Origin of the sequence: Salibacter halophilus (assembly GCF_008806325.1) — a bacterium.
GTDB classification, from domain to species: domain Bacteria; phylum Bacteroidota; class Bacteroidia; order Flavobacteriales_G; family Salibacteraceae; genus Salibacter; species Salibacter halophilus.
Map to the genome: position 1 here is coordinate 402,912 of NZ_WACR01000001.1, position 57,498 is coordinate 460,409.

The following is a 57,498-nucleotide window of genomic DNA, read 5'->3' on the forward strand; positions in this document are numbered from 1 at the left end:
AATACTACCGTCCAGAATTGAAGTTCAACCCTGAAGATTACGTTGAAAAGCAAATTTGGTACAAGTCGAAAGACGGCACAGATGTTTCGATGTTCATCGTTCACAAAAAAGGAATTGAGCTCGATGGAACACATCCAACGATGCTTTACGGGTATGGAGGATTCAACATCAGCCTGACGCCTTCATTTAGCACTTCGAATATTATTCTGCTCGAGAATGACGGTGTTTACGCTATGGCAAACCTCCGCGGAGGTGGCGAGTACGGAGAAAAATGGCACAAAGAAGGTATGCTGATGAAAAAGCAAAACGTATTTGACGATTTCATCGCTGCCGGTGAATACCTCATCAAAGAAGGCTATACAACGAAAGACAAACTGGCGATTGCCGGTGGTTCAAATGGCGGATTGTTAGTTGGCGCGTGCATGACACAACGCCCCGATCTTTTCAAAGTAGCTTTCCCCGCAGTTGGGGTGATGGATATGTTGCGCTACCACAAATTTACAGTCGGCTGGGGATGGGTACCGGAATACGGCTCAAGCGAGCAATCGAAAGAAATGTTTGAGTACCTCAAAGGATATTCGCCACTTCACAACCTTAAAGAAGGAACTGATTATCCGGCAACAATGGTTACAACTGCTGATCATGACGATCGTGTTGTACCGGCTCACTCATTCAAATTTGCTGCTACATTACAGGAAAAACACGCTGGAACTGACCCGGTATTGATTCGTATTGCGGTCAGAGCCGGACACGGAGCCGGAAAACCGATCAGCAAAATAATCGAGGAACAAGCCGACAAATGGTCGTTCATGTTCTGGAATATGGAGTACGCTGATCTTCCGGGAGCAGAATAGTCCTTTTCAATAGTTTAAATTCTAAAGCCCAGATGTGAATTTCATGTCAGGGCTTTTTTTTGATTTGTGAAATAGAGCTAATTCTTAAAATCACCACTGCACTCCTTTACAACTCTAACACTATCAGGATTACAGGAGAGTTTTGAAATATAGAACTTTTCAAATTCACCGGGCTTACAATTATCATTGTTCATTGGCTCCCATTCTTCCTCAACCTCTCCGTTCAGGGTCAAAAAAATACTTGATTTAGATAGGTAAACCTTAAACGTATCAGAAATACATACCCAATCATAAAAAATTATCGTATCCCCATATCTTTTCTCGTAGCCCAAAACATCCATTTGTGAAATTGCATTATTGGCTGTTTCAACTGTATCTGCAAGCCCCAAAGACTTCATTGACTTTCTATCTATAGAAACCTCCACTTCTTCAATTTCACATGATTTTTTCTCAACAGAAACATCCACACCAATTGTTTGCTCATTAAGAGGTGTTTCTTCATCAGAAAAAAGATAACTGGCTAACTCTCTCTTGTTGTCTCCATTTACTTTTAATCGAATAACACCTCTATTTTCACTGAGCGTGTGAACAACTTTGAACGTATCTTTAATACAGAGCCATTCAGAAACGACATCTCCTTCTTTATTGACAAGTGCTGGTTTCATTGTTTGAGAAAACAATGTGTTTCCAAAAAAGAGCATGAATAAAAAAAATAAGTATGCTTTCGAAATCATCACTGTAAAATATTTGTCCATCTACTAAAGTAGTAGCTACTACTTTAGTAGATGGAATAAGGATTTAATAAACTAATTTATCCGTATAAATATGTCCATCAACAGACTTTACCTTAACTATATAAGTCCCCTTTGGTAAATCAGAAAGGTTAACTAAATTGCTATTAGAGGATAAATTTGACTTCTGTTTAACTAAACTTCCTGTTATTGAATACAATTCAACTTTTTTGAGTGGTTTCTGAACACCTTTAATTTTCACAAAAGAATTACTGATGAATAGTTTATAATCTCTATTTTGAGCATCTTCTTTAGAATAACCTAGGGTTATATTCTTATTTGATCCTGTAGAATCATAAAAAACAGATTCAGGAACACAATTATAATTAATACCAATTTCAGAAGGATCACAACTTTGACTTAAACTAAATGATTCAAAATATCCATCTTGACAGTTTGTATTATCTGTAGAGCCTAACGTTTTCACAAAATTACCATTTTTATAAAGCTCAATCTCTCCATCATCTCCTAACATTACGGAATACCTATCTTCACTACAAAACCAAGAGTCATACTCAACAAGGTTACCATCTCCACTAGCACCTACTTCAAAACAGTCAACAACAGCTGGGGTGAACGAGATATCACACCCAAATTCACTGTCCCATGTTGCTGCACAGTAACCACTCGAAGACCCTTCACAAGAATATACCACCCAAATTTGAACTGCATTTGAGCTAGCTGAAACAAATAGAAATAACACTGTTGCAATAAAGCAACTCCTAAAAGAGTTTTTTAAAATTAATTCTTTCATAATTAGAGATTTTTATTGATTATTCTGCTAATATATAAAACTTATTATCGTATAGCAAAATAATCGAGGAACAAGCCGACAAGTGGTCGTTTATGTTCTGGAATATGGAATACGCTGATCTTCCCGGAGCAGAATAATTTAAAGCTTCAATATACCTTAAGCCCTGATGTGAAATTCATGTCAGGGCTTTTTCAATTCGCGATTCGCGAATTGCGAATTAGCAATCCTTCACCAATAATTTCACCACTCCGTGAGTTTACTATAATTTAGTGCCTCCAATAGAAAAATTGCGAGGAGATGAAGAAATTACAAAACTACGCCCATGGTCAATGGGTTGAAGGTACAGGTGACGGAAAAACACTATATAATTCAATAACAGGTGAACCAATAGCAGCAGCTACGAGTGAAGGACTCGATTTTGGCGAGATGATGGATTACGGCCGCAGGGTTGGTGGTCCGGCTCTACGCAAAATGACTTTCCACGAACGCGGACTCATGCTAAAAGCACTGGCGATGCACCTGATGAAAAAGAAGAAGGATTTTTACAAGCTCAGTTGGGCTACAGGGGCTACTAAACCAGACTCATGGTTTGATATTGATGGAGGATTCGGGAACCTTTTTGCTAATGCGAGTCTGCGTAGGCAATTCCCGAATGAATCGTACTACGTGGATGGTGAAATGCACAACTTTTCACAAAGTGGTCAGTTTGTAGGTCACCACATCATGGTTCCAAAAGAAGGTGTTGCCATTCACATCAACGCCTTTAACTTCCCGGTTTGGGGAATGCTTGAAAAATGTGCTGTCAACTGGTTTGCCGGAGTTCCTGCAATCGTAAAACCAGCAACGCTCACATCTTATTTAACTGAGGCTGTTGTAAGAGAGATTATCGACTCAAAAATACTTCCTGAAGGTGCGCTTCAACTCATTGCTGGTAGCGCTCGCGGAATTATCGATCACGTTGAATCGCAGGATATCGTGACATTTACAGGATCTGCCAGTACTGGTAAAATGCTCAAGTCAAATCCGAGACTAATCGAAGAAGCAGTTCCGTTTAACATGGAGGCCGATTCACTCAATGCATCAGTACTGGGTGAAGACGCGGCTCCCGGAACGCCTGAGTTCGACATTTTCGTCAAAGAAGTTCGAAAAGAAATGACGGTAAAAGCCGGGCAAAAATGTACGGCTATCAGAAGAGCGATCGTACCGGAGAAATATGTCGATGACGTCCGCAAGGCTCTGACCGAGCAACTTCAAAAAACAACAGTTGGAGACCCGAATATTGACGGAACAAGAATGGGCGCACTTGCCGGACAGGAACAACGTACTGAAGTTCGCGAAAAAGTAAATCAGTTACTCGCTGAGCAGGAACTCGCTTACGGAAGCCTGGAAACAGCTGAACTCAACGGTGCCGATTACGAAAAAGGTGCTTTCCTCTCTCCTATTCTCATGGTAAATAGCGATCCGTTCAACAAAAAGGCCTGCCACGATGTGGAAGCCTTTGGTCCGGTTGCTACGATTTTACCTTACAAAAACAACGATGAGGCAATCAAATTGACCAGAATGGGAAAAGGTTCGCTCGTAACTTCTATTGCTACGGCTGATGACAAAACTGCGAGAGATTTCACACTCGGAACCGCAGCCTATAACGGCCGAATCATGATCCTCAACCGCGATTGTGCTAAAGAAAGTACAGGTCACGGAGCTCCTCTTCCACTTCTCGTACACGGTGGACCGGGAAGAGCCGGAGGCGGTGAAGAAATGGGTGGTAAACGCGGTGTTTTCCACTACATGCAACGTACAGCAATTCAGGGATCTCCAACGACATTGACTGAAGTTACAAACCAGTACCAGTACGGAGCAAAACACAAAGATCCCGGCAAACACGTGTTTCAAAAACACTTTGAAGAACTCGAAGTCGGTGAAACAGTTTTCACGCACAAACACACAGTCACAGAAACTGACATCACCAATTTCGCTAATGTAAGTGGAGACAACTTCTATGCTCACATGGATAGGACTTCTCTTGACGGAACCATCTTTGAAGATCGCGTGGCGCACGGCTACTTCATTCTTTCAAAAGCTGCCGGATTATTCGTTGACCCCAAAAAAGGTCCGGTTCTCCTGAATTACGGAATCGATAATTGTCGCTTCACGAAACCTGTTTATCCGGGAATGACGATCGGAGTTCGCTTTACGGTTCAGGAGAAAATCGAAAACGATAAACTGGGCGATGAAAATGTAGCCAAAGGAATCGTAAAATTCATGGTCGATATTTACGATGAAGAGGACGAAACAGTTGGGCTTGCAACAATCCTCACGATGGTGAAAAAGCTCGATCAATCGGCTGCAGAGCAAGCTGCCAAAGAAGCCGAAAATGAAGAGTAAGATAATTTTATTAGTTAATCAGGGGCGTGTATCAAAACCGAAAAGTGAGATTTTTCGGTTTTAAAAGGCTAACCTTAAAAAGTTCAAACAACTATAAAGGTTGGCTAAAGCTCCTTCAATTATCAGTTTTTTGGTCTCGTAAATGCCTTTTGATACCCCCCCTTTATATGCATACAAATGAAATCTGATATAGAAATTGCCAACAGCGTTGAGGCAAAAAATATTTCTGAGATAGCTGAAAAACTCGATATTGGTCAGAACCAGATTGAGCCGTACGGTCACCACAAAGCCAAGCTACCGCTCTCATTGATAAATGACGAGAAAGCAAAGCAATCTAAACTGGTGCTCGTAACCTCTATCAACCCAACTCCATCAGGTGAGGGAAAAACAACCAGCGCGATCGGATTGAATGATGGTTTAAACCTCATCGGTGAAAAATCAACTGTCGTGTTGAGAGAACCTTCACTCGGCCCGGTTTTCGGAATAAAAGGCGGAGCTGCAGGTGGCGGAATGTCACAGGTAATCCCGATGGAAGATATCAACCTTCATTTTACCGGTGATTTTGCAGCTGTCGAAAAAGCAAACAACCTACTTGCTGCTATCATCGATAACGATGTGCAAAAGAAGGATGGCGGACTCGGGATTGACCCGAGAACAGTTACCTGGAAACGCTGCATGGACATGAATGATCGCGCTCTGCGCAATATCGTTTCAGGACTTGGCGGAAAAGCTGGTGGTTTCCCAACTGAAACAGGCTTTAACATCACTGCTGCTTCTGAGATCATGGCCATTTTGTGCATGAGCAACACGTTTGCTGATCTCAAAGAAAAACTGGGAAACATCTACATTGGCGACACCCGAACAGGCGAAGCCGTTTTTGCAAAAGACCTCAAAGCAGAAAACGCAATGGCGATTTTGCTCAAGGATGCTATCAAGCCAAACCTCGTTCAAACGCTCGAAGGAAATCCGGCCATTATTCACGGAGGTCCGTTTGCGAATATCGCACAGGGAACGAATAGCATCATCGCGACCAAAACCGGATTGTCACTTAGCGATTACGTCATCACGGAAGCAGGATTCGGAGCTGATTTAGGAGCAGAGAAATTCTTTAACATCAAGTCTCGCCATGCTGGTGTTTCACCATCAGCCGTTGTGATTGTGGCTACGATCAGAGCCCTGAAGTACCACGGAGGCGCAAAGCTCGACAACCTCACTGAGCCGGATTTTGAGGCTCTGACCGAAGGATTAAAAAACCTTCAAAAGCATATCCAAACAATACAGAGTTTTGGAATTAAGCCGATTGTGACAATCAACAAATTCGTTGCTGATCAGGATAGCGAAATCAATAAGGTTAGTGAATTTTGTAAAAAAGAAGAAGTAAAAGCAATTGTAGCCGATAGCTGGGGAAAAGGCGGAGAAGGAAACCGTGAATTGGCTAAAGAAGTAGTAACACTTTGCGATGAAAATCCACCTACTTTCAACCCACTTTACAACCTGGATGACAACATCGAAAATAAGATCAACAAAATTGCAAAAGTGGTTTATGGAGCCGGTGATGTGAAGCTGAGCGCTAAAGCTCAAAAACAATTGAAACGATTTGAAAAACTCGGTTTTGACAAATTGCCCATTTGCATCGCAAAAACACAAAAATCACTTTCTGATGATGCTTCATTAATCGGAAGACCTTCAGACATCACCTTTAACGTGAGAGAATTTGAAATTGCAGCAGGTGCCGGTTTCGTCATCCCGATAGCCGGGAATATGCTCAGAATGCCCGGACTACCTTCTACTCCGGCCGCTGAGAAAATGGAAATCGATGCTGAGGGCAACATCTCAGGTTTATCTTAATTTTGACATCAAAAGCAACAAATTATGAGTGATATCACACAACAGGGATATGTTGAAACAACTGTAAAAGACGGAATTGGAACTATTGAATTCATGCATCCGGCCAGTAACTCATTACCGGGGAAACTGCTCGCAGAATTGGCGCAAAACATTACAGATGCCGGCAAAAATGACGACATCAAAGTTATTGTACTCAAGTCTGCCGGTGAGCGCGCTTTTTGTGCAGGTGCCTCATTTGACGAGCTGCTCGCGATTGATGACTATCCAACCGGCAAAAAGTTCTTTATGGGGTTTGCCAATGTGATCAATGCTGCACGCAAATGCCCAAAACTCATTATCGGTCGGATTCAGGGTAAAGCCGTAGGCGGTGGAGTTGGAATGGCGAGTGCCGTAGATTATTGCCTGGCGACAAAATACGCTTCAGTAAAGTTGAGTGAGTTAGCGATCGGGATTGGTCCTTTTGTTGTAGGCCCTGCTGTGGAGCGGAAAATTGGATCAGCTATGTCTCAAATGGCGATCAACGCTACCGAATGGCGAGATGCTCAATGGGCTCACGAAAAAGGACTTTATGCTGATATTTACGAAACTACTGAAGAACTCGATGAAGCAGTAAATGAGTTATCAGGTAAATTAGCAACTTACAATCCTGAAGCTATGCGTGACCTGAAAAATGTATTTTGGGAAGGTTGTGAAGACTGGGATGTGCTTTTAGAAAAACGTGCTGAGCTCAGCGGTGAACTCGTTTTGGAAGAATTCACCAAAAACTTCATCAACAACTTCAAAAACAAATCGAAGAAATAAACTAAATTCAATTCAATCCTCAATCCCGATTGGTTTTATCTATCAATCGGGATTTTTGTTTTAGTCCCAATATTTTTACGAAATTTACCAATTGATACCAGTAAAGTAATTTAGAATTTAATTTTCAGATAAAAGTTACTTACTTTTAAATCAGCTATTTTGCAACCTTATTTGGTGAACACAATTTGACGCTATGACAAAAGCCGATCTCAACAAACAGTTGGAAGAGCTCCTCGAGAAGGAGATGAACAATGAAACCGCTATATCTGCAAAAGATATACTAGCCAATTATCAAACCCTGGCAGCAGCCGACCACAAAACTCAACTCGAAGAGCACCTTGAAAAAGGTGGCAAAAAAGAAGAGTTCTCTCCAAAACGCGATGATGAAGACGAGCACTTTGATGAATTGTGGGCTAAGTTTTCTCAAAAGAAGAAAACATGGGAAAAAGAATTAGCGGATGTTCAGCAGGAGAATTACAAACACAAGCTGAACATCATTGATGAAATTAAGGATCTGACCGAAAACGAAGAAAACGTAAAGCGTGCTTTTGAACGCATGCGCGAGCTCGAAGAAAAGTGGAAAGAATTGGGCTCTGTACCGTCACAAAAATTCAGAGAGCTGCAAAATAAATACAGCAGAATGCGCGATGAGTTTTTCTACAACATGCGCATTTACAAAGAACTTCTCGAGCACGACCTCAAACGCAATCTTCAAAAGAAAGAGGAGTTGGCCGAAAAAATGGAGTCGCTCAAGGAGAAGAAAAACATCAAAGAAGTTGATACACTGCTCAAAACCTACCTGAAAGAATGGGATGAAATAGGTCCAACATTTCGCGAAGAATGGGAAAAAGTTCGCGATAGGTTTCGATCGGCCCAGCACGAATTGTTTGACAAAATCAAGCAGCATTACCAGCAGGTTAAAGATCAACACCTGGAAAATTTAGAACGAAAGAAAAAGCTTGTAGATCAGCTCGAGAAAATCAACGAGGAAGAAATTGAAACGCAAAAGCGTTGGAGAAAACTCACTGAAAAGGTTAAAGATCTCCAAAAAGAATGGAAAACGATAGGCTTTGCTCCAAAAGAGGAGAACCGAGAAGTTTGGGAGCGCTTTCAAAAAGCCGGTGATGATTTCTTTGAAGCTAAAAGAGAATACTTTGCCAATCTGAAAGTTGAGCAGGATAAAAACAAATCGCTCAAAGAAGAGATGATAAAAGAAGCTCAGGCTCTTGAAGATAGTGAAGACTGGAAAGAGACTAAAGAGAAACTCATCAAGCTTCAAAAGAGATGGCAAAAAGTGGGCAATGCGCATCAGCGTGATGAGCAAAGACTTTGGAAAACATTTAGAAGTTCCTGTAATAAGTTCTTCGACCGAAAGAAAGATTACTTTGCCAATAAAGACCAGCGCGAAGCAGAAAACCTGGAAAAGAAAAAGGCGATAATCGAAAAGATTGAGAAATTTGAACCTGCGGGAGACTACAAAAAGGATCTCGAATCTTTAGAAGATCTCACACATGAATTCAATGAAGTTGGTTTTATTCCCATCAATCAAAAATCGCTCATAGCAAACGCGTACAGAAAAGCAGTAAGGGAACAATACAAAAAACTCGGTTTGGATGAGGAAGAAACCAAAGAGCGACTCTACAAAAATAAGCTCGAAGATTTGAGTCATTCTTCTAATAGTGACAGGGTACTTGAGCGGGAAGAAAGAAAGATTCGTGAAAACATCAGTAAACTGAAATCAACTCTCAATAGATATGAAACCAACATTTCATTTGTGGAGAGCTCAAAGGGTGGCGAGTCACTGCTCAAAGATGTGAAAGATAAAATCGAGTCAACCCGTAAACAATTAGAAAACGAAGAAAAGAAGCTCGATATGCTTTACAGGACGCAAGAAGATGATGAGGAAGACGAATCTGTCTCTGAAGAGGAAACTGAAAACTGATCTGACCATGACACAGAATCAACGAAATAGTTTTCTATTTTCGCAGCCAAACTAAATCATATATGAAAAGAATTATACTTGCAGTCGTTATTGCACTAACGGCCCAAATCTCTTACGCCCAATTAGATTCACTTGTAAAAGATACAGCCTGGACATTAGAAGGCGTTTTATCTCTAACAGGTTCACAGGTTTCACTAACAAACTGGCAGGCCGGTGGTGAAAACTCAATCTCTGCAAATGGTTTTTTCAGCATCAACGCAGATTACAACAAGGATAAACTGACCTGGGAAAACTATATTGAGGCTGCTATTGGTGGTACAAGAATTGGTGGTGATGACCTCCGCAAAACTGATGACCGTTTTGAAATAGGAACTAAATTTGGGTATCAACTCAGTAAAAACTGGCAGGCAACAGGTTTTTCAACTTTCAGAACCCAGTTCACTGAAGATTTCGAACTTTTGGGTGATACAGCCAGGAGAAGAATTTCTCACATCATGGCTCCAGGTTATTTCTTTGCCGGTCTTGGTGCTCAGTACTCTCCGGTAAAATGGTTCAGAGTAAATATTGCTCCTCTATCAACTAAAATGACATTTGTTCGTGTTCAAAACCTCGCTAATCAAGGCGCTTTTGGAGTTGAGCCGGCTACGTATGATGAAAACGGTGAATTGATCTCTGAAGGTGAAAACACTCGAGTTGAGCTCGGTGGATACGTTAAAATTTGGGCGAAGAAGAAGATCATGGATAACGTTGTTATTGAAACGAAAGCAGACTTCTTCTCTAATTACCAGGAACAACCTCAAAACATCGATATCACCTGGGATGTAATGCTCAACCTAAAAGTCAACAAATGGCTATCTGCAAATATCACAACCAACCTTATCTATGACGATGACATCATGGTTGAAACAGGCACAAATGAAATGGGAGAAACAACTACTGGCCCAAGAGTTCAGTTTAAAGAAGTATTTGGTGCCGGATTGAGTGTCAACTTCTAATCAATTCCCAAAAATGAATTTTAAGCCAACTTATATACTGAAGTTGGCTTTTTTTATGATTTAAAATTCAGGCTATCTCAAAATATACTTTTATTATATTCTGATAAAACAACAAATACTCGAAACTATATTTCGATAAACAAAAGTAATTCGAGTACTTGTTTCGCTTTTTCTCATTATTTCAAAAAGAGAAGGAGAAACCGTACATTTACCCGCTCAAATTAGATGGCTATGAGTGAAGGAAAGTCTCAGGTTAAGAAAACCAACGTTTCAAAGGATATATTGAAGAAAGCATGGAGGTTGATGTGCGAAGCACGTGCAATGAGCGATTTGTTTGAAGAACACAAGCAGGTTACTTCCAAATACGTTCATGCTTGTTCTCGCGGACACGAAGCCGTTCAGTTGGCTCTAGGATTACAACTCAAACCGCAAGACTGGGTTGCGCCCTACTATCGTGACGACTCTATTTTACTGGGAATTGGCATGACACCTTACGACTGTATGCTTCAATTGCTAGCCAAGCGAGATGATCCGTTCTCTGGTGGTAGAACTTATTACTCTCACCCATCACTCAAGGATGACGACAAACCAAAAATCCCACATCAGTCCAGTGCTACAGGAATGCAGGCAATTCCAACAACCGGAGTAGCAATGGGTGTTCAATACCTCGAGAAACAGAAAATCGCTGAAGACTTTAATGGTCAGAACCCGGTGGTTGTATGCTCAATTGGCGATGCCGCAATGACTGAAGGTGAAGTCTCTGAGGCTCTACAAATGGCTGCTCTAAAGCAATTCCCCATCATGTATTTTGTGCAGGATAACGAGTGGGATATCTCTGCCAACTCAAAAGAGACACGCGCTCAAAACGCTGCCGAATTCGCAAAGGGATTTAAAGGAATTGAAGTCATTAAAATCGAAGGAAACGATTTCATTGAGAGTTACGAAAAGCTTGAAAAAGCAATCCACATAATCAGAACCGAGCGCAGGCCTGTACTCATTCACGCAAGTGTTCCGCTACTCGGGCACCACACATCGGGAGTGAGAAAAGAATGGTACCGCGATGATCTCGAAGAGCACGAAAAGAGAGATCCGCTTCCAAAATTCAGGGAAACACTGCTGGGGCTAGATCTGACCGAAAAAGAACTCGAAGAAATTCAAAACAAAGCGATCGAAAGTGTCCAGGAACAATACGACAAAGCTACTGAGGCTGAAGATCCAAAACCTGAAGATCTTTTCGATTACGATTTTGCTCCCACTCCGGTAACAGAAGAAAAAGGAGAGCGCGAGCCAAAAGGAAAAGAAGCAACCGTAATGGTTGACTCTGCGCTTTTTGCTGTACGTGAAATATTGAGCAAACATCCTGAAGCATTACTCTACGGTCAAGATGTTGGTGGTAGACTTGGCGGTGTATTTAGGGAAGCCGCTACGCTCGCACAGCAGTTCGGTGACGACCGCGTGTTCAATACGCCAATTCAGGAAGCTTTCATTATAGGGAGTACAGTTGGCATGGCAGCTACAGGCTGTAAACCAATTGTTGAAGTTCAATTTGCCGATTACATTTGGCCCGGACTCAACCAACTTTTTACTGAGTTGAGCAGATCGTATTACCTGTCAAATGGTAAATGGCCGGCTTCTTCACTCATCCGCGTACCAATTGGCGCCTACGGAAGTGGCGGACCTTACCACAGTTCATCAGTTGAATCGGTATTGACGAATATCCGTGGAATTAAAATCGCTTATCCTTCAACAGGTGCCGACTTAAAAGGTCTTTTAAAAGCAGGTTTCTACGACCCCAACCCGGTCGTTATGCTCGAACACAAAGGGCTTTACTGGAGTAAAATCAAAGGAACAGAAAAAGCTAAAACGATTGAACCCGATGAGGATTATGTAATCCCATTTGGCAAAGGTCGTGTTGTACAGGAAGCCGATCAAAACCAGGTAGAAAAAGGCAAATCAATGGCGATCATAACCTACGGCATGGGTGTTTACTGGTCAACTCAGGCTGCCAAACAGTTTGATGGCAAAATTGAAATCATCGATTTGCGCTCATTAGTTCCGGTTGATGAGAAATTGATTTACGAAACAGCTAAAAAGCACAGCAAAATATTGGTCGTTACGGAAGAGCCTGAAATCAACACGTTTGCGCAGGCACTTTGCGGATTGATTCAGCGCAACTGTTTTGAACACCTCGATGCACCGGTTGAAATAATTGGATCTGAGAATTTGCCGGCTATTCCGCTCAACAGTACTCTCGAAGCTACTATGCTCCCTAACGCTGATAAGGTTGCTGAGAAAATTGAAGCATTGCTGAATTACTGATGCCATTTGCTCAGTTGAAAGATATTCGGTTGCACTATCAGTGGGTCAACGAAAACGCAAGTGGTCCCATTATCGTGTTTCTCCACGAAGCTCTCGGTAGTATTGGCCAGTGGAAAGATTTCCCCGAACTCTTATGTAGAGCCACAAATTGCCGGGGCTTAATCTACGAGCGACAGGGACACGGAAAATCGACAGGTTTGACTTCGGTCAGAACCCCAAACTACATGCACGATTACGCATGGCAAGAACTACCTGAACTCCTCAACGCACTTGAAATCGAAGAAAAAGTGCATCTATTTGGTCACAGTGACGGAGGAAGTATCGCGTTATTATTTTCAGCTAAACATCCTGAAAAAGTTAATAAAGTAATCACCGAAGCGGCTCATGTTATTGTGGAAGATGTTACGCTCAACGGGATAAAACCAGTAAGAGAACACTTTCTTTCAGATCCAGTCTTCAAAGAAAAACTGGCCCGCTATCACTTTGACAATACTGAATCCATTTTCCTTGCATGGTGTGATACCTGGCTATCTCCTGATTTCAGAAATTGGGATATCACTCAAGAAATAAAATCGATACAAGCTACCCTTCTCTCCTTTCAGGGATCTGATGATGAATACGGAACCCACGAACAGTTAGATCTGATTAAAAAATCAGTCGGTCAAAACGCATTAGTTAAAGAGATCGCTGGTTGTAAGCATATTCCTCACCTTGAGAAAAAGGAAGAAGTACTCGAATTATCTCACGATTTCTTAGTTGGATCAATCTGAATTCTGAAAAACTTCGTTCATTCAAAACCCAACATTCATCATAACATAATTAATCATTCAGCCTTCACAAAAGCATTGGTTTGCTTTTCAGTTCCGATAGTCGTTTCGGGGCCGTGACCACAGTAAACTTTATAATCATCTGGCAGTTTGTACATTTTTTCCTGAATACTCTTTTTCAAAGTGTCGAAGTCTCCACCGGGTAAGTCGGTTCGTCCAATACTTCCGGCAAATAGTACGTCACCATTGATAACACTTTTACTCTCGTGATGAACTAACGCTATGTGACCGGGAGCATGACCGGGAACGAAAAGCACTTCCAGGCTCTGACCGCCAAATGAAATAACATCACCTTCCTCCCAAAAAACCTGAGGTGCCGGAGAAGACTTATACCCACCAAATCCGTACATATTTGCGCTCGGTTCAGCCATTTGATAAGTTGGTAATCCTGCTTTATGTCCCTCAACTTTAAGATTGTACTTTTTTGCTACAAATTGATTTCCAAGAATGTGATCGAGATGGAAGTGCGTGTTGATGAGTTTTACGGGTTTCAGATTTTTTGATTCGATAAATGCAACCAATTCCTCCTCTTCAAACGTTTCATAACAACCGGGATCAATGATTACAGCTTCCTGAGAATCATCGTATAACACATATGTGTTTTCCTGAAACGGATTAAACGTAAACTTTTGTATCTTCAGCATCTTAAATTGTTAAGGATTCAACAATAGTTTACAGCCAAAAATGTTATTGTATTATAGTTTGTATTTTTGGCTTTCAACTAAAAAATATTGATCGACAAAACTAACATATACCTGACGAAGGGACTGTTTATTCTCTCGATTATCTCCCTCATGTTATTTACTGCCACCCCCTCAAGTGGGCAGTTTTACAGAGGTAGCTACCAAACGTTTGGAAAAAACAGAGTCCAGTATGACCCCAAACAATGGGAGCACATTGACTTTGAGCATTTCAATGTTTACTTCTACGGAGCTGGTCGAAATCTGGCAGTTTACTCTTCACAAAGTGCCAAACGAAATCTCAAGCAATTAGAAAGCTTTTTCGATTACCGCCTGCAGGGCAAAGTTTACATGCTTGTATTCAACAATCTTCAGGAGTTTAGAGCCAGCAACATAGGGCTAGAACACTCTGAAGAGCAGAACATTGGCGGTAAAATTCAAATTCAGGGAAATAAAATATTTGTTTACTACGATGGCGATCACTCGCATTTAGACAGGCAAATCAGAGAAAATATTGCACGTGTCCTCTTCTTCCAGATGGGCTACGGACAGGACTGGAAAGAAGTAATCAAAAACTCTGCTCTACTCACCATTCCAGACTGGTACTCTGAAGGACTCGTTTCCTACGCAGCAAGCCCGTGGAATGTTGAAGTTGACGATCGTATTCGCGACATCATCCTCAATGAAGAGTTTGAAAAGTTCAACCACAGGACAGGTGAAGCTGCTGAAAATATAGGTCACGCCATGTGGCACTACATCGCTCAAATCTACGGTGAAGACGTGATTCCAAACATTGTGTACATGTCCAAGATCAGTAGAAATATTGAAAACGGATTTCTTTATGTGCTGGGCGTACCGCTTGAAACGCTGATTAAAGAAGCAAGAGCATATTACCAGCAGCGTTACGATTACGATGAAAAAGTAAGAACACTTCCACGGTCAGAACCGCTCGACATCAAGAGCCGGAAGAACAGAATTTACCAGAAATTCACTACAAATAAGTCTGGTGATATGGCCGCTTATGTGACAAATGAAGCTGGTCAACAACGCGTTTATCTTTATGACATCAAAAATGACAAGCGCAAAAAAATACTCAAAATCGGTCATCGCCTCGATCGGGTTCCTGAGCTCACATACCCGTTGATTGAGTGGCACCCAACTGAAAATATCTTAACCACTATTTACCGCAAAAAAGGCGAGATCATACTGGGGATGTACGATGTTGATGAAAAAGAGTGGGACAAACGCGAATTGAGACAGCTCGATAAAGTGCTATCATTCAATTATTCTCCATCTGGAAAAGAACTCGTTTTTTCAGCAGTGAGTGAGGCTCAAACTGACCTCTACCTATACAAAATGCTTACTCAAAGCCAGGTAAGACTCACGAATGATTTATTTGCAGACTTAGAACCGAGTTTCACAGCAGACTCATCTGGAATTGTTTTTACCTCTAACAGACCAACCGATACCATTGGTAGTATTAGAGGCAAAAAGGAAAGACGCATTGAAAATGTCCAAATCATGCCTACCTACGACATTTTCCGATACGACTACCAAACTGAGAGCGAGGTTCTGACCAGAATCACTGAAACCCCGCAATTTAGTGAAGAACAACCTTACTCTACTAAAGAAGGCAAATACATTTATCTGAGCCCGAAGAGCGGAATTATGAACCGTTACATTGCCTCGAGAGATAGCGCCATAAGCCGAATTGACACCACCATCCACTACCGCTATTTCACTAAGTCGAAACCGCTTACAAACTACAAGCGGAATATCATTCATCACGATATAAACCCTGAGGCCAATCAGGTGCTCGATTTGATTCAGTATGAGAATAAATATAGATTTTATATCACTCCGCTTGAAAACTTATCGACTTTGAATGAGTTGAAAGGATCTGCATTCAATGAGGAAAATAATCAAGAACAAAAAGACGAAGAACTCCCCGAAAGAATTGTCGTTCAAAAAGTTGAAGTGGTTGAAAAGGAAGAAGAAAAAGAGCGAGAAGTTGACATCGACAATTACCGTTTTGAATCAGATAATGAGCAGAAACCCCAAAAAGGATCTGACACAACACAAACAAAGGTTGCTGATAATGGACGAGAGCCACTGAAAAATTCGCGATTCATCGAGCTCAAGAAAGCTCCTACTCCACGCAACGGAAGTGGAAAACCGGGAGATTCTATCAAAATACCTATCGCAGAAATTTACCGTCCGGCTTTTTTAGCGAATGATCTTACTATCCAATTAGACTGGAATTTTGCGAATAACCTGTATCAACGATTCAATGGCGGCCCTTACATCGCACCGGGATTGGGAACCGTGGCTAAGACAAACGTAATCGACCTCATGGAGGATTACATTTTTGAGGGCGGAATGCGCTATGCGATCAATGGTAATAACACCGAGTTTTTTGCAAGCTTTGCCAACAGAAGAAAACGCCTCGATAAAGAGCTATTGCTACAAAGACAAACGACCACTCAGGAAGTACAGGCTTTCACACTTCAAAAAACTATTATCCACAAAGCAAGCGTAATTGGCAAATACCCATTTAGTGAAGTGGCCGGCTTAAAAGGAACTGTGAGTTACCGTAATGATCAAAATGTAATTCAGGCTACTGATGCCAACTCATTGAGAGAAGAAGATCAATATGATCACTGGGGTGGATTAAAACTCGAGTATATCTATGACAACACGCGCCCACTTGGACTCAACCTCATGCAGGGTACTCGATTAAAGGTGTTTGGTGAAATGTACAATGAGTTCTCTGCTGATCAGGGAGATTTTTATGTCGTGGGAACAGATATTCGCCACTATATCAAGATTCACAGAAACCTCATCTGGGCGAATCGACTGAGCGGTAGCACCTCATTTGGAAGTAGAAAACTCGTGTATTACATGGGTTCAATCAACAACTGGATCAGTGGTGAGGACATGTTCAACTTCAATAACAATGTAGCGCGCAACCAGGGATATTACTTCCAAACCATCGCTACACCAATGCGCGGTTTCATTCAGAACGCGAGAAATGGTAACAGCTTTGCTTTATTGAACTCAGAAATCCGCTGGCCTATTTTCCAATATCTGATCAGCAAACCTATCAAATCTGACTTCCTCAAAAACTTCCAGATTACCGGTTTTGGAGATTTGGGAACAGCCTGGACAGGAACTGATCCATACAGCGATGAAAACGCCTTTAACACCAGAGAAGTCACAAATGGAGGTTCTTCTGTAACAGTGAAACTCAAAAATCAAATCGATCCATTGATTGGCGGACTCGGTTTTGGGTTGCGTACAAAGGCACTCGGCTACTTCATCAAAATGGATTATGCATGGGGAGTTGAAAACGGACAACTCAAAGATCCAAGGCCTTTCTTCTCGCTTGGGTTAGACTTTTAAATACAATGAAAGTGACAGAAATCATCATCTTTATCGCCATTGGTTTGGCTGCCGGAATGCTCAGTGGAATGTTTGGAGTTGGCGGAGGAATCATCATCGTTCCGGCTCTCGTTTTCTTTGCCGGCATGTCACAGCACACAGCACAGGGAACTAGCCTTGGACTCATGTTATTCCCAATCGGGATACTTGCAGCTTGGAATTATTACAAGGCCGGTCACCTCGATATCAAAGCGGGATTGTTGATTGCAGCAGCTTTTGTAATTGGCGGATACCTGGGCTCAAAATTGTCGCTCACCATAAATCAGTTAACTTTGAAACGTATTTTTGGAGCTCTGATGCTTATCGTAGCAATCAGGCTCATTTTCTTTTCAAAGTAGCATGACCGATATCAAAAATAAAATTGAAAAGCTCGTTGGTCAGAACCTGAACAAGGTACTGGAGATCAGACGTCACATTCACCAACATCCTGAGCTTTCGTTCAAAGAGTTTGAAACATCGGCTTACATCAAGTCAATTCTCGATGAGCTCGAAATTTCCTACGCTGATAATTGGGTTAAAACCGGAATTGTAGCAGAAATACAGGGTGAGAAACCGGGGCCAACAATCGCACTGCGAGCTGATATTGACGCATTACCGATAGATGAAAAGACAGATCTCCCGTTTAAATCTGAAAAGGAAGGCATCATGCACGCTTGCGGACACGATGTGCACTCAAGCTCGCTGATTGGGGTTCTGACCGTGATCAACGAATTGAAAAGTGAGTTTGCCGGAAAAGTGATTTTCATTTTTCAACCGGGAGAAGAAGAAATTCCGGGTGGTGCTTCATTGATGATTAAAGAGGGTCTGCTCGAAAAATTTAAACCCAAATCAATTGTAGCTCAACATACCTTCCCCGATTTACCTGCAGGAAAAGTGGGTTTTTTCCCGGGAACTTACATGGCATCAAACGATGAGCTTCATGTAACGGTAAAAGGAAAAGGCGGGCACGGAGCAATGCCGCACAAAACAGTGGATACGGTTTTGATGAGCGCCCATTTAATCACTTCACTCCAACAGGTAATCAGCAGATCGAAAGATCCATTTACTCCGGCTGTACTCACTTTCGGTAGAATTGAAGGATTGGGAGCTACCAATGTCATTCCCAATGAAGTTCATTTGCAGGGTACATTCAGAACCATGGATGAAGCTTACCGTGAAAAGGCACATGAGCGAATGCTCGCCATAGCTAACGGGATTGCCGAAGGAATGGGCGGCTCGATCGATTTTAAGATAAGACGCGGTTACCCCAATGTGCACAACGATGAGGATTTGACCGAAAAATGCATGAATTGGGCACGTGAATATTTGGGTGATGAGAACGTAATCAACCTTGAGCAAAGAATGACCTCAGAGGATTTTGCATTCTACAGCCAGGAGATTCCAGGCTGTTTTTACCGACTTGGAACCGGATTTAATAACCGCGAAAACTTTGGTCTTCACCATCCAAAATATGAGGTAAATGAAGATGCATTGAAAACAGGAATTGAATTAATGTCGTATTTAACTATAAAACAATTGGAGCAATGAAGAAGATAATTACCGGAGTAGCCATACTGGCATTAGCTGCTTGTGGCAACAGTTCCAGCAAGAAAAATGATGAAAATCAGGGAGAGCGCAAAAAGCTCATGGAAGATGTAATGGCTTTGCACGATAAGTATATGCCACAGATGGATAGCCTCAAAAACCTGAACAACCGTTTAGGTACACAGCTCGATTCTGTTGTGAAAGATTCTGCCATGACAATCGAATTTGAAAACGCCCGCACGCAACTGGAAAATGCATCTGAAGGTATGATGGATTGGATGCGTAATTTTGAAAAGCCAGCAGATTCTGTCAAAAAAGAAGAAGCTATCAACTACCTCAATGATCAAAAGCAACTGATGGAAAATGTAGGTGTCGAAATGGAAAAATCGATGCATCGGGCAGACTCGTTGTTGAACCTTTCAAAGAAGAAGTAATTAGATGAACTTGAAGTGGAGTGTTGTGGTTATTGCGCTCATTGCATCAGTTAGTTGCATGCGCAATGCCGAGAAGAAGGAGCTTCCTGTTTTGGGAGCGAAAGATGTAGTTAAGCAGGATGAAAACGGGGAGAATTACATCGATACGGTTTACGCCCAAATCGATGACTTTTCTTTTACTGATCAGGACAGTAACACGGTAACGGGAGATTACTATGATGGTAAAGTGAGAGTGGTAGATTTCTTTTTCACATCATGCCCCACCATTTGCCCAAAAATGAAAAAGCAGATGCTCAGAGCTTATGAGGAGTTTGAGGGAAATGAAAACGTCAAGTTTTTATCCCACTCTATTGACACTCGCCACGACTCGGTGCCGGTTCTGAATGATTATGCAACTAAGCTTGGCATTGAAGCAAATCGGTGGAAAATGGTAACCGGTCCCGAAGAAGATATTTACAGCATTGCTGACGAATATCTCGTGAGTGCGGCTGAGGACTCGACTGCACCGGGAGGCTATGTTCACAGTGGCGCTTTTGTTCTTATCGATCAGAACCACCAGATCAGAGGCTATTACGATGGAACGCTTCCAAAAGACGTGGACCAAATGATGGTTGATATTAAATCACTCCTCGAGGAAGAATGAAGGTTAGAATTCTCATTATCGGACTAATAGGCTTTGGGCTTGTGATCGTTTTGTTAGCTCGCGGTTGTGAGTCACCCGCTAATAAAGGAGAGGCTTTGTACTTATCAAAATGTGCAAACTGTCACGGTGATGAGGGAAAGGGATTTTCCATTTACCCACCTTTGGCCAACTCAAATTATCTGGTGAAAAACAAAGATGATTTTGCCTGTATTGTGTACTACGGTATTGAAGGTGAAATAACAGTAAACGGACAAAAATACAGTCAGCGGATGTTGGGAGATCCAACACTCTCAGCAACTCAAATTGCTAACTTGATGAATTACGTTTACGGTAAATGGGGAAAAGATAAAACTGAAGTGAATAGTGAAGATGTTGAAAGAAGACTCAATAACTGTGAAAGTAAACTCGTAAAATGATCAATTTACAATCTACAACCAGACTTTCGTAAAGAACATTTTTTCCTATTTTTGAAACCAAACAAAAGAATCATGAGCGGACACGATACACATAACGAAGAAACCGAAAAAAAATCAATACTTAGTCAAATGTTTGATGAGTCAATTGCAGGTGGAGCAATGTTTTACAGCATCCTCGCTGTTGTATTGATGATACTCATCCTCACCGGAGTAATCCCGATGTTGTACTAATAATAACATTTTGAAAGAATAAAACCCCGATGGATTCAATATCTATCGGGGTTTCTTTTTTTATCGTAATTGTGACTTTTAAGGTTTATCACTCCCTCAAACCTGCACCTGTTTCTTTTTCAAGGTTCTGAAGGAGTTTACTCATCACCTTATCCACTTTCTTATCCGTCAGCGTTTTTTGTTCATCTCTAAAGATGAAGCTCACAGCATAACTTTTCTTACCATCTTCAATATTCTTGCCTTCGTAAACATCAAAAAGATTCACATTTTCAAGGAGCTTTTTTTCAGTTTTTTCAGCAACCTCAACGATTGAAGAGAAAGGCACTTCTTTATCCACGATCAGAGCCAAATCACGTCTCATTGCAGGATATTTGGATACCGGCTTAAAACGTACCTTAGCCTGACCGGCCAATTTCACAAAATTCGTCCAGTCGATCTCGGCAAAGTAGAGATCCTGTTTGAGACTGAATTCTTTCAGAAGATCACCACTGATGATTCCCAAATCAGCTACATGGTTTTTATTGATCGTGATACTCAACCCTGCACTAAGAAACCCAGATTCGCTTTCTTTCCACTGCACATTAAACTTATCCAATCCAAATGCATCAATAAGCGCAGATACGGCACCTTTAATAAAATCAAAGCCCACCTTTTTTGATTGTGTATTCCATGCTTCAGGCTCTTGATTCCCTGCTACAGCAATGGATAGTTTCTCACGCTCTTTGCTCTTGTCATTTTTAACAGAATATGTTCGGCCAAACTCAAAAAGTTTGATATCGGTTGATTGGCGGTTCTGATTGAATTGAGCGGCTTCCAGTAAATCAAATACCATTGAAGTGCGAAGTACATTCAATTCAGAACTCAATGGATTCGCAATTTTGACGATTCCTTTAGAGTCTATTCCCTTGAACTTTTCGTAGTAATCTGCTTTTGTCAAAGAATTGCTCATCGCTTCCAAAAATCCACGTGACACAAGAAGTTCACTAGCTCTGTTACGAATTACTTCAGGATTGGGTTTGGGCGCATAGCTCAACGAGCTAGATAGTTTTTGCGGTATTTCTATGTTATCGTACCCGTAAATACGCAAAATTTCCTCGATCACATCGATTTCGCGCTGCACATCTACTTTGAATGGCGGAACAAGCAATTTTAACTCTCGCCCATTTTCTTCATCTATAACGATTTCTAGTCTGGTTAGGATCGCTTTAACAAGCTTAATATCGAGTGATTTACCTCCTATCCTATCGAGGTTATCCATATTGAAAGTCACTTCAAACCACTCGTGTTCCTTTGGATGTTCTTCGACAATTTCGCTCGAAATGGATGCGCCACAAATTTCTTTCATCAAAAGTGCTGCTCGCTTGAGAGCGTAAATTGTATTGAGCGGATCAACTCCCCTTTCAAATCTGAAAGATGCATCAGTACTCAATCCGTGGCGTTTAGCTGTTTTACGCACCCAAACCGGATCGAAGTAGGCCGATTCGAGAAATACATTAACCGTTTCTTCTTTTACTCCTGAGTCAACACCGCCAAAAACACCGGCAATGCACATCGGTTCATCATCGTTACAAATCATCAGGTCCTTATCTGATAATTCGCGCTCTTCTTCATCGAGTGTTGTGAATTTGGTTTTATCGGCCACGGTTCTGACCGTAACTTTATTACCCTTAATTTTTGATGCATCAAAAGCGTGTAATGGCTGCCCCGTTTCGTGCAAAACGAAATTGGTGATATCAACTACATTGTTAATGAGAGCCAGCCCTATTGAGCGGAGCTTGTTTTGTAGCCAATCTGGCGAGGGGCCTACTTTCACATTTGTCAAAGTAACTCCAGCATATCGCGGACAAGCCTCAGTATTTTGAACATCAATCCCGATTTCGAGATCGTGATTATCGACTTTAAAGTGATCAACTTTTGGCCAGTTGATACACTTATCTTTCAATTCATCTTTCACAGCTCCAAGTGCAACGAGATCACGAGCTGTACCAATATGACTTGCTGCATCAGCTCTGTTTGGAGTGAGCCCAATTTCAAATACATTATCATTTTCAACCTTGAAGTATTCTGCCGCAGGCGTTCCTGTTTTTGGATTATCGGTCAGAACCATAATGCCATCGTGGCTAACTCCCAGACCGAGTTCGTCCTCAGCGCAAATCATTCCTTCAGAACGCTCTCCGCGAATTTTAGCTTTCTTGATTTCAAAAGGCTCTCCATCGGTTGGATGGATCGTAGCTCCTACCGTTGCTACAACAACTTTTTGGCCTTTATCTACATTTGGTGCCCCACAAACAATTTGTTTGGTTTCACCATTTCCCAGGTCAACCTGAGTAACTTTGAGCTTATCAGCATTTTCGTGCTTCTCACAAGAAACCACCTCACCGATGACGATGCCTTCTAGTCCGCCCGGAATGGACTGTACTTTTTCAACACCCTCAACTTCTAAGCCTGTTGAAGTTAACCAATCTGCTACTTGTTGAGCATCCAGGTTAATATCGATGTAGTTCTTGAGCCAGTTGTATGAAATTTTCATAATGCGCTGTACTGAATTGAAATGATGCGCGCAAAACTAAAGGATATTTGGGATAATGTGGGAGTTAATCCAGTAATTGAATTACAGCTTTATTTATTTTCTCAATATCTTTCTCTGTTGATCTCTTAGGCTCAAATTCAAGCTTTGTTTTTGCTTCAACCGCTTTAATTGTCCAGTGTTGATTTTGAAAAATGTGTTTTAGTCCTGAATTAGGTATATGTGATGTAAATCGAGATTCATATTCATTATTTGACTCCAGTTCAACAAACATACTCTCAATCTCACCTGCTTTTATTGAAGTGTCTGGATTTGAAATCTCAAATGATGACAGTTTTTTTAATGGCTTCTCATGAAAGATTGAAAAATTGACAACAGCAATATTCCCCTTAACAGATTCAATGTTAAAGTCAACTAGCAACTCTGCATCTTCTCCTTTAAATTTCATAGGTTTTATGAAATACTTAAGACCTCCTTCTTTAAGGTAAAAACTTCGATAAAGCTTTCCTCTATGAGATCCACCCCCCATAGAACCGCAGCCCACAAACAAAAACAAAGAAATGATAACACCGAAAAATATATTTATTCTCATTTTAATTTTTTCATATTGACACGCTTAATAAAAGCTGAGTCATTCATTAAAAAAGCAACTTTAGAGGAGTCACTTGATATTATTGAATAAGTCCAAAAGAAATCCTTTTTCTCAGAAAGTACAGAGACTATGTAACTTCCATCTCTTTCATAGAAATAACGTTGATAAGCATCATGAGAGTCAGATTTAATATGCCTGTTTGTTGAATCGTTTTCAATGTATCCAGCTAATTGGGCTCTTTTTATTTTAACCGGAATACTAATAAATGCCTTGTAATGATCAGATCTATCAGCAAGAACTTTATACAAAGGCCAATTGAAGGTCTCATATTTATTGAAAATTGAGTCATGAAAATTTATAATTGATTCTTCTCTGGCTATCTCTTTTTCATTATCCTGTAAATAATATTTAACACCATTCACAAGAGCTATTGTCTTATCATTTTTCTTTTGTTTCACACCACAACTAGTCGATGAGAAAAGTGTAGCAATTATCCAAAATGATAGTAATAAAAACTTATTCATAACCTATAAATAAAAAAAGGCGCCCTAAATAGAGCACCTTTAATCTAATTGATTTTTTTCTTATTCTCCAGTAACGATTGTCTCATAAGTTTGGATAATACCAAGAATATCACCTTGCTTAATATCAACAGTTGAAATCTTAGAAATTCCACCGTTTTTGGCAGCAGTTTGAATACTTGCATCCTGGTTGAAGAACAATACATGAAGGAAGCCTGTTGCTTTTGCAGTACCTACTTTGTCGCCAACTGGGTTGCTAGTAGCATCAACTGGCAAAGTAAGTGAACAACTTGACATGAATCCTACAACTGCAACTATAGCAGCTAAAGCTTTGATTTTTCTAAGCATAATAATTAAAATTTAGAGTTAACATTAATGATTGGTCTCAAAAATAAAATAAAAAACGAGTTACAAGAAATATCAGGATATTTTTATGGTAGAATATTTAGTAATCTTTTTTCATTCTTAATTAAGAATTATTGAAGCTGTTAAGAAATCCTGCCCCAGTTAGGTCTTTCTTTTTGAACTTTAGCATAGCCTTTGGCTACATTGCTATTTTGGGGCAGTTCGAGTTTAGGATCTTCTTTCAGAACCTGTATAGCAGCATGGCGTGCCAGTTGTAGTAACTTACCGTCCTTAGCCAGGTCGGCAATTTGGAGGTTGAGAACTCCACTCTGTTGTGTGCCCATTATATCGCCCGGACCTCTTAATTCTAGATCAACTTCAGCTACTTCGAATCCATCCTGGGTTCTGACCATTGTTTCCATTCTTTTACGCGCCTCTGCTGATAGTTTATTACCGGTCATTAAAACGCAATACGATTGCTCGGCTCCGCGACCTACTCGTCCCCTGAGCTGGTGAAGTTGAGACAGTCCAAATCGTTCAGCACTTTCGATAACCATGACACTGGCGTTTGGAACATTCACACCTACTTCAATGACTGTTGTTGCAACCATAATTTGGGTGTTCCCATCAACGAATTGTTGCATCTCGTAATCCTTATCCTCGGCTTTCATTTTTCCGTGAACAATTGAGATGCGATAATCAGGCGGTGGAAAGGCTCTTGAAATTGCCTCGTAACCATCCATGAGATCTTTGTAATCCATCTTGGCAGATTCCTCAATTAATGGGTAAACGATGTATACCTGCCTTCCCTTTTCGATCTCTTTTTTTAGGAATCCAAATACTTCAAGGCGGTGTTGATCGCGCTTGTGAATAGTTTCGATGGGCTTTCTTCCCGGAGGCAATTCATCAATAACTGAAACGCTCAAATCTCCGTAAAGCGTCATCGCCAATGTTCTTGGGATTGGCGTTGCAGACATAACGAGAACATGAGGTGGTCTGGTGTTTTTTCGCCACATCTTTGACCGTTGAGCAACTCCAAAGCGATGTTGTTCATCGATCACAACTATACCCAAATTTGCAAACCTTACGGATTCCTGTAACAGGGCGTGTGTTCCGACCAAAATATTGGTTTCTCCCTTTTCTAGCTGTTCGTGAATGGGTTTTCGGTCAGATTTTTTAATCGACCCGGTAAGTAAATCGACATTTATACCTGTTCCTTCGAGTTGTTCTTTTAATGTAACGTAATGCTGGTTGGCTAAAATCTCAGTAGGAGCAATCATCGCGCACTGATAACCATTATCTATGGCAATGAGCATTGTGAGTAGCGCGACCATGGTTTTACCACTTCCCACATCGCCCTGTAACAACCTGTTCATTTGTTCTCCGGTTCCCAAATCACGTCTCAACTCTTTCATGACGCGCTTTTGTGCTCTGGTTAGCTCAAATGGTAAATGGTTCTGATAAAAATTGTTGAAGTTCTCTCCTACTCTCTCAAATACAAACCCTTTATACTTTTCCTGCCTGTTGAGTTTGCTTCTCAATATTTGCATTTGAACGAAGAATAGCTCTTCAAACTTGAGCCGATAGCGCGCCATTTGCAAACTCCTTGAGTCTGGTGGTTGGTGAACAATATGGTAAGCTTTTGTTTTGTCGATTAGCTTGTAATGCTCCATTAGCTCTTTACTCATGGTTTCTTCAAACCTGATTTCACCTGAATCGAGCACTGTTTTTATCAACTTTGCCAACCCTTTAGAATGAAGCCCAACTCCAGTCAATTTCTCCGTTGTGGAATAAACTGGTTCTAAGCTGGCTTTTTTTCTTGCGTTTGCTTTCGATAGTGGCTCTAGCTCGGGATGAGCAAAATTGATTTTCCCCTTGAAAATTGAGGGTTTTCCAAAAAGAACGTAATCAACTCCTTCTTTCAGATTCTTTTTCACCCACTGAACTCCTTTGAACCAAACGAGCTCAACAGTCCCTGTTTCGTCAACCAACTTTGCTGATAATCTTCTCTGCCTTGGCTTTCCAAATTCCTGAATATGCCTCAACTTACCCACTATTTGAACGTTTGGCATATCGGGATGAAGCTGATTAACTTTATGGAATTGACTCCTGTCGTTGTATCTGAAGGGAAAAAGGTTTAAGAGATCTTCGCATGTTAGAACCCCGAGCTCACTCTGTAGTTTCTCACCTCGCTGCGGTCCTACACCTTTTACATATTCGATGGGAGTCGATAATTTCATGATTGACGAAGATAATGTGATTCCAAAAAATCTTTCATAAAAAAAGCCCTCCTTTTTGGAGGGCTTTAACTATGTGTTACCGCAAAGTGAATTAAGCCAACATCATTACCGGATTCTCGAGCATTGACTTGAATGTATTGAGGAACTCTGCTCCTTTTACACCATCAACTACTCTGTGATCACATGACAGTGTTACTTTCATGCGATTACCGGGAACTACCTGACCATCTTTTACGACTGGTTTTTCAACGATACCTCCAACAGCTAAAATACAAGAATCTGGCGGATTAATAATTGCCGTAAACTCCTCTATTCCAAACATTCCGAGGTTAGAAATTGTAAAGGTATTTCCTTCCCAATCTTCAGGTTGAAGTTTTTTGTCTTTTGCTCTTTGAGCGTACTCTTTAACTTCTGAAGAGATTTGGGTGAGTGTTTTCCCATTTGCGTGACGAACAACCGGCACTAGCAATCCTTCTTCAACTGCTACTGCAACACCCATGTGGACATGCTCATTGAAGCGTATTTTATCTTCTCTCCACGATGCATTGACGTAAGGGTGTTTCGTAAGTGCTATAGAAGCAGCCTTAATAACAAAGTCGTTAAATGAAACTTTACTTTCAGCTTGTTCATTTACAGCTTTTCTGGCTTTCATCACATTATCCATGTCTATCTCAACTGTGAGATAGAAGTGAGGAGCCGTAAATTTACTTTCAGAAAGGCGCTTTGCAATTGTTTTGCGCATTTGAGAAACATTCTGTTCGCTGTAACTCTCCTGTCCAATTGCTGCTGGTTGAGCTGCTGCCGAAGAAGGCTCGTAATTGTCGATATCTCGCTTCACGATTCTACCACCATCGCCAGATCCTTCTACATTTTCAAGGTTAATTCCCTTGTCCTCAGCTAGCTTTTTAGCGAGTGGAGATGCCTTGATTCTGCCTGATGAAGTGCGAGGTGTTTCTCTCTTGGCTGGTTTTTCTTCTTTAGTAGCAGTTGGTTTAGGCTCAGCTTTTTTCGTTTCTTCTTTTTGCTCTTCTTTTCCTGACCCTTTCTCTTCCTTCTTTTCTGCTTTATCGTCACTGTCAGAACCGGAATCAGCTTGTTTTTTCTCCTCTTCTTCGAGGATATCTGAAACGTCTTCACCCTCTTCACCGAGAATGGCCAATATTGAATCTACCGGAGCAGAATCTCCTTTTTCAACACCTATGTGTAGGAGAGTTCCTTCCTGGAAAGACTCAAATTCCATTGTGGCTTTATCGGTTTCAATTTCAGCGAGTAAATCTCCTGATTCTACCTGATCGCCAACACTTTTGTGCCATTCCGCAACAACACCCTCTTCCATGGTGTCGCTCAACTTGGGCATACGTACAACTTCAGCCATATGCTAAATTTTTTCTGTATTAATATTTATTGTCTCTGATGTAAGGATAATCTTCCTGCATGTAAACATCTTCGTAAAGCTCTTCTGGCTTTGGTGCAGGCGATTCTTCAGCAAATTTCACTGCTTCGTTCACAGTTTCTTTTACTCTGTCCTGTATTTCTTTGATCTGCTTTTCAGAAGCGTACTTTTTCTTCTCAATAATATCGAGAACAACGCTTACCGGATCTTTGCTTTTGTATTCTTCAACCTCTTCTTTACTGCGGTACTTTGCCGGATCTGACATTGAGTGACCTTTGTAACGATAGGTTCTAATTTCAAGAAGGTATGGCCCTTTACCGGAACGTGCATGTTCAGCTGCTTTTTCAATTGCATTGTGAACTTCTTCAACGCTCATTCCATCTACTGCCATTGCAGGCATATCGTAAGACTCACCTATTTCAGATAAATCTGTTACGTTTGAGGTACGCTCAACTGAAGTTCCCATTGCGTAATTGTTATTCTCGATGAGGAAAACAACTGGTAACTCCCACAACATTGCCATGTTGAAGGTTTCGTGAAGTGCACCTTGCCTAACAGCTCCATCACCCATCGAGCAAATGGTAACATTATCGGTTTCCTTGTACTTTTCTGCAAAAGCGATACCTGCTCCCAGTGGAATTTGGGCTCCAACTATACCGTGGCCTCCCATCAAGTTTTTCTCTTTGCTGAACATGTGCATGGAACCACCTTTACCTTTAACAAGGCCGGTAGTTTTACCGTACAGTTCTGCCATCATATATTTTGGATGGATTCCCATCGCGATTGGGTGAGCATGATCACGATAAGCTGTAATATGCTTATCTCCTTCTTTTGTAGCAGAAACTGCTCCTGCTACAACGGCTTCTTGTCCTATATATAAGTGACAGAATCCTCCAAATTTCTGCTGGACGTATAATTGTCCTGCCTTTTCTTCAGTCTTCCGCATGAGCAGCATGTCTTCATACCATTTCAGATACTGCTCTTTGGAGAATTTTGATTTCTTTTTTGTCGCCATATTAATTCACTTTGAGGAGTGGCAAATTTAGTTGCAGAATTCCCAATTGCCAAATAAACATTCACTTTGGATAAGATGTTGTGAATTCCCTAACATTTAATGATGAAAATCGAAGGAGAAGATAAGTGGTAAAAGATCTGTAGCTGACTGAAAACGAAAAACTTTCCCTGTTTCTCCGTAGAGGAATAGTTCAAATGGTTTTCCAAATTTACTTGTGTATTCTGCCATCACCTGCCTGCAATCTCCACAGGGTGAAACGGGTTCATCGAGTTTTTCGGTTGGACTTTTAGCTGAAATTGCCAATTTAACAAAAGGATCATTGGGATTTTGAGCTGCTGCTCCAAACATGGCCACTCGCTCTGCACACAATCCTGATGGAAAAGCTTTGTTTTCCTGATTGGCTCCATCTACTATTTTTCCTGACTCAAGTTCAATTGCTGCTCCAACCCGAAAGTTACTGTAAGGTGAATGACTCGCTTTTGTGTTATGAATAGCTCGCTCGATCAAACTACGATCATGAGCAGACAGTTCTTCAATACTGTCAAAAACTTCAAATTCGCAGTGTATTGATTTTTTGCTTTTTGCCATTACTGGTTGATAGGTGCCGGTTCGCCAGAGCTTTCTCCTCCACCATTATTGTTGAAGTTGAAAGTTAATGAAAAGCGCAATGTATTTTGAAGTGGTGAGTTTGTTATTGTTCGTTGTTCACCAACATAAAACGGAACAAGGTAGCTCATATCAATACCGATGGCATTGTATTTAAGCCCTAAACCAAAAGTAAGGAACTTGCGATTTCCTTTTAGTTCGTGTTCGGTGAAATAACCTAATCTGGCAGCAAAAAGTTTGTTGTACCAGTACTCGGCTCCTACTCCAAGATAAATTTCACGGAGTTCTTCTCTCAACACACTACCATCTTCTACTTCTGCTTTTCCATCAGGACCAGTTACGTATTCTCCATTTGAATCAGTGAATGGATTACCTGGTGCATCGTAGAATGATGTAAACATTGCGTTTGCCACACTTCGATCTGGTGACATCCCGGCTATCACTTCTCCATTGTCATAAATTGGTGGAGATGGAACGAGTAATTTATTCACATCAAAGTTTAATGAAACATCATTGTAATCATCGAGGTGTAATGTTATACGTGATCCTAACCTGAGGTTTGTGGGTAGAAAATCTTGCTCATCGAGGTTTGAGTATGAAATTTTGTTCCCGATGTTTGAAATTACTGCTCCAAATGCCAGTGTGGCATCTGTTCCGTTTAAATTGAGGTCATCGTTTTCGTAGTAGGCACTAATATCAGTTGCAGCTGCGAGTCCGGCCTTTGTTTGAGCAGATTGAACATCTGTTCCTCCTGTGAGGTTTGAATAGATGAATTTAAGGTTTATCCCTCCTGTCAATCGATCAGAGAGTACGCGTGAATAGCCTGCACCAATTGACCACTCATTGGGTCTGAATTGCTGAATATCATTCCCGAATTCATCAGTAAACTGAATATCACCGAGTGTGAAATAGCGAAATGATACGCCAATTGCGTTCATGTCATCTATTTTATAAAAACCGGTAAGGTGTGACAGGCTGATGTCAGAAACGAGGTTTCGCAACCAGGGTGTGTAGGAAACAGCCATTCCAAAGTTTTCTTCGTTTTTCACCATTTTGGCCGGATTCCAGTACATGGAATATACATCTGCACTTGTGGCTGCACCTGCATCGCCTAATGCTCCATGCCTGGAGTCAGGCGCGATTGTCATAAATGGTACGGCTGTCGTAATAGAGTTTACCTGTTCGGCTCCGGTTACTGTACCTACAGATTGCTGGTTCTGACCGTAATTCATTTGGCTTACTGCCAACGCGCCTATCAAAGCAACTGTTCCTCTTGCGATTAACTTCATTCTATCCAAAATTGAAATGGCAAATATAACGATAAGGTTGAGTTCTTATTTTATTCTAATTTAAAAGTACTAATTTCTCGAATTTGTTCACCGTTTTTCCGGTGGGAGCGGTAACTTTTACCTTATAAATATAAACTCCCTTTCCAATTTCATCTCCAAACTCATCGCGACCATCCCAGTATATGGGACCTGCGCGGTAGCTGTTAGACGCAAAAATAGCATCTAAAGTTTTCACGAGTTTTCCACTTACGGTGAAGACCTGAATGCGAACATCTAACTCTTGACCGGGGGCGTTGTGATCAAAGTAAAACGCTGTATTCGTTGTGAATGGATTGGGATAATTGAGTATGTGATCGATAGCCAACTCACTGTTATCTGCCACAATAAACTCTGTAAATGCTTTACCAGAATTGTTGTAAACATCCCAAACTTTCAAACTTAGGGTGTGCTTCCCTTCTTCTAATTTTTCAAATGGGTAAGTAATTGTTCCGCTTTGATATGAATCGAGGTCAGATTCATAATAATCGTTGAGCACTATTGCATTTGCTGTATTTTCATCGAGTATAGCTGTGATGTCATGACCAATTCCATTTCCAACAGTGTTGATTCCGTTTTCATCGAAAACTTTGGCAAATAAGTTAGGATTTTGGTCGGTCATGCCTCCTACTACAAAACTTTCATCATTCATCCACAAATTCACTTCAGGTCCTTTTTGGTCAGATCCGGCATTTTCAGATCTCCCGCCAATCACCATCTTTTCGTATGCTCCATTAGCATCGACTGAACCGTCATCAGCATAGTAGCTGATTTTCGCATTTCCAAAATCAAAGATGATGTCTTTTGGAACGACAAATGTGAATGAGAAATCTCCATTTTTTACAGTTGCCTTACCTTTAAATATGATGCTCTCCTGAGAATTGTATTTGAACACACCCTCATCGTCATTATCGAGTGTAGACACTTCCTGCGGCTGGTCGTAAACGGTAACCTGAACAACACCGTTAAAATCATCTACTTTTGCTCCAAATTCATCAGCTACCATTCCATCAATTGTCACTTTCTCCAACGCTTTTATCGTATCAGGTGCATTTGTGGTCATTACATTGTATTGCGGGTAAGCTAGTCTTATTGCCGGATCACCCAATAATGCGAAATTCCGGTAATTAACACCATTGTTATTGTTGATTAAACTTACATCTTTTGATAGCATAAGTAACTCTCCAAGTGTTGGAACTTTACCATCAACTGCTTCAAAAGCATAATCAGTAAATGTTTGAGATAACTCGTAGTTTGGAGATGAGTAAACGAGCCTTGTTGTCGTCATGAGGCCAATACCGCCCCCATCGGGATTTAACAACACGTATTCACCTGCACTCGTACGTTCAGGGTCATCATATCTACTGAATTCACAGGTTGCGGTCAAAAACAATGGCATATTGTTGCGATTCGTCCAATTGTTGACATCGTTTACTTTCAATACTCTTTCATGGGCCCAACCGGTTTCACCGCCATGGCCAACATAGCACATAAAGAGAGTTCCTCTCTTCATTGCATTATCGATTTCTTCATTTACATCGGGGTAGCTTTGACCACCGGCTGTTGCAACTTGTTTGTAGGCGTCAAACAGAATTTTATTGACGTTGTAATCTGGATAGTTCGTATCGATTTTCCTGGCCAGATTATTCGCCTGGCGCATATGTATTCTACCATCTTCATCATCTCCAATGAAAGTGACTGAGTTTCTCCAATCCCCAAACGTTGTTGGAATATTATGATAGCGAATGATTTTATTTACTACTCCTCTCGCTTGTGATAGACTACTTACTGGAAATCTACCAATTCCAATATCCAACGAACTCACGAGCTCATCACTTTCTGCATCATCGAGAAAACCGAAGTAGTCATCGCTGATAAATGAAGCGGTTGGTGTCATTGAGCGTAAACTCTGATAAGCAGGAACAAAATTCGTATTCCCTGAAATTCGTGACTTATAATCATAACTGGCATCGCCAAATAGTAATAAGTACTTTGGCATTTCAGCTTCATTGAGACCTGCTCTATCGTAAAACATTTTGACAAAATCTCTTATCGCTGTGAGGTCTTGAGCGCCTGATGAATACTCATTGTAAATCTGATTTGTGGTAACAACGTGGACAGATAAATTACTGTAGTCTCGGTGAAAATCAGCTAGTCTTTCAGCTTCATTGATAAACTTTGGATGACTCACGATCAAATATTCAGCAGCTGATAAACCGTGTAAATTCTGATTTTTAACTTTTCCTGAATAAGATGGTACCAATAGGTTGTTATCAGTAAAAGCTACGAATTCACTCAGTTCATTGCCGGCAGACTTAAAGCTGATTTGGTTCTGACTATTATTGACTGAAGGTTCCTGAGGTTCGAGCGGATTGGAAACATCCCAAATCTGCACATTATCTAAATCTCCTGTCAATCTATATTCTTCAATATTATTGGTATCGCTCTCGCTATTCCTGAATACGAGTTGGTCAGATCCTAATTCGAGCCTGCGTTTACCGATAAGCTCAATGTAATCGAGCCAACCTATATCCACTGAGTTCGCATTATTATACTGAACATTGATTGCCAAATTTGGTGACGAGGCCGAAAAAGTATTTTCATTGTCACCGTAATAAGCAAACCGATTAGCATAGCCGGCATTTACTCCATTGGAAAAATTAATCCCCAACACAGGATTTCCTCTATAGCTAAATGTGAATGAACTACTGCGCCCTATTGCCCTGCTCGCTACAGCTCCTCTTATTGTTACTGGTTTTGATGTAACGATGTTAGGCATCGTAAAGGGTATCGTGTATTCCCTCTTGACACTAAATTGCTCACCGAACCAGCGCTTCCCTGATTTGATGAGATTGCGCTGATCGATTTCGTGAATTTGGTGATCATCGAATTCATTTAACACAACATCTGGAGATCCCGTGATTGCATTTTGACTTCCAACTCTTTTTGGCTGTCCGATTTGATAATCTGTAGTAATAAAATAATAAGTAGTATCGGCATAGTAGTTTGTTTGGTGTCGATACGTTCCATTTTTATACTTCCATCTATTTTGGCTCTGACCGTAAAAAAGGATATAATCAGATTGATCAAACTGACCATTATTGTTTTGGTCGATGATCTTGATATTGTTTTCTTTTAAATCATCTAACCGTGGCTCACTGTTAAGTGTTGGTAGCATTCCGCCACCGTTTCCAAACAACCTTATTGAATTAGTTGATAGCCCACTTAAATCAATCCCCATTTGATCAAGCATGTTGTAACCAACTCTGTAAACACCATCTTTTGTAACACCTACTTTATACCAATCTCCTGATCTCAACACTGAACTTACCTTATACGATCTGGAAGCGCTTTTCCTGGTTGATTGTCCTTCCTGAAAGTCAAACTCTAATTTGAATGACGTAAGTTTCTCTAACCTGTTTGAAGTTGGATTTCTCCTAATAGGAACAAATGCGAATTTGGCAAAATTAGTTCTCCTCGATACCGATATATAAGTAGTGATATCGAGAACAGGTTTAATAGTAAGACCGTTTTCCTGAATTACCTGTTCTTCGGCTTTTGTTAAGGGCTCCCAACTTTGCTGAGTTAATTGAGCTTCTACATCGATTACGTTTGTTGGAGCTTTTTCAGAATAAGAATAAACCGGCAACAGGTTTTCAGTTTGGTCATAAATGGCTCCATCAAAGGATATGTAAGACTTTTCTTCACCGTTAAAATCACGAAAAGATTGAACTCCCGTCCAATTTATTTTGTGAATATTGCCAACGTGCTTACCTTTAGACCGTCTAAAATTCAAACTGCTTTGAGAATGAAGGTTTAACCCTGTTAAAAGCAGAGATATGATAAGCAAGAATAAGTTATTGATATTAAAAGAGAGCTTCATTCGTTATTGTTTACGTGATATTTCACAGATTTAGTTGAGTTTTACACCACAACGTTAACAATTTCCTTTTATTATTAATGTGGCAAATTGTTACAACAGACTGTAATCACCCCCAATAATAATGGAGGTTTAAAAAATTAATTCGTATAATTGCGATTGATGATCGAATAAACATGTTCAAAAGCCTTGGAAATAAGCTAACTGGTACGCTATTGGTCTCGGGACTACTCATCGCTTTAAGCGGAAACGCCCAGGACCCTCAGTTTACTCAATTTTACGCGAACCCTCTTTATTTGAATCCAGCGTTTGCCGGATCTAAAGAGTGCCCGCGCGTACACTTGAATTACAGAAATCAATGGCCCGCAATTCAGGGGCAATTTGTCTCTTACAGTGCTTCCTATGATCAGCATATTGATGCGATTTCTGGTGGTTTGGGCGGACTCGTTGTTGCCGATCAGGCAGGTAACGGAACGCTACAAACGATCAATGCATCTGCGATGTATGCTTACACATTACCTGTAAGTGAAAACTTCAGTATCAAAGCTGGTTTTCAAGCAACTTATTTTCAAAAGTCAATAAATTGGGATGATTTGAAATTTGGCGATATGATTGATCCGCGTTACGGATTCATCTACCAAACAAATGAAACTCCTGGCACAAATCAGGTTAATGGTGCAGACTTTAGCGCTGGCTTCCTCGGATATTCTAAATATGTATTTGCAGGAGTGTCAGTACACCACTTAACAGAACCTAGCGAATCTTTCTTCGAAAATGATAACGCTAAACTCTACCGTAAATTTACTGTTCATGCAGGTGGTAATATACCTTTAGAAGAAGGTTACGATAACCCTGCATCCATTTCGCCAAATATACTTTATCAACGTCAGGGTAATGCTCAACAGTTGATGTTTGGTCTTTACGGTAAAAAAGGACCTCTGGTAGCAGGTTTGTGGTACAGAAACAAAGATGCTTTTATCGCTCTTGTTGGTGTACAGGTTGAAAAATTCAAGTTTGGCTACAGCTATGACCTAACAACTTCAAGATTGACAAACGAACCCGGAGGCTCTCACGAAATCTCAATGGCAATTCAATTCAATTGCCCTCCTGAGAAAAGAAAATTCAGACCACTGAAATGTCCTGAATTTTAAATTCAACAAATAATATTATTTTTACGCTTTCGTTGAATCTTAAACTCAACAGCATGAAGAACGCATTAGGAATCTTTATCATCACAGCACTATTTGCTGTTTCCTGTAGCTATGAAAAGTCATCGATAACGGGTTGGAATTACAACGACCCTAAAAATGGTGATTTTCAAAAACTCCCATATGTAGAACAGGAAACTGGTCCGAACCTTGTCCTCATTGAAGGTGGTACATTTACAATGGGCCGAGTTACCGATGATGTGATGGGTAATTGGGATAACGTACCGAGAAGAGTTACGGTCTCATCTTTCTACATGGATGAAACTGAAATTTCGAACTTACACTGGTTAGAATACCTCTATTGGGTAAAGAGAGTATACGGTATGGATTACCCGGCCGTTTACGATGCTGCTCTTCCCGATACATTAGTATGGAGACGTAAGCTTGCTTACAATGAGCCTTACGTAGATTACTATTTGAGACACCCTGCTTACAGAGATTATCCTGTTGTTGGTGTTAGCTGGAAGCAGGCTAGTGAATTTTGTCTTTGGAGAACAGACCGTGTAAATGAGCAAATCCTAATTCGTGAAGGTCTTTACAATCACAATCCAAATCAAATTGCTGATGACAACTTCAATACTGATGCTTACTTAAATGGTCAGTATGAAGGTAGTAAACGAAAAGATGGAATTCCATGGGAAGGCCCAAACAGTCCTGGTTATAGACGTGTGAAAATGGAAGATGGAATTCTTCTTCCAGATTACCGCTTACCTACTGAGGCTGAATGGGAATTCGCAGCTTATGGATTGATCGGAAATACGCTAGGTGAAAATATCGTTGAAGAACGTCAATGGCCATGGAACGGACACTCAGTCCGTAATCCTCAACCTGAATACATGGGTGAAATGCTCGCTAACTTCATGAGAGGTAGAGGTGATAACATGGGTGTTGCTGGTAGTCTCAACGATAACGCAGATATCACTGCTCCAATTTATGCCTATTGGCCAAACGATTACGGCCTCTACAACATGGCTGGAAACGTATCTGAATGGGTAATGGATGTTTATCGTCCGCTATCTCATGAAGATGTAAATGAATTCCGCCCATTTAGAGGAAACGTTTTCAAGAAAATGAAACGTGATGAAGATGGTATCATCGCTCAAAAAGATAGTCTAGGTCGCATGCAAAAGGTTAAAGTTGAACCTGAAGATGCTGTAGACAGAAGAAACTACAGAAGAGCTGATAACATCAATTACGAAGATGGTGACTATCAATCTCAGTTAAATGAGGATGATGCATGGCAAAACTTCAAGAATCAAAAAGGTCAGGGACACACTGACGATGAAACTTACGGAATGTATGAGTTTGGTGCAGAAACCGGATCTTTAATCAGTGACCGATCAAGAGTTTACAAAGGTGGTTCATGGAGAGATCGTGCGTACTGGATGCATCCAGGTACAAGAAGATTCCTCGATGAAGAATACTCTACCGCATATATCGGATTTAGATGTGCGATGGACAGAATGGGTAGCCCTGAAGGTCTAGGTGGTGCATACTAAAAAATGATTTCAATAAATTTGAACCCCTGTACATTATCGTTCAGGGGTTTTTTTATGACTAATTATGGAGATTAAAGATTTACACAGCTTTTTTCTGGATTCGAGCGGAGTTTGCACGGATACAAGAAAAGTACAACTCAACTCAATTTTCTTCGCCTTAAAGGGCGATAATTTTAACGGGAATAAATTTGCTGATCAAGCAATTGAAAAGGGTTGCTCATGCGCTGTTGTGGATCAAAAATCAGTAATTGAAAACTCAAATCACGATCAGAACCAATTTATACTTGTTGATGATGTTCTCCTAACTCTTCAAAAACTAGCAAATCATCACCGCAATCACCTCAACACAAAAGTAATTGGACTGACAGGATCAAATGGCAAAACAACTACCAAAGAACTGTTGCAAGCAGTCCTGAGCAAAAAATTTAAAACTTTTGCAACTCCGGGTAACTTTAATAACCATATCGGTTTACCCTTAACAATACTTCAAACTCCACATGACACAGAACTCCTAATCCTTGAAATGGGTGATAATCAGCCAGGAGATATTGATGAATTATGTGAAATATCAGATCCTGATTGCGGTATCATCACAAACATCGGTAAGGATCATATTGAAGGATTTGGAAGCATGGAAGGTAATGTTAAATCTAAAAAAGAGTTATTTGATTACCTATCAAAAAGAGATAGAACTTGCTTCTACAATGGTGAAAATGAATACAGCAGTCAATTAATTGAAGGAATCTCAAATACGGCAGATTTCAGTGCTGAAAACTCCTTGAGCATAAAAGAGCAGAATCCGTTTATTTCTTACAAAAGCGAAGATGGAAACATTTATCAAAGCAAATTGATTGGAGCTTATAATATTGACAACATCAACTGTGCCTACAGAATAGGAAAGTTCTTTGGCGTTAGTGATGATAAGATCCATGAAGCTATTACCAGTTATACCCCATCTAACAATCGATCTCAATTTATTGAGACAAATGGTGGAAACCAGATTTTCCTTGACGCTTACAACGCCAACCCAACGAGCGTAGAAAAAGCACTTAAAAGCTTTAGTGAGATGCGATCTGACCGTGAAAAATGGGTTTTACTGGGAGATATGCTCGAACTAGGCTCTATCAGTAAAGACGAACACAGAAATATTTTATCCCTTTTGAAAGAGTTGAACTTTAAAAATGTTGTGCTTGTAGGTAATGCTTTTCACGAATTTGAAGACGAATTTTCATTTTCGTTTTTTGACAAAAAAGAAAAGGCGATGGAGTTTGCCCAAAATCAAAAACTGAAAAATGCATTGATCTTGCTAAAAGGTTCTCGCGGACTAAAAATGGAAGAATTCACTGATGTAATCCCCTAATAAACCTATCGTTAATTTGTCTTCAATAAAACAGAACCTTCTCCTCAGCTTTAACCTTCGTACTTGCTGGTTGGCTGGTTGGCTGGTTGGCTAAAACAAACACCAAACTCCCCAAACCTCCCAACTTCCAAATCTTAGTGAATCTTAGCCTTTGGCCCCAGCCAAAGCTTAGATGAACTTAAACCCTCGTGACGCAAGGAACGGGACTTAACCTAGACTCTAAACCAAAAAAAGCCCCTCAGCTTTCACTGAAGGGCTATCAAAATCTATATAAAAATTAGATTATTCAGCTAGCAAGCCTCGGCTGATTACGACTTTCTGAATTTCAGAAGTTCCTTCGTAAATCTGAGTAATTTTCGCATCACGCATTAAACGTTCAACATGGTACTCTTTTACAAAACCGTAACCACCGTGGATCTGAACAGCTTCTGTTGTTGCGTCCATCGCAGTTTTTGAAGCGTAAAGTTTCGCCATAGCACTGGCGTGACCAATTGGCTTACCTTCATCTTTCAATGAAGCTGCCTTTAAGCAAAGCAAGCGTGAAGCTTCAATTTCAGTCGCCATATCAGCGAGTTTGAAAGCGATCGCCTGGTGTTTGTGTATTTCTTTTCCAAACGCTTTGCGCTCTTTTGAATATGCTGTGGCCAATTCTAAAGCTCCGGCAGCTATACCGAGCGCTTGAGAAGCAATTCCGATTCTACCACCTTCAAGTGTTTTCATCGCGAATTTGAATCCGAAACCGTCTTCTCCAATTCTATTTTCTTTTGGGACCTTAACATCGTTGAAGATCAAAGTATGCGTATCGCTACTGCGAATTCCCATTTTATTTTCCTTTGCTCCAACAACAAAACCGTCCATGTCACGCTCTACGATAAACGCGTTGATTCCTTTGTGTCCTTTTTCAACATCAGTTTGAGCGATTACGAGATAAACGCTAGCACTTCCACCGTTTGTGATCCAGTTTTTAGTACCGTTTAGCACGTAGTGATCACCTTCATCGATTGCGGTTGTACGCTGTGATGTTGCATCAGATCCTGCTTCCGGTTCTGAAAGACAAAACGCTCCAATTTTCTCACCTTTAGCGAGCGGAACTAAATATTTTTGCTTTTGTTCCTCAGTTCCGAACTTCTCGAGTCCCCAGCAAACCAAAGAGTTGTTTACTGACATACATACCGATACAGAAGAATCAATTTTACTGATCTCCTCCATTGCCAACACATAGGAAACAGTATCCATTCCGCTTCCTCCGTACTTTGGGTCTGTCATCATTCCCATGAAACCCAATTCTGCCAGCTGCTTGATTTCTTCCTTCGCAAATTCCTGCTTTTCATCACGCTCGATAGCGCCCGGTTTCAGTACATTTTGCGCAAAATCACGCGCAGCTGCTTTCACTGCCTGTTGTTCTTCTGTTAATTGAAAATCCATTTTATTAAAATTTCGTCATTTTATGGGTTCGCGAATATAGTTTATCTGCCTTAATTTCGCTAACTTAACACCGTTATGATGGAAAACAATAAAACTCAACTTAATGTTTTAGGAGTGATGTCAGGAACTTCACTCGATGGACTGGATCTGGCTTTGGTGCAATTCAATGGATCTGACCACGAAGTACTTTTCACAAAATTTATATCCTACTCTAAGCAACAGCAAAACTGGCTCAAAAGCCTTTACGATGCTAAAGGTGACAGATTACAGCACGCACATTTAGAATATGGAAAGTTTTTGGGAGAAACGGTGAAAAAGCTCATCAAGGAAGAAAAACTGGATGTAGATTTAATTGCATCGCACGGACACACAATTTTTCATGAACCACGGAAAGGATTTACTTTTCAATTAGGCCAGGGGCAGGCAATTGCTCAGGAGGCTTCGGTCAGAACCGTGGCCGACTTCCGTACGCAGGACGTACTTCTTGGAGGTGAAGGAGCTCCGCTTGTGCCTATTGGTGATGAATTGCTCTACAAGAAATATGACGCTTGCTTAAACATGGGCGGAATTTCGAATATTTCATTCAATGACGGGAAAAAGAGAAGGGCCTTTGATATTTCACCCTGTAATTATCTCATCAACCGATTTGCAAGAGAACTCGGTCAGGATTACGATGAAAACGGAGACATAGCCAGGAACAACGAGCCTATTTCGGATCTGACCGATAGACTGAATTCACTGGAGATTTACAGAGACAAGTCTAATCCATCGTGGAGCACAGAATTGATAATGAGAGCTATTGAACCTCTTTTAATGCCTTTCATGACGCAGGAAGAAAAACTCATTTCTACATTTACGCATCATGCAGCGCAAAAAATTGCCGAAACTCTCAACTCGATCAAAAAAAACGGAGAGGTACTGCTCACTGGTGGCGGAACTTACAACAAATACCTCATCGAATTAATTAAAGAACAAACCGATTGGAAACTCGTAATCCCTGACAAAGAACTCATCGACTTCAAAGAAGCAATAGTTTTTGGCTTGATGGGGTATTTACGAGTAAATAATGAGATCAACGTTTATGCATCAGCAACAGGAGCCAAAAAAGACCACATTACGGGAGTTATTTATGATGAAGCATAAGAGCTGGTTTTGAGCTGTTTGATTAAATGCTAATCTTGCTAGTGTTTATGTAAACCATTAAGAAATTAAACTTCATTAAGATGCAGGTCGAGTTTTAAGGCCAAGTTCGAGGGTAAAATGCTCAAATTCTTACTATCCGTATTTTATTCTTACATTACATAAAATCTGAACTACATGGAAATCACTCAATCCTTGAGACGAGAATCTAATCCAGACTTACCCCACTAATCAAACAACGAGCTTTTTCGGCCTCGGAGACTGACGCGTAGAATTTCAGAAAAAGGAAGCGTACATTTTTGCTGTGCCTGAGCTCAGCCTTCGGATTTTTCCTAAAGAAAAATGCGCTAAAGGCGTTTGCGAGTTCAGTATAAATAGTGTTAGAAAAACTTAGTAGCTGATTTTTCAGCTACTTAGTGACTCTTACATCCACGCACTTGCTGCGGGACGATCGACTGCTAGAAATTCGAGCAAAGTCTCCGTCAGCCTTGATTTTTTCTATCTTTTTTATCAAGAAAAAAGATTAAATAAACTTCAAAAATGCTTTTCAAAGTTTACTATAGCTCCTAACCACAGCTAAAACATCAAGACTTCGGATTTATGAACCATTAAAAAAATAAGTTTCATTAAGATGCAGGTCGAGTTTTAAGGACAAAGTCGAGAGTAATAGTTGGTTAGCGATTGTCTTTTGCCAGTAACGCTGCGGACGCTGCGAAACCGCAGTGCTCGCTGCGTTATTCAGCAAAGCTAGCATCAATTCTTCTCCGCGCACGCAGCGATACTAGCAGAGCAAACATCAAAACTTAATGACCCTGAACTTCTAAATTGTTCAAAACCGTGAGCGACAGCGAACACGCTGCGACCTCCGCGTTATCTCAGCAGAGCTAACATCAAAACCTCGTTGCGTGCGCTGCGTTACAAACACCACCCCCCAACTCCAAACCCTTAACACCTTAAACATTAAGCAATCCTAAAACCACCATTAGAACTTCCCTCAACCTCAGCCTTAACCTCAACCTCCCAACTCATCACTCATAACCCATAACTCATAACTTCCTCACTCTCGACCTCGACCTTATCTCTAAACTTTAAACCATTAAACTCAAACAATAAACCCTAATTATTACATTTGCCAGCGAATTTGAAAGATTAACATCATTATAAATTTCTTGAAATGAAGGAACTACTCGACAAGTTCGAAAACAAAGATCCCGAAATCGTATTTGAATGGTCCGATTCTGAAACTGACGCAAAAGGCTGGGTTGTAATCAACTCACTGCGCGGTGGAGCTGCAGGTGGCGGTACACGTATGAGAAAAGGGCTCGATAAAAGAGAAGTTGAATCACTTGCCAAAACAATGGAAGTGAAATTTACCGTTTCCGGACCTCCAATTGGTGGTGCAAAATCAGGTATCAACTTCGATCCAAACGACCCTCGAAAAGAAGGTGTATTGAGAAGATGGTACAAAGCTGTTCGACCTCTACTAAAAAACTACTACGGAACAGGAGGAGATCTCAATGTTGACGAAATTCACGAAGTAATTCCTATGACTGAAGATGAGGGAATATGGCATCCTCAGGAAGGTGTTTTCATGGGGCACTACCAGCCTAATGAAGCACAAAAAATTAAAAAAATAAGCCAGTTGCGTAACGGAGTAATCAAAGTGATTGAAGACCCAAAATTCAGTCCTGATGTTGAACGCAAATTTGTTGTGGCTGATATGATTACCGGTTACGGAGTAGCAGAATCTGTTCGTCACTATTACAGCACCTATCACAACAATGACCTAAAAGGCAAAAAAGTAATTGTTCAGGGATGGGGTAATGTTGGAGCTGCAGGTGCTTACTACCTCGCTAAAGAAGGAGCCAAAATCGTTGGTATTATTGACCGCGTAGGCGGACTAATCAACAAAGACGGTTTTTCTTTCGAAGAAATTAAAGACCTCTTCCTCAAAAAAGACGGTAACAAACTCGTTGCCGATAACATGATGAGTTTTGACGAGGTAAATGAAAAGATTTGGTCTGTACCGGCTGATATTTTCATTCCTTGCGCAGCTTCCAGACTCATAACCCGTGATCAAATCGACCAAATGATCGAAAATGGAATGGAAGTCATTTCTTCAGGTGCGAATGTTCCATTTGCTGATTCTGAGATATTCTTTGGTCCGATCGCGGATTATACCGATAAACAAATTAGCGTTATTCCAGACTTCATCTCAAATTGCGGAATGGCACGTGTTTTTGGCTATTTAATGCAGGATGACGTTGCAATGACTGATGAAGCTATTTTCAGCGATACCTCGGTAACAATTGAAAAAGCTATTAAAGCAGCTCACTCAACGAATAGCGACACAAAAAATATCGCAAAAACAGCGTTTGAAATTGCGCTTAAAAAGTTAGTTTAGCGCCAAATTAAAAAATGCCCCCGGTAAGGAGCACACTTGTTAAACACTCAATTTTTTTGCCATGTATTTATTAATGGTTGTCATTTTTGTTTTTGGGTATCTTGGAATTGCCCTTGAACATAACATTAAAGTTGATAAAGCAGCATCTGCGCTTCTTACCGGGGTTCTTACCTGGACAATATTCGTTTTCGGAGCCAGTGATGTACTCAATGTTGATTACTCCTGGTCGATATCTGAATTCATTGCAAATTCGGGCGAATACGTAAAAGGACTTAAAAACTACGCTCTGGGACTTTCCGAATCATCAATCGGAGCTGATGAAAATGTAAAAAGTCTCACCAATCACTTCATTATCCACGAACTCGAGCACCATCTCATCGAGATTTCTGAGATTCTATTTTTCCTCATAGGTGCTATGACAATCGTAGAAGTCATTGATGTTCACGGTGGTTTTAGCGTTATAACAGACAGAATAAAAACGACTAAGAAGGTAAAACTCATTTGGATTTTGAGTATCCTGACCTTCTTCTTTTCAGCCGCGCTCGACAACCTCACTACAGCCATTGTAATGGCTGCACTACTGAAAAAACTCATTGCTGATAAAAAAGACCTTTGGCTTTTTGCCGGAGTTATTATCATCGCTGCTAACGCGGGGGGTGCATGGTCTCCGATTGGTGATGTAACTACTATTATGCTTTGGATTGGCGGTCAGATCACAGCCGGAAATATCATCGCAACGCTTATTCTTCCCTCTCTCGTAACTCTCCTTGTACCGCTTATCATACTTTCTTTTACGATGAAAGGGAACATTAGGCGGCCTGATGAAACCCGCGGAGTAGACAAGGATCTGACCACTACCGGGGAGAGAAACCTCGTTTTCATTTTAGGTGTAGCGTGTCTATTACAGGTTCCGGTTTTTAAAACCGTTACTCACATGCCTCCATTCATGGGTGTTTTGCTTGGTTTGGGAATATTATGGCTGGTTACAGAAATCCTTCACAAGAATAAATCGCACAAGGACAAAACTCAGTTATCAGTAGTGAATACATTGAGGAAAATTGACACTCCAAGTGTTTTATTCTTCCTCGGTATTCTGGTTGCTGTAGCCAGTTTGCAAAGTGCCGGTCACCTGATCGACCTTGCCGGAATTCTGGAATCCAGTGTTGGTAATCTTTATATTATCAATATCATAATTGGTCTACTATCTTCAATTGTGGATAACGTTCCACTCGTAGCTGCTGCAATGGGTATGTATGAAATAGGACCTGAAGTAGCCGGAATATCTTACCCTGTGGATCACGTATTTTGGGAATTCCTAGCATACTGTGCCGGAACAGGTGGAAGCTGTCTCATCATTGGTAGTGCTGCCGGAGTTGCCGTTATGGGTATCCTGAAAATCGACTTTGTTTGGTACCTCCGCAAAATCAGCCTCCTCGCATTAGTTGGCTACCTTGCCGGAGCAGGAGTATTCTACATCCTCGCACAAACGTTTTTCATTCATTGATAAAAGAGGCTCTCATCAGCATAACTTTAGTATTATAGTTAGTCGTTGACAATCAGATTACCGATAATGCTAATAAGCCATGAAGTAATTTTGTATTCTCCGTGAGCATTTTGTCTACTTCGCGACCTTAGTGATACCAGCAGAAATAACATCAAAACTTAACGACCCTGAACTTCTTAATGGTTTAAAAACAATGAGCGCCAGCGAACCTGCTGCGACCTCCGCGTTTTCAGCAGAGCTGACATCAAAAAAGCTCCGCGCTCGCTGCGTTGCTACTCTTTTAAACTCTAACCTCACCCAACTCATCACTCATAACCCATAATTCATAATTCCCAACCTCCAAACCTTAGTAAATCTTAGCCTTTGGCCCCAGCCAAAGCTTAGATGAACTTAGACCCTCGTGACGCAAGGAACGGGGCCCTTAACACCTTAACCATCAAGCAATCCCAATACATTATTAGAACTTCTCTCCTCCTAAACCTTAACCTCAGCCTCAACCTTGACCTCGACCTTAAACCTCACTATAAACTCAACACTCACCTAACTCCTAATCCATAACTCCAAACTATCAAACTCCCCAACACCAAACCCTTACACCTCAGCCTTGACCTCGACCTCCCAACTCATCATTCATCATTCAAAACTCATAATTCATAACACTCTCATTACTCTTTTCAACACCCCACTGTGATTTAATTTTCTCAACACACTAACCAGCTCCGCCAACCGTTCTTAAATTTGAGCCAAATATTGAGCGAAATGAATTTTATCATCAGTCAAATTTCAACCGGAGCAGACACAGCTTCTGCCGCAGCATCAGAAACAACAGAAGGTACCCTGAGCATTCTCGAACTCATCGCAGGTGGAGGATGGTACATAATGGGACCCCTCGGTATATTGTCTGTAATTGCTGTTTACATTTTCATTGAACGATTCAGAGCCATTAACCAGGTTGTGAAATCGAGCACCTCGTTCATGGAACAGGTTCGGACCAATGTTCTCAATGGAAATCTCGAAGAAGCAAAAGGAGCTTGTCGTAACGACAACTCTCCGTATTCGCGAATGATCGAAAAAGGAATTAACCGAATTGGAAAACCGATGCCAGATATTGCAATGGCAATTGAAAGTGAAGGAAAGCTCGAAGTAACAAAGCTGGAACAATCGCTTAGTACAGAAGCAACAATCGCTGGTGCTGCACCAATGATCGGGTTTCTAGGTACTGTAATCGGGATGATAAATACTTTCCACGAAATGTACTCTTCAGGAAACAGTGTTGAACTGGATCAATTATCTGGTGGTATTATGCAGGCGATGGTTACTACTGCAGCCGGACTCGTAATCGGGATTATCGCTTACCTGGCTTACAATATCCTCATTTCACGTTTGGATAAAGTAACTTTTAAAATGGACGAGCTCACAGTGAAATTCACTGATATGCTTCAAGAACCCGCTTAATTATGGCTATAAAATCCAGAAATAAAGTCAGCACAGCGTTCAACATGTCGTCCATGACCGACATCGTTTTCCTGTTGCTCATTTTCTTCCTCATCGCTTCAACGATGATCAGCCCAAACGGGATGAAGGTGCTCTTGCCAAAAAGTTCACAGCGAACAACTGGTAAACAAAACATCTCTGTTACGGTAACAGAAGATCACAAATACTACATCAATACTGATCTCGTTAAAAAAGAACAGCTCGAGCCACGCTTAAAAGCGAGATTGAGTGCTGAAGAAAAACCGGGGATAATACTCAGAGCCGATGAAGCGGTTGATGTAAAAAGCGTTGTTTACGTGATGGATATCGCCCAGCGAAACAAATACGAGGTTGTCCTCGCTACTCGAGGCAAATAACATGCAGGTTTGGGAAAATAAATACAAAAGAGAGGGACTGGTCGGAACCATTATCGTCCACGTGGCCTTGTTGTTGATCTTTATTTTTGCCGGACTCGAATATCCTATCCCCAAACCCGAGCAGGGAATTAAAGTAAACTTTGGTACTACCGAAACAGGTAGCGGAGATACACAGCCAGAAAACGTAGGCCAATCGCAACAAGTCAATGAACAACCGGTTCAGGAGGAGACTACCCAACCTGAACCACAACCTGAGACGAATCCGGTTGAAGAAGAAGTTGTGACGCAAGACAATACCGAAACGATCGAAGTACCGGAAGAAACTGAGGAACAAACCACAGAGACTGAAGAACCAACCGAGACTGAAGAAACCGAGGAAACTCAGGAACCGGTTGAAGAAGAACCCGAAATCAGCGAAGAACTCAACAGCGCGCTCGATAAATTCAAAAATGCTAAAGAAAATAGCGGTGGATCTGAAGGTGACGATGATAACGCTGTTGGCGATAAAGGTCAGATTGATGGAACTGACGGTGAAGCCTACTCCGGTGGAGGTGGCGGAAACGGGAACTACTCACTCGGTAATCGCAAGGCTCTGACCAAGCCAAAGCCAATATATGATTGCAACGAAAACGGTAAAGTTGTAATTGACATCAAAGTAGATCGCAACGGAAACACGGTCGATGCTGATGTTGGAAAAGGAACGACAAACTCTGCCGATTGCCTTACGAAACGTGCAATTCAGGCAGCCTTAAAAACGAAATGGCAATCGAACCCCGATGCGCCATTTGAGCAAAGAGGTAGCATCACTTATACATTCATTCAGAGGTGACGTACGAGCAAACTCTCGACTTTTTATTCTCGCAACTGCCCATGTATCAGCGGCAGGGAAAATCAGCTTACAAGGCGGATTTGAGCAATACTATCGCACTGATGGAAGCGCTGGATCAACCGCAAAAGAATTTTCCATCAATACACATTGCAGGCACTAACGGCAAGGGATCAACGGCTCACATGATGGCGTCTGTATTACAGGAAGCCGGTTATAAAGTCGGTCTATACACGTCTCCTCACCTCATGGATTTTCGCGAGAGAGTTAAAATTAATGGAGTGCCGGTTTCAAAAGACTTCGTTATTGATTTTGTTGGTCAGAACCGCGATCAGCTAGACAAAATTCAACCTTCATTCTTTGAGTGGACAGTCGGACTGGCATTCGAGTACTTCAGGCAGGAGAAAGTTGATATAGCCGTAATAGAAACTGGAATGGGTGGAAGGCTAGATTCTACCAATATCCTCACTCCGTTGGTATCAGTTATCACGAACATCGGTTTCGATCACAGTCAGTTTCTGGGTGATACAATTGAGAAAATTGCCGGAGAAAAAGCCGGAATCATCAAATCAGGCATTCCAATAGTTACGGGAAAAATGCATCCTGACGCATTTACAGTAATCGAAAAAATAGCCAATGAAAAGAACGCAGAGCTATTCCCTGCAAAACCTACTCAACTTCAAACTGATCTCTTAGGGAATTACCAGAAGGAAAACATTGAAACCGCTACGACAGCTCTTTCGGTTCTGACCGATAAAACAAATTATAAACTAGAGAATAAACACTTTACAGCCGGACTAAAAAACGTTGTGAAAAACACCGGTTTAATGGGACGCTGGCAAATCTTGCAGGAAAAACCACTCATCGTAACTGATGTAGCTCACAATGAAGATGGACTCAGGTCGACAATGACTCAGCTACGAAAGCAAGATGCAGATCAGCTTCATATTGTTTTTGGGAGTGTTTCAGATAAAGATTTGAAAAAAATTATTCCGTTGCTTCCTGTAGATGCATTTTACTACCTCTGCTCACCTGATATTCCTAGAGCGATGGATGCTGATGAACTCGAAAAGCTATTCAAAGCCAATAATTTAAACACCGAAAAATTCAGCTCTGTTGAGGCAGCTTTTCAAGGGGCAAAAAAGAAAATGAACCCATCTGACGTACTGTATATTGGCGGCTCCACATTCGTGGTAGCAGAAATTTTACCACTTTTTTAAAAAAGTATTTGCGACTATTGAGAGTTGTTCTATATTTGCAGCCCGTTCAACAAAAACAGGGGCGATTAGCTCAGCTGGTTCAGAGCATCTGCCTTACAAGCAGAGGGTCACTGGTTCGAATCCAGTATCGCCCACAGAACGCAAAAAGGTTCATTCAAACAAGGATGAACCTTTTTTTATGCCCAACCTTAACAACTTAAGCACCCAATAATTTCAAAATATCATTAGAACTTCTCTCCTCCTCAACATCAGCCTCTACCTCGTACTCCCACGCTCTCATTCTCATTCCCGCTCTCACTCGCTACCTCGTTTTGAGCCTCACGAAAGAACATATCTCCACTCCGCTCTCCCTCTCATTCTCTCACTCTACTCTCAACTCATCACTCATAATCCATAATTCAACATTCATAACACCAAACCTCCAAATCTTAGTGAATCTTGCTCTTTGACCACGTCAAAGACTAGATGAACTTAGACCCTCGTGACGCAAGGAACGGGGTCTTAGACATTATACTTGAAGCTAGTCAAGACTTAGATGAACTTAGATCCCAGACTTGCTACGGGACCTCCTAACTCCCCAACCTTCAAACTTCCAAACTACAAACCACCCAACTCAACACTCATCATTCATAACTCATAATCCATAACCCCAAAACTCATTCATCATTCCCAAACAACATCGTTTTTCCCAAAAAGGGAATCAGTGAATGGACGCCAAACAAAATTAAAGACTGGTTTACAGTATTTTAACCAATAACATGAATAAAAGAACAGTTTTTGGACGAAAACCTTGAAATAATTTTTTTAACTATGAAAAAGATACTGCTGTCATTGTTTGCTATAACACCTCTATTCCTTTTTGGCACTCAATATCACAGTATAGGATCAAATAGCTGGAGCTATACAAAAAACGGCTCTGATTGTGGGTGTTCTCCGTCCTGGGGAAATGACTCCATTTTCGTGTATCACTACTTTTCACTAAACAACTTGAACTTAAATAGTGGCAGCTACATATATGTTGGTCCAAATGGTGAACTAGAAGCCGGAAATAACAAAAGTTGGAATATCAATACTACGATAAGAGTAGATAGTGCAGGTCTTATTACTTCAAACAATGGTTTAACTATCACTATTAATGGCTCTGGAGCATTAATCATTGAAGAAGACGGTGAGTTTTCCTTCAATAACAACCTTGTTTTTACCAATAATGGCACATTCATTCTTAACGGAGACATGAATGGCCAAAATAATGCAACCATCACATTTCAGGGTGGTTCTTCTGTAGAGATAAATGGAGAGCTAGACATAAACCATGGTGCTAACATCACAAACAGTACACAAATTACCGGCTCAGGATCTGTCAATTACAGTGGTAACTTCTTCAACCAAAATCAGGGAAATATAAACGGCTGCTCAGGTTGTTCAACAAACTCTCCCATCTATCTCGCTACACAAACTCCATCCGGTGAAATAACTAACGTGACGATTTTTGATCAGGGATCATGGAATAACGGAACACCAACATCTTCTCTACATGCTCAGGTTCTAGATGATCTCACTCTTACAGGCTCCTCTATCATTGCCAAATCACTATTAGTAAATAAGACGGCAACTCTTACTATTAGAGGATCACAGCATGTGACTGTTGACGACAGCATAATGAATGAGGGACTCATCATCATAGAGGATGGTGCTTCACTCGTACAAACAGGAAACACCTATCAAAATAATGGTTCTGGTACATACAGACTCTTTAAAGCAGGAACACCCCAACAAACTGTTTACAACAAATGGAGTGCTCCAATGCCCAATCAATCAATTGTAGAAGTATTCCATGATGCAAACCTCTATGATCTCTTTGCCTTTGAAACATCTTCTCAATCCTGGAAATATGACTTTGGAACCCTTAACCCAACAAACGATCACAGCAATAGCCCCTATTCATTTGGGAACAACCACATGGTCCTGGACGCTGATGGCATTATGGATATTGGTCGCGGTTATTTTGCTCCCGGCAAAGTGAACCCCCAGCGATTATTCGAGAACAATGTCATTAACAATGGTGACTATTCTATTAATATTGAAACTACAAACAACTCAACTCCCGGTTCTTGGGGCGGAAACGACTGGAACCTCGTTGGTAATCCATACCCATCTCCAATTAACATCCAGGACTTCCTCAGCCAAAACTACAATGGTGGTGCAGGCAATATTGCAAACGCAGTTTACTTCTGGGATGGCCCAAATGCGCAGTACATTACTAAAAACAATACCGACAATGAATTGATGTCATCTGTTCAGGGTTTTTGGGTTGACGCTGTAAACAACGGTACCATTAGTTTTTCTAACTCGATGCGTGATCATGCAAGTAATATCACACTCAGATCCGGTGGGAACAACTTCGACCCCGCTGGTGCTTACCTCCAAATCGAGCAGGGTTCACTTTCAGATTATATCAGAGTTTACTTTGATCCGATGGCTGAAAACGGAATGGATAATCTTTACGATGCTAAAAAATTGGAAAATTCTAACGGATTCAACTTCTACTCCATTTTGGACGATCAATATATGGTATTTCAATCAGTGTTAAATCTTGAGGAAGAAGAACAAAAAATTATACCGATTGGCCTCTCGACTGGATCTGACAATGAGATAACAGTATCAATCGACAGCCTGCTTAATTGGCCTGATAATTACAAAGTTTATCTACACGATTTAAAAACTATTCAACGTTTTGAACTGAATGACAGCAATGCTGTTACTCTGCAGCTCGACAGTGCCGGGACTTACGATGACAGATTCGTACTTTCTTTCTTCGCTACGAAAGCAGCTCCGGTTGACCCACCAACGGGTCTGACCGAAATGAATGACAACATCAAAGAACCACTTTACCTCACGAAAAATAATGGATTTGAAATCGTTAACACTACTAATAGCGACATTGAGAGAATGACGGTGCATACAATTACTGGCAGACTCGCACTTGAACACAGCAGAATAAACACCGGTGATCGAGCTCGCGCTCAACTCGACCAAAACGGGGTGTACATTATCACAACCTACTTTTCAAACGGACAAACACAAAATAAAAAACTAATCGTTCACTAACCATCGCCCCAGTAATCATCTGCTTATTTAGCCCAGGCCTCTGGCAGATAGCTTTCGCTATTAGCCAAAGGCTTTTGGCTTTTTTAGCCCCCCCTGTATTAAAGCGCCCCCATCTCTACCTCGTTTTGAGCCCCGCTTCCCCATTTCCTTCTTGAGCAAAGCGAAAGAACATATCTCCACTACACTCCGCTCTCACTCTCTTTCTCATTCTCACTCTCTCAACCTTGACTACTGACGCTTTCGGTCAGCACTTTCAGCTCAACCTCAACCTTAACCTATTAAACTTTAAACTCACTCAACACTCATAACTCATCACTCATAATCAATATCCTCAAACCACCCAACCATCAAACACCAAACCAGCCAACTTCAAACCAACTAACAACTTGAATACCCAACAACCCCAAAGTAAAATTTGAACGCCTCGACCTCAACCTCAACCTCACCAAAATTCTACCTACATTTGCACCCAAAATCACCAGTTGAAGCACATCGACAAATACATAGTTGGCAGGTTTCTCAAAACCTATCTCTTCAGCATACTCATACTCGCCTTTATCATCATCGTTTTCGACATCTCAGAAAAAATCGATGACTTCACTGATGACAGGGCAAGTGGAGCTTCAGTGTGGGATATAATAATCGATTATTACCTCAATTTTGTACCGTTCCTTATCAATCAATTCAACGCCCTGTTTGTCTTTATATCAGTCATTTTCTTTACTTCAAAAATGGCGTCAAAAAGCGAGATCATAGCCATTTTCAACAGCGGTGTAAGTTTTTACCGACTATTACTTACTTATGTAATAACAGCAATCGGTTTGTTTGCCGTCAACCTACTCATGACCTTTTGGGTAATACCGGAAGCCAATAAAGTACGCATCGACTTTGAGAATAAATTCATCCGAAATGCACCTTATTTCAACAAAAAAAACACTCACGTTCAAATAGACTCAAATTCATACGTCTACTTTCACAGCTTTAACATCAAACGAAACACTGCCTACAAGTTCTCACTCGAAAAATTTGATGGTCAGAACCTCATCTACAAACTCAACGCCAGCTTTGCCGTATGGGACTCAACCGATAACCTGTGGACAATCAAAAACTACCACGTTAGAGAAATTGACGGAATAAACGAAAAACTCTACTCTGGCAACAAACTAGATACGGCTCTGAACATTCAACCGCGCGACTTCAAATCATGGCTCAATGATGTTCAAACAATGAACCAGGCAGAGCTAATCGACTTCATTGAACGCGAAAAATTCAAAGGCAGTAGCCAGGTAAAAGAATACGAAGTAGAAAAACACAAGAGACTCGCATTCCCCTTTGCCTCGATCATACTCACAATAATGGGATTCTCCCTTGCCAGTAGAAAAATACGAGGCGGAATTGGAATGCACATCGGACTCGGAATGCTATTGTGCTTTACTTATATTCTGATCAGCCAAATGGCATTCGTTTACGTAGCTCAAAGCGATATGAACACGATACTCGGTGTCTGGATACCAAATATCATCTATACTATAATAACAGCCATACTCCTTTACAAAGCACCGAAATAACTAGAACAAGAAATCAGAGCGAGAGCGGAGAGAACAAAGCGGGAAGAATGAGAATGAGAGCGGTAAACAGAGCGAGGGAATGAGAGAGTGAGAGAAGAGAAATGAGAGTCAGATGTTAATTTTTAACCATTAGCTAATGGACATATCCTGTTAACTCACTATTTTCTCAACACAGCATTTCGACTTCATCCTTCGGTAGACTCAGGACATCGCTCTGGTAAGCTTTCGGCACACTGTATTTCGCTTTAAAAACAAACTCCCCAACCTTCCAACTTCCAAACTGCAAACCAGCCAACTTCAAACCAACTAACAACTTGAATACCCAACAACCCCAAAGTAAAATTTGAACGCCTCCACCTCCACCTCAACCTTAACCTCAACCTCGTGACGCAAGTAACGGGGCCCTTAACACCTTAACCACCTGGCAATCTCAGTATACTATTAGAACTTCCCTCCTCCTCCTCAACCTCAACCTTAACTTCCTACCTCGTTTTGAGCCCCGCGAAAAACATATTTCCCCATTTCGTTCTTGAGCAAAGCGAAAAAACATATCTCCACTACACTCGACTCTCATTCTCCGCTCTCATTCTCACTCTCTCAACCTCGACTACTGACGCTATCGGTCAGTGCTTTCAGCTCGACCTTGACCTCATTATCAATCCATAACTCAAAAATCATCACTCATAACCCATAATTCATAACACCAAACCATCCAACACCCACAACCCACCATACACCAAAACAAATAAAAAAACCGTCTTAAAACTATCAACATACGCAACCTACAATAAACCTAAATTTAAGCATATGAAAAAATTCGTACACTTTGCATTTATTGCTGCTACATTGATAATCGGTATCTCAATATTGAGCAACTCGAGCGGACCATCAACTGATGCTACTGGATCTCCTTTTTCTGTCCCTAATGCCTGTGCTAATTGTCACAGTTCCGGTGGAACCTATTCCCCTAACTCAGGAATAACAATCACAGGCTTACCAACTGATTACTACCCGGGAGCCTCTTACAACATCACCTACTCACTTGATAATCCTACGAACAGAAACGGATTCCAACTAGCAGCACTTAGAGCTTCAAACAACAGTCAGGCCGGTAGTTGGACTACAGGAACCGGAACTAAAACAATTAACCAGGGAGGCCGCTCATATATCGAACACAACAGTGGTAGTTCGACAGGTAGTTGGACTTTCACCTGGACAGCTCCAAGCACGAATGTGGGCACAATCGATTTCTACGGAGCTGGAAATGCAACAAACAACAATTTCAGCAATACAGGCGATAACGTTTACACAACAAGCACCTCTATTGGTGGATTGCCACTAATCAGCGTAAGTGAAAACATTACATCTGAAACCTGCGCGTCATCATGCAATGGAAGCATAGATGTAAATATCGCTGGTGGAACAGGTGGTAACTACACCTCAACATGGAGTAACTCAACAACCTTCAGTAGTTCATCATATACTGTAACCAACTTATGTGCTGGCACATATACTGTAACAATTACTGATGGAGATGGGAATTCTGAAGTGAACTCTTATCAAGTCGGAACACAAACAAATCTACAGGCCACAGCAAATTCGACCAGTACTACTTGTGTGAGCGCTTCGGGATCAGCTTCTGTTTCGATAAATGGTGGAGCAACACCTTATTCCTACTCCTGGAATAATGGGGACACAACAGCTATGATCAACAACTTATCTCCCGGCACCTACGCAGTAACTGTGACAGATGACAACGGCTGTTCGTTTGACACGGTTCTGAATGTAAACTCAACAGGGAGCGGATTACAGGCAAATTTTACAGAAAATAATCCATCATGTGGAAACGCAGATGGCAGCCTGATCATCACACCATCAAATGGAACAGCTCCTTACAGCTACCTGTGGAGCAACAGTATGTCAGGCGATAGCATTGGCGGATTAACAGCCGGCAGTTACTCAGTAACAATTAGTGATGATAATGGCTGTTCTGAAGTATTCAGCACTTCACTGTCAGATATAGGCGCTCCAACGCTCACTTCAGTTGCAGAGATAGATATAACTTGTAATGGTGGAAGTGACGGAGAAATAGATCTTTCGATAAGCGGTGGAACAACACCTTTCAATGTATCATGGATCGGACCAAACGGATTCACAGATTCAGACTCTACAATATCAGGATTGATAGCAGGTGACTATTTCGTTACAGTAACAGATGCAAATGGATGTAATTCATCTGATAGTTTTTCACTGTCAGAACCGAACGCACCGCTACAGATTCAACTAGACAGCCTGCTCGATGCTACAAACGGAAACTGTAATGGCTATATCGAAGTCAGTGCTACTGGTGATAACAGCAGTTCTGGGATGAGCTATCAGTGGAACAACCCTACAACCGTAACAACACCGGTAAATGACAATCTGTGTCCTGGAAACTACATCGTAACCGGAACTGATGCTGCAGGATGCATGGACACTGCTTCATATGAAATAGAGGATATTCCAACCGGCATTACAGAGCATCAAAAAGACCAGTTTAAAATCTATCCAAACCCTGCAAGCGATTACGTTTACATCGAAAACAACTCTGAATTAGGTGTTGTGAAAATCACCAACATAGCAGGTCAGGTTGTAAAAGAGACCAAGCTTACAGATTACAGAACTAAAGTCAGCCTACAAGACCTCGAACAAGGCATCTACTTCATAGGAAAAAAAGCCCTGATAATTAATTAGGACTAAAATATCATTGTGAAGATTTAAGGGTAAGAGAGTTGTAGCTCGCTTACCCTTTTTTAATTCGTATCCAAATTTGAAACATTCTAAATCTAGCGTTTAGGTCAAGGTTTAGGTTAAGTATAGATCGCGGTAAACTCATATTTAGGATTAATAACCAAAGTCTTCATAAAAAACCTGACCCTCAAAAACCCCATATACTTCATTTGAACGCTCTCGACTCTTAGTGAATCTAAGTCCTTGACGCAGGTCAAGACTTAGATGAACTTAGATCCTCGGCCCGCAAGGGACGGGACTTCTGACGCTTTCGATCAGTGCTTTCAG

Annotated in this window: 42 protein-coding genes and 1 tRNA gene (1 of these 43 cut by a window edge); 29 read left to right on the forward strand and 14 right to left on the reverse strand. The window is 41.1% G+C overall.

What is annotated here, in order from left to right; genetic code table 11:
* Positions 1–854, forward strand: the 3' end of a protein-coding gene (locus tag F3059_RS01965) for a prolyl oligopeptidase family serine peptidase (RefSeq protein WP_151166254.1). Its footprint begins 1,309 nt before the window's first position; the window shows 854 of its 2,163 coding nt (coding positions 1,310–2,163); its start codon lies beyond the left edge, outside the window; its stop codon occupies positions 852–854.
* Between the two features lie 77 nt (positions 855–931).
* On the opposite strand, the gene F3059_RS01970 is transcribed toward F3059_RS01965, so the two are convergent.
* Both F3059_RS01970 and F3059_RS01975 read right to left on the reverse strand, forming a co-directional pair.
* The gene (locus F3059_RS01970; RefSeq protein WP_151166255.1) at positions 932–1,519 is read right to left on the reverse strand and encodes a hypothetical protein; all 588 of its coding nucleotides are present in this window, start codon (positions 1,517–1,519) and stop codon (positions 932–934) included.
* A 133-nt stretch (positions 1,520–1,652) separates the two neighbouring features.
* Entirely contained in the window at positions 1,653–2,399 is a 747-nt protein-coding gene (locus F3059_RS01975) for a T9SS type A sorting domain-containing protein (protein WP_151166256.1), read from the reverse strand.
* Between the two features lie 297 nt (positions 2,400–2,696).
* Between F3059_RS01975 and paaZ the strand changes: the two genes are divergently transcribed.
* The 7 genes from paaZ (at position 2,697) to F3059_RS02010 (ending at position 13,459) form a co-directional block, all read left to right on the forward strand.
* The gene (paaZ, locus tag F3059_RS01980; protein ID WP_151166257.1) at positions 2,697–4,784 is read left to right on the forward strand and encodes a phenylacetic acid degradation bifunctional protein PaaZ; all 2,088 of its coding nucleotides are present in this window, start codon (positions 2,697–2,699) and stop codon (positions 4,782–4,784) included.
* 177 nt (positions 4,785–4,961) lie between these two features.
* Positions 4,962–6,632 (forward strand): formate--tetrahydrofolate ligase, encoded by a 1,671-nt coding sequence (locus F3059_RS01985; protein ID WP_151166258.1) that lies wholly within the window; start codon positions 4,962–4,964, stop codon positions 6,630–6,632.
* Positions 6,633–6,656: 24 nt separating this feature from the next.
* Positions 6,657–7,433 carry an enoyl-CoA hydratase/isomerase family protein gene (locus tag F3059_RS01990; RefSeq protein ID WP_151166259.1) on the forward strand — a complete coding sequence of 259 codons (777 nt, stop codon included), beginning with the start codon at positions 6,657–6,659 and terminating at the stop codon, positions 7,431–7,433.
* A gap of 193 nt (positions 7,434–7,626) precedes the next feature.
* Positions 7,627–9,375, forward strand: coding sequence for a DUF349 domain-containing protein (locus tag F3059_RS01995; RefSeq protein WP_151166260.1), 1,749 nt, complete (start codon positions 7,627–7,629; stop codon positions 9,373–9,375).
* A 62-nt stretch (positions 9,376–9,437) separates the two neighbouring features.
* Complete coding sequence (locus F3059_RS02000) at positions 9,438–10,370, forward strand: DUF3078 domain-containing protein (protein WP_151166261.1); 933 nt, start codon at positions 9,438–9,440, stop codon at positions 10,368–10,370.
* A gap of 231 nt (positions 10,371–10,601) precedes the next feature.
* Complete coding sequence (locus tag F3059_RS02005; protein WP_151166262.1) at positions 10,602–12,689, forward strand: alpha-ketoacid dehydrogenase subunit alpha/beta; 2,088 nt, start codon at positions 10,602–10,604, stop codon at positions 12,687–12,689.
* Entirely contained in the window at positions 12,689–13,459 is a 771-nt protein-coding gene (locus F3059_RS02010) for an alpha/beta fold hydrolase (protein WP_151166263.1), read from the forward strand. Before F3059_RS02005 ends, F3059_RS02010 begins: the two co-directional genes overlap by 1 nt.
* A 53-nt stretch (positions 13,460–13,512) precedes the next feature.
* Here F3059_RS02010 and F3059_RS02015 read toward each other — a convergent pair whose 3' ends face one another.
* Complete coding sequence (locus tag F3059_RS02015; protein WP_151166264.1) at positions 13,513–14,160, reverse strand: MBL fold metallo-hydrolase; 648 nt, start codon at positions 14,158–14,160, stop codon at positions 13,513–13,515.
* A gap of 150 nt (positions 14,161–14,310) precedes the next feature.
* Between F3059_RS02015 and F3059_RS02020 the strand changes: the two genes are divergently transcribed.
* The 7 genes from F3059_RS02020 to F3059_RS13645 all read left to right on the forward strand — a co-directional run bounded on the left by F3059_RS02020 (position 14,311) and on the right by F3059_RS13645 (position 20,885).
* On the forward strand, positions 14,311–17,598 hold the full coding sequence (locus F3059_RS02020) for a hypothetical protein (RefSeq protein ID WP_151166265.1): 3,288 nt from the start codon (positions 14,311–14,313) through the stop codon (positions 17,596–17,598).
* 5 nt (positions 17,599–17,603) lie between these two features.
* The gene (locus tag F3059_RS02025; RefSeq protein WP_189683209.1) at positions 17,604–17,975 is read left to right on the forward strand and encodes a sulfite exporter TauE/SafE family protein; all 372 of its coding nucleotides are present in this window, start codon (positions 17,604–17,606) and stop codon (positions 17,973–17,975) included.
* A 1-nt stretch (position 17,976) separates the two neighbouring features.
* Entirely contained in the window at positions 17,977–19,164 is a 1,188-nt protein-coding gene (locus F3059_RS02030; RefSeq protein ID WP_151166266.1) for a M20 metallopeptidase family protein, read from the forward strand.
* Positions 19,161–19,595: a hypothetical protein gene (locus tag F3059_RS02035; RefSeq protein ID WP_151166267.1), complete on the forward strand. Its 435-nt coding sequence runs from the start codon at positions 19,161–19,163 to the stop codon at positions 19,593–19,595. The genes F3059_RS02030 and F3059_RS02035 overlap by 4 nt, the downstream gene beginning before the upstream one ends.
* A gap of 4 nt (positions 19,596–19,599) precedes the next feature.
* The gene (locus F3059_RS02040) at positions 19,600–20,238 is read left to right on the forward strand and encodes an SCO family protein (protein ID WP_151166268.1); all 639 of its coding nucleotides are present in this window, start codon (positions 19,600–19,602) and stop codon (positions 20,236–20,238) included.
* Positions 20,235–20,654, forward strand: a complete 420-nt coding sequence (locus tag F3059_RS02045; RefSeq protein ID WP_151166269.1) for a c-type cytochrome — start codon at positions 20,235–20,237, stop codon at positions 20,652–20,654. The genes F3059_RS02040 and F3059_RS02045 overlap by 4 nt, the downstream gene beginning before the upstream one ends.
* A 72-nt stretch (positions 20,655–20,726) precedes the next feature.
* Positions 20,727–20,885: a hypothetical protein gene (locus tag F3059_RS13645; RefSeq protein ID WP_170264985.1), complete on the forward strand. Its 159-nt coding sequence runs from the start codon at positions 20,727–20,729 to the stop codon at positions 20,883–20,885.
* A gap of 88 nt (positions 20,886–20,973) precedes the next feature.
* On the opposite strand, the gene pheT is transcribed toward F3059_RS13645, so the two are convergent.
* The 10 genes from pheT to porU form a co-directional block, all read right to left on the reverse strand.
* Positions 20,974–23,415: a phenylalanine--tRNA ligase subunit beta gene (gene pheT / locus F3059_RS02050; RefSeq protein WP_151166270.1), complete on the reverse strand. Its 2,442-nt coding sequence runs from the start codon at positions 23,413–23,415 to the stop codon at positions 20,974–20,976.
* A 64-nt stretch (positions 23,416–23,479) separates the two neighbouring features.
* Positions 23,480–24,004, reverse strand: coding sequence for a hypothetical protein (locus F3059_RS02055; protein ID WP_151166271.1), 525 nt, complete (start codon positions 24,002–24,004; stop codon positions 23,480–23,482).
* Positions 24,001–24,528 (reverse strand): hypothetical protein, encoded by a 528-nt coding sequence (locus tag F3059_RS02060; RefSeq protein WP_151166272.1) that lies wholly within the window; start codon positions 24,526–24,528, stop codon positions 24,001–24,003. The genes F3059_RS02055 and F3059_RS02060 overlap by 4 nt, the downstream gene beginning before the upstream one ends.
* Positions 24,529–24,588: 60 nt before the next feature.
* On the reverse strand, positions 24,589–24,873 hold the full coding sequence (locus F3059_RS02065; protein WP_151166273.1) for a TRL-like family protein: 285 nt from the start codon (positions 24,871–24,873) through the stop codon (positions 24,589–24,591).
* Between the two features lie 140 nt (positions 24,874–25,013).
* Positions 25,014–27,110, reverse strand: coding sequence for an ATP-dependent DNA helicase RecG (recG, locus tag F3059_RS02070; RefSeq protein ID WP_151166274.1), 2,097 nt, complete (start codon positions 27,108–27,110; stop codon positions 25,014–25,016).
* Positions 27,111–27,201: 91 nt separating this feature from the next.
* The gene (locus F3059_RS02075; RefSeq protein WP_151166275.1) at positions 27,202–28,485 is read right to left on the reverse strand and encodes a pyruvate dehydrogenase complex dihydrolipoamide acetyltransferase; all 1,284 of its coding nucleotides are present in this window, start codon (positions 28,483–28,485) and stop codon (positions 27,202–27,204) included.
* Positions 28,486–28,504: 19 nt separating this feature from the next.
* Positions 28,505–29,518, reverse strand: coding sequence for a pyruvate dehydrogenase (acetyl-transferring) E1 component subunit alpha (gene pdhA, locus F3059_RS02080; protein WP_151166276.1), 1,014 nt, complete (start codon positions 29,516–29,518; stop codon positions 28,505–28,507).
* 96 nt (positions 29,519–29,614) lie between these two features.
* On the reverse strand, positions 29,615–30,106 hold the full coding sequence (locus F3059_RS02085; protein WP_151166277.1) for a cytidine deaminase: 492 nt from the start codon (positions 30,104–30,106) through the stop codon (positions 29,615–29,617).
* Positions 30,106–31,413 (reverse strand): type IX secretion system outer membrane channel protein PorV, encoded by a 1,308-nt coding sequence (porV, locus tag F3059_RS02090; protein ID WP_151166278.1) that lies wholly within the window; start codon positions 31,411–31,413, stop codon positions 30,106–30,108. Before porV ends, F3059_RS02085 begins: the two co-directional genes overlap by 1 nt.
* Positions 31,414–31,468: 55 nt before the next feature.
* The gene (gene porU, locus F3059_RS02095; RefSeq protein WP_170264987.1) at positions 31,469–35,245 is read right to left on the reverse strand and encodes a type IX secretion system sortase PorU; all 3,777 of its coding nucleotides are present in this window, start codon (positions 35,243–35,245) and stop codon (positions 31,469–31,471) included.
* 260 nt (positions 35,246–35,505) lie between these two features.
* On the opposite strand from porU, the gene F3059_RS02100 reads away from it, so the two are divergent.
* The 3 genes from F3059_RS02100 to F3059_RS02110 all read left to right on the forward strand — a co-directional run bounded on the left by F3059_RS02100 (position 35,506) and on the right by F3059_RS02110 (position 39,396).
* On the forward strand, positions 35,506–36,480 hold the full coding sequence (locus F3059_RS02100; protein WP_151166280.1) for a PorP/SprF family type IX secretion system membrane protein: 975 nt from the start codon (positions 35,506–35,508) through the stop codon (positions 36,478–36,480).
* A 53-nt stretch (positions 36,481–36,533) separates the two neighbouring features.
* Positions 36,534–38,036, forward strand: coding sequence for a gliding motility lipoprotein GldJ (gene gldJ / locus F3059_RS02105; RefSeq protein WP_151166281.1), 1,503 nt, complete (start codon positions 36,534–36,536; stop codon positions 38,034–38,036).
* 64 nt (positions 38,037–38,100) lie between these two features.
* Positions 38,101–39,396: a UDP-N-acetylmuramoyl-tripeptide--D-alanyl-D-alanine ligase gene (locus F3059_RS02110; protein ID WP_151166282.1), complete on the forward strand. Its 1,296-nt coding sequence runs from the start codon at positions 38,101–38,103 to the stop codon at positions 39,394–39,396.
* 282 nt (positions 39,397–39,678) lie between these two features.
* Here F3059_RS02110 and F3059_RS02115 read toward each other — a convergent pair whose 3' ends face one another.
* Complete coding sequence (locus F3059_RS02115; RefSeq protein ID WP_151166283.1) at positions 39,679–40,821, reverse strand: acyl-CoA dehydrogenase; 1,143 nt, start codon at positions 40,819–40,821, stop codon at positions 39,679–39,681.
* A gap of 75 nt (positions 40,822–40,896) precedes the next feature.
* Here F3059_RS02115 and F3059_RS02120 point away from each other — a divergent pair, with 75 nt between their 5' ends.
* From F3059_RS02120 to F3059_RS02170, 11 genes are all read left to right on the forward strand, one after another.
* Complete coding sequence (locus tag F3059_RS02120; protein WP_151166284.1) at positions 40,897–41,964, forward strand: anhydro-N-acetylmuramic acid kinase; 1,068 nt, start codon at positions 40,897–40,899, stop codon at positions 41,962–41,964.
* A gap of 1,171 nt (positions 41,965–43,135) precedes the next feature.
* On the forward strand, positions 43,136–44,365 hold the full coding sequence (locus F3059_RS02125; RefSeq protein WP_151166285.1) for a Glu/Leu/Phe/Val dehydrogenase dimerization domain-containing protein: 1,230 nt from the start codon (positions 43,136–43,138) through the stop codon (positions 44,363–44,365).
* A 61-nt stretch (positions 44,366–44,426) separates the two neighbouring features.
* The gene (nhaD, locus tag F3059_RS02130) at positions 44,427–45,869 is read left to right on the forward strand and encodes a sodium:proton antiporter NhaD (RefSeq protein WP_151166286.1); all 1,443 of its coding nucleotides are present in this window, start codon (positions 44,427–44,429) and stop codon (positions 45,867–45,869) included.
* 759 nt (positions 45,870–46,628) lie between these two features.
* The gene (locus F3059_RS02135; RefSeq protein WP_151166287.1) at positions 46,629–47,324 is read left to right on the forward strand and encodes a MotA/TolQ/ExbB proton channel family protein; all 696 of its coding nucleotides are present in this window, start codon (positions 46,629–46,631) and stop codon (positions 47,322–47,324) included.
* A 2-nt stretch (positions 47,325–47,326) separates the two neighbouring features.
* On the forward strand, positions 47,327–47,719 hold the full coding sequence (locus tag F3059_RS02140; protein WP_151166288.1) for an ExbD/TolR family protein: 393 nt from the start codon (positions 47,327–47,329) through the stop codon (positions 47,717–47,719).
* On the forward strand, positions 47,694–48,548 hold the full coding sequence (locus tag F3059_RS02145) for an energy transducer TonB family protein (RefSeq protein WP_151166289.1): 855 nt from the start codon (positions 47,694–47,696) through the stop codon (positions 48,546–48,548). The genes F3059_RS02140 and F3059_RS02145 overlap by 26 nt, the downstream gene beginning before the upstream one ends.
* Positions 48,545–49,765: a bifunctional folylpolyglutamate synthase/dihydrofolate synthase gene (locus F3059_RS02150; protein WP_151166290.1), complete on the forward strand. Its 1,221-nt coding sequence runs from the start codon at positions 48,545–48,547 to the stop codon at positions 49,763–49,765. Before F3059_RS02145 ends, F3059_RS02150 begins: the two co-directional genes overlap by 4 nt.
* 59 nt (positions 49,766–49,824) lie before the next feature.
* Positions 49,825–49,899: transfer RNA gene (locus F3059_RS02155), tRNA-Val, on the forward strand.
* Positions 49,900–50,575: 676 nt separating this feature from the next.
* Positions 50,576–52,873, forward strand: a complete 2,298-nt coding sequence (locus tag F3059_RS02160) for a T9SS type A sorting domain-containing protein (protein ID WP_151166291.1) — start codon at positions 50,576–50,578, stop codon at positions 52,871–52,873.
* A 482-nt stretch (positions 52,874–53,355) separates the two neighbouring features.
* Positions 53,356–54,441, forward strand: a complete 1,086-nt coding sequence (locus tag F3059_RS02165) for an LptF/LptG family permease (protein WP_170264988.1) — start codon at positions 53,356–53,358, stop codon at positions 54,439–54,441.
* An 807-nt stretch (positions 54,442–55,248) separates the two neighbouring features.
* Positions 55,249–57,174, forward strand: coding sequence for a choice-of-anchor V domain-containing protein (locus tag F3059_RS02170; protein WP_151166293.1), 1,926 nt, complete (start codon positions 55,249–55,251; stop codon positions 57,172–57,174).
* Positions 57,175–57,498: the final 324 nt, after the last annotated feature.

What these genes read in the sequence shown, in the direction of transcription:
- F3059_RS01970 (WP_151166255.1), bottom strand. Translation starts at nt 1,519, where the DNA reads ATGAAACCAGCACTTGTCAATAAAGAAGGAGATGTCGTTTCTGAATGG.
- F3059_RS01975 (WP_151166256.1), bottom strand. Translation starts at nt 2,399, where the DNA reads ATGAAAGAATTAATTTTAAAAAACTCTTTTAGGAGTTGCTTTATTGCA.
- paaZ (WP_151166257.1), top strand. Translation starts at nt 2,697, where the DNA reads ATGAAGAAATTACAAAACTACGCCCATGGTCAATGGGTTGAAGGTACA.
- F3059_RS01985 (WP_151166258.1), top strand. Translation starts at nt 4,962, where the DNA reads ATGAAATCTGATATAGAAATTGCCAACAGCGTTGAGGCAAAAAATATT.
- F3059_RS01990 (WP_151166259.1), top strand. Translation starts at nt 6,657, where the DNA reads ATGAGTGATATCACACAACAGGGATATGTTGAAACAACTGTAAAAGAC.
- F3059_RS01995 (WP_151166260.1), top strand. Translation starts at nt 7,627, where the DNA reads ATGACAAAAGCCGATCTCAACAAACAGTTGGAAGAGCTCCTCGAGAAG.
- F3059_RS02000 (WP_151166261.1), top strand. Translation starts at nt 9,438, where the DNA reads ATGAAAAGAATTATACTTGCAGTCGTTATTGCACTAACGGCCCAAATC.
- F3059_RS02005 (WP_151166262.1), top strand. Translation starts at nt 10,602, where the DNA reads ATGAGTGAAGGAAAGTCTCAGGTTAAGAAAACCAACGTTTCAAAGGAT.
- F3059_RS02010 (WP_151166263.1), top strand. Translation starts at nt 12,689, where the DNA reads ATGCCATTTGCTCAGTTGAAAGATATTCGGTTGCACTATCAGTGGGTC.
- F3059_RS02015 (WP_151166264.1), bottom strand. Translation starts at nt 14,160, where the DNA reads ATGCTGAAGATACAAAAGTTTACGTTTAATCCGTTTCAGGAAAACACA.
- F3059_RS02020 (WP_151166265.1), top strand. Translation starts at nt 14,311, where the DNA reads ATGTTATTTACTGCCACCCCCTCAAGTGGGCAGTTTTACAGAGGTAGC.
- F3059_RS02025 (WP_189683209.1), top strand. Translation starts at nt 17,604, where the DNA reads ATGAAAGTGACAGAAATCATCATCTTTATCGCCATTGGTTTGGCTGCC.
- F3059_RS02030 (WP_151166266.1), top strand. Translation starts at nt 17,977, where the DNA reads ATGACCGATATCAAAAATAAAATTGAAAAGCTCGTTGGTCAGAACCTG.
- F3059_RS02035 (WP_151166267.1), top strand. Translation starts at nt 19,161, where the DNA reads ATGAAGAAGATAATTACCGGAGTAGCCATACTGGCATTAGCTGCTTGT.
- F3059_RS02040 (WP_151166268.1), top strand. Translation starts at nt 19,600, where the DNA reads ATGAACTTGAAGTGGAGTGTTGTGGTTATTGCGCTCATTGCATCAGTT.
- F3059_RS02045 (WP_151166269.1), top strand. Translation starts at nt 20,235, where the DNA reads ATGAAGGTTAGAATTCTCATTATCGGACTAATAGGCTTTGGGCTTGTG.
- F3059_RS13645 (WP_170264985.1), top strand. Translation starts at nt 20,727, where the DNA reads ATGAGCGGACACGATACACATAACGAAGAAACCGAAAAAAAATCAATA.
- pheT (WP_151166270.1), bottom strand. Translation starts at nt 23,415, where the DNA reads ATGAAAATTTCATACAACTGGCTCAAGAACTACATCGATATTAACCTG.
- F3059_RS02055 (WP_151166271.1), bottom strand. Translation starts at nt 24,004, where the DNA reads ATGAGAATAAATATATTTTTCGGTGTTATCATTTCTTTGTTTTTGTTT.
- F3059_RS02060 (WP_151166272.1), bottom strand. Translation starts at nt 24,528, where the DNA reads ATGAATAAGTTTTTATTACTATCATTTTGGATAATTGCTACACTTTTC.
- F3059_RS02065 (WP_151166273.1), bottom strand. Translation starts at nt 24,873, where the DNA reads ATGCTTAGAAAAATCAAAGCTTTAGCTGCTATAGTTGCAGTTGTAGGA.
- recG (WP_151166274.1), bottom strand. Translation starts at nt 27,110, where the DNA reads ATGAAATTATCGACTCCCATCGAATATGTAAAAGGTGTAGGACCGCAG.
- F3059_RS02075 (WP_151166275.1), bottom strand. Translation starts at nt 28,485, where the DNA reads ATGGCTGAAGTTGTACGTATGCCCAAGTTGAGCGACACCATGGAAGAG.
- pdhA (WP_151166276.1), bottom strand. Translation starts at nt 29,518, where the DNA reads ATGGCGACAAAAAAGAAATCAAAATTCTCCAAAGAGCAGTATCTGAAA.
- F3059_RS02085 (WP_151166277.1), bottom strand. Translation starts at nt 30,106, where the DNA reads ATGGCAAAAAGCAAAAAATCAATACACTGCGAATTTGAAGTTTTTGAC.
- porV (WP_151166278.1), bottom strand. Translation starts at nt 31,413, where the DNA reads ATGAAGTTAATCGCAAGAGGAACAGTTGCTTTGATAGGCGCGTTGGCA.
- F3059_RS02100 (WP_151166280.1), top strand. Translation starts at nt 35,506, where the DNA reads ATGTTCAAAAGCCTTGGAAATAAGCTAACTGGTACGCTATTGGTCTCG.
- gldJ (WP_151166281.1), top strand. Translation starts at nt 36,534, where the DNA reads ATGAAGAACGCATTAGGAATCTTTATCATCACAGCACTATTTGCTGTT.
- F3059_RS02110 (WP_151166282.1), top strand. Translation starts at nt 38,101, where the DNA reads ATGGAGATTAAAGATTTACACAGCTTTTTTCTGGATTCGAGCGGAGTT.
- F3059_RS02115 (WP_151166283.1), bottom strand. Translation starts at nt 40,821, where the DNA reads ATGGATTTTCAATTAACAGAAGAACAACAGGCAGTGAAAGCAGCTGCG.
- F3059_RS02120 (WP_151166284.1), top strand. Translation starts at nt 40,897, where the DNA reads ATGATGGAAAACAATAAAACTCAACTTAATGTTTTAGGAGTGATGTCA.
- F3059_RS02125 (WP_151166285.1), top strand. Translation starts at nt 43,136, where the DNA reads ATGAAGGAACTACTCGACAAGTTCGAAAACAAAGATCCCGAAATCGTA.
- nhaD (WP_151166286.1), top strand. Translation starts at nt 44,427, where the DNA reads ATGTATTTATTAATGGTTGTCATTTTTGTTTTTGGGTATCTTGGAATT.
- F3059_RS02135 (WP_151166287.1), top strand. Translation starts at nt 46,629, where the DNA reads ATGAATTTTATCATCAGTCAAATTTCAACCGGAGCAGACACAGCTTCT.
- F3059_RS02140 (WP_151166288.1), top strand. Translation starts at nt 47,327, where the DNA reads ATGGCTATAAAATCCAGAAATAAAGTCAGCACAGCGTTCAACATGTCG.
- F3059_RS02160 (WP_151166291.1), top strand. Translation starts at nt 50,576, where the DNA reads ATGAAAAAGATACTGCTGTCATTGTTTGCTATAACACCTCTATTCCTT.
- F3059_RS02170 (WP_151166293.1), top strand. Translation starts at nt 55,249, where the DNA reads ATGAAAAAATTCGTACACTTTGCATTTATTGCTGCTACATTGATAATC.